Below are 57,671 nucleotides of genomic sequence, written 5' to 3' on the forward strand. Positions count from 1 at the left end.
CCGCACCGACCTGCAATCGCGCGTGATCGGGTTCGACATGACGCGCATCCTTGACGATCCGATCATGCGGACGCCCGCGATGATGTACCTGTTCCACCGGGTGGAGGAGCGTCTGGACGGGTCGCCGTCGATCATCGTGGTGGACGAGGGATGGAAGGCGCTGGACGATCCGGTCTTCGTCGCGCGTATCCGCGACTGGGAGAAGACGATCCGCAAGCGCAACGGCATCGTGGGTTTCGCCACGCAAAGCGCCGAGGATGCCTTGTCGAGCAGCATCGCATCCGCGATCGTCGAGCAGGCGGCGACGCAGATCTTCATGGCCAATCCGCGTGCGCAGGCGGAACATTATATCGACGGCTTCGGGCTGACCCGCCACGAATATGATCTGGTGCGCGGCCTGCCCGAAAGCGCGCGCGCGTTCCTGATCCGGCACGGCCAGCACAGCGTGGTGGCGCGGCTCAGCCTGGACGGCGAACGCGAGTTGCTGACGATCCTGTCGGGTCGTGAGCGGACCGTGCGGCTGCTGGACGACATTCGCGCGGAGACCGGTGACGACCCGGCCGACTGGATACCGCGCCTGATGGCCACGCTCGGTTGATGCCGGCCTGTTCCGCTCCCGCGGCGATCGCCGGGCTGGCGATCCGCATCTACGACGCCGTCGATTGCCGGGCGCAGGCGCTGGGCCGCGATGGCTTCGATGCGCTGGCCGGCTCGTCGATGTTCGCGCAGCTGCTATCGGGCATGATGATGATCGCCGTCGCCGTGATCGGCTATCGGCTGATATTCGGCGGGGTTCCGACGACGCGAAACGCGGTGCTGTGGGTGGCACGGATCGGCGCGGTGCTGGCGCTGACCACCGGCTGGGCGGCCTATGGCACGCTGTTCCACCGGGTGTCGTTCGACGCGCCTGCCGAACTGGCGAGCGTGGTGCTGCCCGCGGCCGGGCTGGGCGATCCGTACATTCTGGTCGGGCGCGTGCAGGCCACCTATGACGCGTTCGTCGCCGCGGGGCAGATGGCGTCGCAGAACGATCCAGCCGACGCGCCGCCGCCCCCGGCGGGAGTCGATGCGGTCGCGGCACCGGCGGTGCCGGCGGTCGGCGATGACCGGTCGCTGGGTCCGCTGGCGTTCTCCGCCGCCGGCGTCGTGCTGTTGGTGACCGGGCTGGGCAGTTTGCTCGCCGCCAAGCTGGCCGGCGGGCTGCTGCTCGCCTTGGGGCCGTTGTTCGTGCTTGCCTTGTTGCTGGATGCGACGATCGGCCTGTTCGAAGGATGGCTGCGCGCGCTGGCCGTGGTGTTGCTGGGCGCGCTGGGCACGACGGCGGTGCTGTCGGTCGAACTCGACGTGCTGGCCGGCGAGATGGCGATTGCGACCGACGCCGGGCAGGCGGCGGCGCGCGATCCGGCCGGCATCATCGCGATCGTCGCGATGTTCGGCGTCGTGCTGGTGGTGATCTGGTTTGCCGCGGGGCGCGCGGCCGGGCGCATCCGGCTGCCCAGAACGATCCCCGCCGTCCCCGTGGGGGCGGCGGCGCCGGCACCCGCACCGTCGGAACGGCTCCCGGCGTCGGCGAACGTAGCGGGCGGCACCAGCGCACCGGCGGTGCTCGCCTCTTCGGTGCTGCGTGTCCGCACGGTTACCGAGGCCATCTCGCGTCGCGAGCGCGGGATATCGGGCGGGATCACGCAAGTTCCCGACGCGACCGCTGCGACGGCGCAGGCGGGCGCGGACGGCCACGCGCCACCACCGACCGCGATGGCGCCGCACACCCCGGCCGGCCGGCGGCTGAACTGGCGGCAGAACACGGCATGACAGGGCGATACCTGAGATGAGCGACAGCGACGACGATTATTACCGGCGTGCGAGCGGATGGGCCGTTGCGCAACAGGCCGCGTCCGACCGCTCGCGGCGCGTTGCCTGGGCCGTCGCGGGGGTGGCGGTGGGCGTCATCGCGCTGCAGGCCACCGCGCTGGCGCTGATGACGCCGCTGAAGACGGTGGAGCCGGTGACCCTGCTCGTCGATCGCACGACCGGGTTCGTCCAGGCACTGAAGCCGCTGGAGGCGAACCGCGTCACCCGCGATGCCGCGCTGACCCAGTCGTTCCTGGTCCAGTACGTCATCGCGCGCGAGGGCTTCGCGCGGACGAGCCTGCGGCAGGATTACCGCAAGGTGGCGCTGTGGTCCGCCGGGCGGGCCCGTGCCGACTATCTGGCGGGGATGCCGGTCACCAACCCGCAAAGCCCGCTGAACCTTCATCCCGGCGATACCACCGTCGATGTCGCGGTGAAGAGCGTGTCGCCGGTCCGCGATGGCGTCGCTCAGGTCCGTTTCGACACGCGCGTCGCCGGTGGCGGCAAACCCGCGGCACCGCCACGATCATGGATCGCGAACATCCGCTATCGCTACACCGACGCGCCGATGTCCCTGCAGGATCGCTACGTCAATCCGCTGGGTTTTCAGGTGTCGCAGTATCGCCGCGATCCCGAAGCATTGCCCGCCTTTGCGGAACCGCCTGTGGTCGACGCAGCGACCGGGGCCTACGACGTTCGCCTGCCCGTCCCGTCGTCGGCCGGTCGATCGATGCGCTCGCCGGCCTCGGCGATGCCCGCGACGGCCACGATCGTCGTCCCGATGGCGAACCTGCCGATGGGGTCGCCGCTGGGGCCCGGCCGATGAGGATGTGCTATCTGCTGTGCGGCGCGCTGATGCTCGGTGTGACGAGCGGCGGCCTGGCGCAGGCCGACCCGCCGGCGGAACGATCCGGCGATCCGCGCATCCGGACGTTGCTCTACGATCCCGAGCAGGTGTTCGAGGTGCAGGTCGCCTCCGGCTTCGCGCTCACGCTCGCGCTGGCTCCGGACGAGCGGGTGGAGAACGTCATCGTCGGCAACAGCGCGGCCTGGCAGGTTACGCCCAGCCGTCGCGGCGACCATCTGTCCGTCAAGCCGGTCCAGGACGGCGTCGAAACCAACATGACGGTGATCACCGACGCGCGGCGCTACAGCTTCCTGCTGCGGCCCGCATCCGATCCGGCAGCGGCGGCCTTCGACATCCGCTTCCGTTACGCCGGCGTCCCGCGCGACGTGGAGACGATCGTCGCGGCGACCCCGCCGGCCTTTTACAAGGTCAGCGGTGATCGCCTCCTGCGTCCCGGCGCGATGGGGGACGATGGGGAGCGGACCACCATCCGCTGGCCGGACGGCGTCGCCCTGCCGGCGATCTATACGGTCGACGAGCGCGGGCGGGAGTCGATCGTGAACGGTCGCATGGTGGATGGCGACTATGTCGTTCCCGGCGTCGCGGCGCGGTTTCGGTTCCGGCGTGATGGCCGGCAGGCGACCGCCACGCGCCAGCTGCCCAAGGCACGGCCATGACCGCAGCACGGCGGCGGCCGGCATCGACCGGCGAGGATGAATTGCGGCGCATCGCACCGTTGCGTCCCGATGTGCCGGTGACCCGGCCGCGCGGCGGCGCGTGGTTGTTCGCGGGCATGTGCAGCGCGCTGGCGATCGGCCTGTTCGTGGCGCTGGACATCCAGCGGCAGGCGAGGTCCGCGCCCGATCTTGCCGGACGCGGCGGTGCGGCCGCGGGCTTTGCGGAGCCGCCGCCGCTGCGCGTTCCGCCCAGCGCCACGCCGACTCCTGTGGCCGCCCTGCAGGTAGAGCTGCCGCCACCGCCGGTCGAACCTCGACCATCGGACCCGATGCCGCCGCCCGCCGTCACGAACGCGTTGCCGCCACCGCCGCCGCTCCCGACCGGGCGTTCGTCGGCGCAGGCGCCGGTTGCGGCGCGCCGCGATGATCAGGCGATGGTGTACGATCGCTCGGGCGACGCCGCCGGCCCCGCCACGGCCGCAGCCGGCACGACGGGCGGCTCGCCGGCCGCCGCCTCGGCAGCGGCGGGGGACGACCCGCCGTTGCGCGCCTCCGTCATCCGCGGTCGATCGTCCACGATCGTGCAGGGATCGTTGATCGCAGCGACGCTGGAGACGCCGATCGATTCCACACGGGCGGGCTTCGTCCGCGCGATCGTGGCGCGCGACGCCCGCGGGTTCGACGATACGCGCATCCTGGTCCCGCGCGGCAGCCGCCTGATCGGCGAATATGCATCGGACGTGCAGTCCGGCCAGCGCCGCGTGCTGGTGACCTGGACCCGGTTGATCCGGCCGGATGGCGTCGCGATCCGGCTCGGCGCGCCCTCGACCGACCGGCTGGGGCAGGCCGGCATTCCGGGCCGGGCGAACACCCACTTCCTCGCGCGGTTCACCAGTGCGGTGTTGCAGACCGCGCTGGCGGTCGGGACGAACCTGGCGTCACGGCCGGGAAGGGGGTCGGTGATCGTCGGCGTCCCCGGTCAGGCGACCGGGTCGATCGGGCAGTTGCTGTCGCCGGGCGCCGATCTGCGCCCGACGATCAAGGTGGACCAGGGAGCTGCCGTCATGGTCTTCGTCGCGCGCGATCTCGATTTCGCGGGCGCGGCGCCGCGACAATGACGATCGCGCCATCGCCGTATCTGACGCAATATCTGCAGCCGATTGCAGCATTGCTGGCACGCGACGACGTGACCGACATCTACATCAATGCCCCCGGCGAGGTCTGGGCGGAGACGATCGGCGGCACGATCGAGCGATACGAGGAACCCGCCATCGACGAGGCGTCGCTGTGGCGGTTGGCGCGTCAGGTCGCCAGCCTGTCGCATCAGGGCATCAATCGCGAACATCCGCTGCTCTCGGCGATCCTGCCGGATGGATCGCGCGTACAGATCGTCGCACCGCCGGCGACGCGCGGCGCGATGGCTGTGGCGATCAGGCGGCACGTCGTGGCGGACCGGCGACTGACGGATTACGACTGGTCGACGCTGGCGCGCGCGCGCGATGTGCCCACCGCCCCGGTCGAAACCGATCCCGCCGCGCGGCTGGCCGCGGCCGTCCGCGCCCGCAAGACAATCCTCGTCTCCGGCGGAACGTCGACCGGCAAGACAACCTTCCTCAATGCGTTGCTAAGCGAGATCCCGGCGAACGAACGGCTGATCGTGATCGAGGATACGCCAGAACTGCAATTGCGCCACGCCAATGCGGTCGGCCTGGTGGCCGTGCGCAATGCGTTGGGCGAGGCGCGGATCGGCACCGAAGACCTGCTCCAGGCATCGCTGCGCATGCGGCCCGACCGGATCATCCTTGGCGAATTGCGCGGGCCCGAGGCGATGACGTTCCTGCGCGCCATCAATACCGGGCATCCCGGATCGATCAGTACGATCCACGCCGACACGCCCGACCGTGCGGTGGAACAGCTGGCGCTGCTGGTCCTGCAAACCGGAACCCGGCTGACCCGCGCGGATATATTGCTGTATGTCCACCAGATCATCGACGTCTTCGTCCAGCTCGAACGCCGCAACGGCCGCCGACAGATCACCGAGGTGCGCTGGACCGATCGGACCCGATAAGCGGAAGGCGATAGACGTGTCGTCACGGCATCTGCTGGGCCGGATTGCTCGTGCAGCCGACGCCGACGAACAGCTGGAGCGCTCCGGCAGTATGGGCCTTGCCATCACCGATGTGAAAAGCGCAGCCGGATAGCGCTTGCAGCGTCAAGGCTTAGGCTTGTCGCCGTGTGCGTCGAGTAGACGACGTGCCGTTGCGGGAGACGCTAGGCGAGTCAGGCGCGGGATCGACGGTTGTAACTCCATCAATCCTGCGCCTTTGCGGGGCAGGTTAGCAGCAGCCAGGCTTACCCACACGCATTCGTTTCATACCAACGAAGGGACCACACCATGAAACAGTGAAATGAACGGAGTGCTTGCAGCCACGCCCCTGGGCTGTCGGAGAAACCGACCATTCCCAGCGCACGTGGCCGCGGCATCAGGGTTAGTAGAAGGCCCGAATGGCGAATGCCACGGTTCGGCTGCGCTGGATGAACGAGCGGAACACGTCGGGATCGACGATGTAGTCGCGTCGATTGGCCCGGCTCAGGTTGGTGCCCGTGATGCTGAGCTCCAGATGCTCGACCGGACGGTACGAGATGCTGGCGTTGAGTTGCCCGTAGCTTTTCGTAAACGTCGGTTGCGCAGACCGGTCGTTGCCACCGCCAAGCGCCTGGAAGTAGCTTGAACGATAGGCGTACGCCACGCGCGTGGCGAACGGCCCCTTTTCGTAATACGCGACCGCGTTCGCATTGTGCTTCGATGCGCCGGGGAAGCCATACGACGTCGTGCTCGCCGCGCTGTCGATGTTGATCTTGGAATTGATGTACGTGTAGTTCGCCTGCACGCCGAAGCCGTCATACGGCGAGGGCAGGAAGCTGAACGGCTGGTTCATGCCGACTTCGGCGCCGTACACCCGTCCGTTTGAGGCGTTGACCGGCTGGGTCACATCCAGCCGGATTGCGCCCTGAGCGGGAATGGTGGTGTTCTGGGTGACGGTGCGCAGGATGAAATTGTCGACCTTCTTGTAGAACCCGCCGAGATAAAGGGCACCACCACCACCGGTATAATATTCAAGCGTCGCGTCGAATTGCCATGCCGTCAGCGGCTTGAGCTTGGTGTTGCCGAGCGTGGCAGTACCGCGCTGGCTGCGATCGACGCGAGGATCGTTGGGATCGTAGAAACTGACCGCGTTGCGAGGCGCCGTATCCTCATATTCCGGACGGGACATGACCCGCGAGACTCCGAGTCGCAGGTGCAGGGGATCAACCGGATTCAGGTCCACGTTCGCCGAGGGAAGCACTTCCCAGTAACGGTTCGTGTCCCGGCTAGGCGTCAGCCCCTGGCTGAGCGTCGCGTTCAGACCGTTGAGGATGGTGGTGCTTTGCGCCGATCGCGACGTGAGATCGGTATAAACCGCCCGCACGCCGGCATTGCCCTTGAACGGTACGCCTGCGACGGTTCCATCGGTGTCGCCCTGCAAGTAGAGCGCCGTCGTCTTTTCGAGCGCGGTCACGGCGAACGACGCATCCTCCTTGTCGATCGCGGCGTCACGCAACGCCGGCACCAGATTGGCTGCGGCGGGGTAGTTCAGATACGGCGCGGGCACGCCGAAGTCGAAACGCGTCAGGAAGTCGGCACCGGACCCGTTGAACACCACGCCAGGCATCTGCTGGGACACAGCAGTGGTGAAGCCGGATTTGGCGTCGGGCGCCGGGACGAACAGCGACGTGCTGCGCAGGCGTATGGTGGTCGCCTGGTAGCGTGCCCCGGCCTTCAGCACGAAGTTAGCCGTCGCGTCGAACGCGATGTCGCCACGAAACGCATGGGCATGTGAATTGTTGAAGTATTTGCGACCGAAGAAGCCGTTGAAGACACCGCCCGCTGGCGTCGTGACGTTCGATACGCCTGTGATCGTCGGAACTTGCTGGCTGCCGTCGAACTGGACGTTTTGGTTGGGTGCGCTGATCCCGCCGAAGAAGAGGCGGAGATCCTGCTTATAGCGCCCGTTCGAATAGCCGTAGTCGACGCTCGCGCGAACCCGGTCACCCTTGTATTTGATGTTGCCGCCGGCAACGATTGCATATTGATCGTTGAAGAACTTCAACGGCTGCGGATCGAGCGCCACTCCGGGACCCGTTCCGCCGGCATATGTCAGACGCGAGGTGTCGAAGCCGATCAGGCGCCCGTCCCGCGTCGTGTAACCGCCGGGGCGCGCCACGCCGGTATAGACACTGTTCTCGCCGTTGAGCTGAAGATCGCTCGTCGGCCGGAACTGTCGGTTGAGCAGCTTGGAATAGGTGCCGTCGACGTTCACTTCCCATGCGTCATCCGGCTTGTACTGCATCCCGCCGCTGAATGCGAGGCGCGTGATTTTGCCGTCGTTTTTCGACATCGCGATGCGGGAGGGCACCAGAACGTTCCGCTCGACCCGATCAGCGCGGCCATCCGAATTGTCATCGAACGACAGGTCGCGGGTGGCGAAGCGCGAGAAGAGCTCCGATGCCGACGTGTCGCCGCGCGACCACAGGCTCGACACATAGACGCCGAGCTTGTTGTCCATCAACTTCGTGCCGACGATACCGCTGACACGAGGAATAAAGTTTTCCGTCTGATCGTCGTAATCGGCGCGCGCGGTGACGCTGCCGAACGACGTGCCGCCGCTGGGCACGCGGTAATCGAGCGGCTTCAGTGTCTGTACGTCGATCTCGCCCGCGATGCCTGTTTCGACGAGGTCGGCGGTCGGCGTCTTGTACACGAGCATGCCGGAAATGACTTCGGTCGGCAGCACGTCCAGGTTGACCTGGCGCAAGGAGCCGATGCCCTCGTTGCCACCGGTCAATGGTACGCGACCGTTGATCGTAACCTGCGTGTAGCTAGGTCCAAGCCCCCGGATCGACGCACGATCACCGGCGGTTCCGCTGTCGTTGCGCTCGATCTGAACGCCGGGAACGCGTTGCAGCACGTCGGCGATGTTCACGTCGCTGAACCGGCCGAGATCCTGGCTCGTCACGGCCTCGACGACCGACGCGGCCTCGCGCTTGACCGCAACGGCCCGCTCGGCAGACGCGCGATAGCCGGTGACCACGATGTCCGAAATCTGCTCATCCTGCGCACCGGGGGCGTTTGCGGCAGCGGCGACGCTGGTAGTGGGGGACGGAGCCGTATCAGGCGAATTTTGCGGTGAACCGGGCGTTCCAGCCGGAAGCGGCGTGGGCGTGTCGCCTGCCTGAGCGCTCGCCATTGTCGCCTGTGTGAGCGACAGCAAACCTGCGGAACACAAACAGAACACTCGAACCCTGCTCATTTCAAGCTCTCCCCACGCATGCCTGGTCAACAGCCGGCATCTCGTGCTGATTGGCGCTGAAATGTATTTCATGCAAGCTATATAATTAGCACGTACCCCCATTCTGATATATCAAGCGAGCTATCAGGCTCTAGTCTGGCGCTTCTACCAGATATTGTGTGCGAGTTATGGACATGTGATCTCGCGTTAGATGTTGTGAACGGCGGTGGCCAGATGCCGCGATCGTCCACATGGACCTCGCGACGACCAGGGCGCGGCAAAAGCTGCTTGCAGCACCGCTTTTAGTTTGCAATATGATTCTGAAATATCAGACGGAGATGGGTGATGCCGGATGGGCACAGGATCGCCATGTACAAGCTCACGCGATTTCAATATCCGCGTGATCGGTCGGTGGGCGACTCGCAGGTCTTAACAACCGAAATCAACGTGGCGGCGATCGAACTGATCGATGCCGGCGGGCGGATCGGGCTTGGCTTTGCGCAGTCGCTGTTCAGCGTTCTGCCTGATTCCGCCGAAATCGAGCGCATCTTTCTGGAGCAGGCCTGGCCCGGCCTGGAAGGCAAGCTGCCGTCGGCGCTTGCCCTGGCGGTAAGGCGACCGCGCGGTGGTAATGTCCGGCGCATGACGCTGCCGTTCGAAGAGGCCATCCAGCAGGCGGTGTGGGATCTGCTCGCACAGCAGCAGGGTGTGCCGCTGTGGCAGATGCTGGGAGCGGAGCGGCAGTCGGTTCCCGCATACGCCAGCGGACTCGACTTCCACCTGTCGGATCACGCGTTCTCCGAATTGTTCGGCAATGCGGCAGAGCAGGGCTATCGCGGGTTCAAGATCAAGGTAGGTCACCCCGAACTGGAGCGCGATCTGCACCGCCTGAACCTGCTGCGTCAGGCAGTCGGGCCCGAGCGACCGGTAATGATCGATCCCAACGAGGCGTGGAACGCGCAGCAGGCGATCGATGCGCTGGCGATCTTCGAGCGCGCGGGACACCGCATCTTCTGGGTCGAGGACCCGGTGCCGCGCGACGATATCGACGGGCTGAAGATGATCCGTCGCCTGGGCGTGACGCGGGTGAATGCCGGCGAGTATCTCGATTTGTCCGGCAAGCGCCGGCTGCTGGAGCAGCGCGCGTGCGACATGCTGAACGTCCATGCCCAGGTCGGCGACGTGATGCGCGCCGGCTGGCTGGCGAGCGAGCACAATGTCGAAGTGACGTTGGGCAACAGCTTCCTGGAGATCGGCGTCAACATGGCGCTGGCGCTGCCGGGCGTCCGCTGGCTGGAGTATAGTTTCCAGAACTTCGATCATCTGGTCGAGGAGACGTTCCCGATCCGAGACGGCATGATCTTCGGCAGCGATCGGCCCGGGCATGGCCTGCGATTGAGCGCGGGCGCGGAGCAGGCCTGCCGCGCAATAGCTGCGGCGGGTGCGGCGACCGCCGTGACCGCGGCATGACGATGTCCTCGCCCCCGACGGGCACACCCGCCTCCGCGCCGCGGAACTGGCGGCTGATCGTCTCGCTTGGCGTCGTGTTCTTCGTGCTGCTGACGCTGTACGCGGCGGTGCTCGGCGTGCTGCTGCCCAACCAGATCCAGAGCATCGATCCGGCGAGCAAGACGAAGACGCTGGGCATCGTCTTTGCGATCACATCGGTGTTCAGCACGATCTCGACACCGTTTGCAGGTGCATTCTCCGATCGTACACGAAGCCGGTTCGGGCGCAGGACGCCGTGGATCGTCATCGGCGGCATCATCGGCGGCGGGACGATCGTTCTCGTCCCGCACGGTGCCAACCTGGCCGTGGTCACCACCTTGTGGGTGGTCGCGGTAATCAGCCTCAATTCGATGCAGCCGGCGATCACCACGATCGTCGCCGATCGCTTCTCGGTCGAGGAACGTGGCTTCGTTTCCGGCGTCGTCGGTGCGGCGATGACCGCGGGCGTGTCGGCCGGCACCATCTATGGCGGCTTGCTGGCCCACGATCTGACGTTGGCTTATGGCGCGTTGGGGGGCGGCATCGTCGTTACGTGCCTTGGCTTCGTCCTGCTCAATCCCGAACCGCGCGAGGCGTTGCCGCCGCTGCCGCCGTTCCGGGCAGGTGCCTTCCTGCGTTCGTTCTGGATCAATCCGCGCGAGCATCCGGACTTTGCCTGGGCGTTTCTCGGCCGCTTCACCATCTACATGGGCTATCAGGCGATCGTCACGTATCTGCTGTACATCCTGCAGGATCATATCGGGCTGAGCCAGGCCGACGCCAATTCAAAGATCGCGCAATTGTCGTCGGTGACGTTCGTGGCGCTGGTCTTTTCGGGGCTGGCCTCGGGATGGCTGTCCGACCGCCTGCAGCGCCGCAAACCGCTGGTGTTCGTCGCCGGCATCGTCATGGCGCTCGCGGTGGCCGCCCCGCTGGTGCAGCCGACCGCGACGGGCATGCTCGTCTACGCCGTGCTGATCGGCCTGGGCTATGGCGCGTTCATGTCGGTCGACCTCGCGCTGATGACGCAGGTGCTACCGGCCAGCGAGGGTTCCGACGATACGGGCAAGGATCTCGGCATCCTGACGACGGCGGTCAACGTGCCGCAGATCCTCAGTCCCGTCCTGGCGGCGATGCTGCTCAGCGCCAGCGGCAACGATTACCCGCTGCTCTTCATGGTGGCCGGCATGTTCGTGCTCGCCGGTGCGGGTTTGGTGCTGCCGATCAGGTCGGTGCGGTAGCGATGGCTGATATCTCAGTTATTGCGTGCCGGACTGGACAGTTGCTCCTGGCAGTCGATTGGCCCTATCCGAATACTCATGCCCAGAACCAAGATCAGTGCGAGCGCCCAGAAACGGGATCCGGCGATAGGCGAGGAGGCGGAGCCACGGCTCGCCGAAAAGGCCTATCGTGCGATCCTGCAGGGATTGTTCGACCGGACCATTCCGACCGGTGCCGAGGTGTCGCAGAACGACCTGATGAAGCTGCTCGGCGTCACCGTCCAGCCGCTGCGCGATGCGTTGCGCACGCTGGAGACCGAGGGGCTGGTGACGATCCATGCACGATCCTGCATCCGCTTCATCAAAGCGGATCTGGAATTGTCGCGGTCGACCTATCACTTCCGCTCGCTGATCGAACGGGCGGGTGCGCGGGCGCTGGCCGAAACGGGCGACGCCGCCGAAATAGCCGCGATGATCGCGGATCATCGCGATCTCGTGGCCGCGCTGGAGCAGGGCGATCTGGGTCTGGTCGAGCAGGAACGGCTGGGCGAGCTGGAGGAGCGTCTGCATGGCGCCCTGATCGCGTCCCTGCGCAATCCGTTGATCGAAACGACGGCCCGTCGCCTGAAGAATTACGTCACGCTGGTGCGGCTCGATCGTCTGGTGACGAAGCCGCTGGCGCTGCGCACGCTGCGCGAACATCTGGATATTCTGGAGGCCTGTGCCGACCGGGAAGCGGATGCGGCCGAAGCGGCGCTCGCCACCCACTTCCAGCAGGCATTGCAGCGGATCCTCGGCATGGCGTGATGCCATGCAGGTGATCGACGCCCACCACCATCTATGGGCGCTCGACACCCCCGGCCACATGTGGCCGGGACCTGCCGAGCCGACGATCCATCGCGATTTCGGCATCGACGACCTGATCGCGGATGCCGGCGACTTGCCGCTGGCGTCGACCGTACTGGTCCAGTCGCAGCCGACCGATGCCGATACCGACTGGTTGCTGGGGATCGCCGCGGCAAGTCCGACGATCGGCGCGGTCGTCGGCTGGGTCGATCTCGCCGCATCGACCGCGCCCGCCAGGATCGCGGCGCTCGCGGAAAACCCGAAACTGCGCGGGCTCCGGCCGATGCTGCAAGGGATTGCGGACACCGACTGGCTGCTCGGTCCGACGCTGGAGTCCGGATTACGCGCGATGCTGGAGCATGGCCTGCGCCTCGACGCCCTGGTCCAGCCACGCCACCTGCCGATGCTGGCGCGGTTCGTCGATCGCTGGCCCGGGCTGCCGGTGGTGATCGATCATGGCGCAAAGCCCTTCATTGCCAGCGGCGTATTCGACCCGTGGCGTGACGACATCGCCGCCCTCGCGGGGCGCGGGTTCTGGTGCAAGCTTTCTGGCTTGCGGACAGAACAACTGCCCGGCGCCCCGGTCCAGGATCTCGCCCCCTATGTCGAACATCTCGTCGTGACATTCGGCGCCCGGCTGATGTGGGGAAGCGACTGGCCGGTCCTGCACCTGGCGGGTGACAGCCCCCGCCAATGGTTTGGCGATGCGGATCGGCTCGCCCGACGTCAAGGCGCAGCGCGGGAGCGACTCTTCGCCGGGGCGGCCCGAGAATTCTACGGATTGGAGTGCTGAACGATGCCAATGTGGAAAACGCACCTTTGCGCGGGTCCGATCCTGGCGCTCGCGCTGGCGTCCGCCTTGCCGGGCCAGTCGCTGCTGCCCCCGCCTCCAGCGATACCGCCTGCGCCAGCTGCGGCACCGCCACACTTCGGCGGGCCGATCGCGCTGCCAACGGCGCCGGTGTCGCCGCCGCTGCTCGTCCATGTATCCCCCAATGGCTCGGACGACGGGGACGGCTCCGCCGACCATCCGTTTGCGACGCCGGCGCGCGCGCAAGCGGCGGTCCGGACGCTCAACCGTGATCACGACGTCACCGTCCGCCTGGCCGATGGCGTCTATCGCCTGAGCGCGCCGTTGCGCTTCGGCGCGGCCGATGGTGGCCGCGGTGGCCATGTCGTTCGCTGGCAGGCGGCAGAGGGCGCACATCCGGTGCTGTCCGGCGGCATTCCGGTATCCGGGTGGCGGCGAGCCGATGCAGCCCGCGACATCTGGGTCGCCACCATCCCGCGCGGTCTTGCGCCACGTCAGATCTGGGTGAACGACCGGCTGGCGAAGCGTGCGGCGGTGGAAGCGCCGCGTGCCGCCTTCGCATTCCACGAATGGGGCATCGAGATCGTCAATCCGGCCTGGCGCTTCCTTGCGACGCTGGAGGACCAGCACCGGATCGAAGTCGAGAACAGCGGCTGGTTCACGCACCGGCATGCCGTGGTCGACCGGATCGAGGGCAGCCGGATCGTGATGCAACAGCCCGGCTGGCAGAACAACATCATCGGCTATGACACGTTCGCCAAGCCAATTTCCGGCAATGACGCACGCTTCTTCCTCGTGAACTCGCTCGCATTTCTGCGCGAGGGCGGCAGCTATTATCTGGACCCGGTCAAGGGCAGCCTATTCTACAAGCCGCGCGCTGGTGAGGACATGGCGAAGGTATCGGTGATCGCGCCGCGGCTGCCGCTGCTGATGGCGATCGGCGGAACCCACGACCTGCCGGTGCAGGATATGGAATTCAGCGGCATCGCCTTTCATCATACCAGCTGGACCGTGCCTTCCAGTGAGAACGGCTATGCCAGCCAGCAGAGCGGATCCTATATCACGGGGCGCGTCGCCGACCTTCCGGAGCAGATGATTCGCGACTGCAGCTGGGGATGCCGGGCGTTCGAGGCAATGCGCAATCGCTGGCATCAGCAACCTGCCGCCGTGCAGGTCGCTGCCGCGAAGCGCATCCGGTTCGCCGACGACGACTTCTCGCATCTGGGACAGATCGCGCTGGGGATCGGCAATAACGACGATGCGAACGAGTCCGGCATCGGTCTGGGGGCCAGTACGATCACCGTGGAGCGAAGCCGCTTTACCGATCTTGCCGGCGGCGGGATGATGGTGGGTGGCGTCCGACCGGATGCTCATCACCCGTCACGACCGGAAATGGGCGTGAGGGATATCCTGATCCGCAACAATCTGGTCCGGTCGGTATCGCAGGATTATCGCGAGCAGGCGGCGATCCTGGTCACTTATGCGACCGGGGCCGTCATCACGCACAACGAGATTGCGGATGCGCCATATGACGGCATCGACGTAGGCTGGGGCTGGGGCGTCAACGATCCCGGTGGCAGTGCCGCTTACCGGACGCTGGGCCGCGGCTATTACGACAGCCCGGCCAATCCGGTTTACGATACGCCCACCATATTGCGTGACACCGTCGTGTTCGCGAACAAGGTTCACGATGTGAAGCGCTGGTTCCCGGATGGTGGCGCGATCTATCACCTTTCCGCAGATCCGGGCGCGTTGATCGCCGAAAACTACGTGTACGACGTGCCGGGTGGAATCGCGCTCTACCTTGACGAAGGGTCGCGTTACATCACGTTGCGCAACAACGTCGTCAGTAACGTCGGCACGTGGCTGAACCTCAACTCACAGGATTTCCTCGCCCCGCGTCGAACCGCGTTCGATAACGTTGCGCGTGATAATTGGTACGATTCCGGGCGGCGCAGCGGATCGTGGACCGAGTATCTGAACAATCAGGCGATCGGTAACGTGAAGATCGACAAGGGCCGGTGGCCCACCGCTGCGCGCGAAGTCATCGAGCGCGCCGGTATCGAGCCTGCAACTAAATGACGCATATCCGTGTCATCAGGATCATGGATCTGGCTGCCGAGGCGGCAACGCTGGAAGTCTACGACGACGCACATGCGATCGGTCGGACGCCGCGTGCCGTCATTGAGGCGTTGCATCGGCACGGCATCGCCGAAATGGAGATCTTTCGCGCCGGGCACCGGCTGGTGATGATCCTGTACCTGGCCGAAGACTTCGATCCGGCGGGTCTGGCGGAGAGCGAGCGAACGGACCCGGAGCTGGCGGCGTGGCAGATCCGCATGGCGGCATTGCAACGCGGGCCGTTCGGCGACGGAGAAGCGTGGCCGGAGGCGCATGCGGTGTTCCGGCTGAGCGACCATCTATCAAACAAGGAAATGACATGACCCGATTGGCCGGCAAACGCGCACTGGTGACCGGCGCGGCGCAGGGAATTGGCAGGGAGACGGTCGAACTGTTCGTGCGCGAGGGTGCGGAGGTGATCGCGCTGGACGTGCAGGCGGAGGCATTGGCGACGCTTGCGGGATGCACGACGATGACGGTCGACCTGCTCGATGCCGCGGTGGTGGACGCGTTGGGCGAAACGGTCGGAACGGTGGACATCCTCGTCAATTGCGCGGGCTATGTCGATGCGGGCGACCTGCTCTCCACATCCGAGCGCGGGTATCGCCTGTCGTTCGACCTGAACGTCGATGCCGCGATGCGGATGACGCGGGCGGTGCTGCCGGCGATGATCGCGGCGGGACGGGGATCGATCGTCAACGTCGCCTCGGTGGCGGGCGCGATGATCGGGGTGCCCAATCGCTTCGCCTATTGCGTGTCGAAGGGCGCGCTGGCGGGCCTGACCCGCGCCGTCGCGGTGGATTACGTTGCGCAGGGCATCCGCTGCAACGCGATCTGCCCGGGCACGGTGCAGTCGCCGTCGCTGGACGCGCGGCTTGCCGCAACGGGCGATGCGGACGCGGCGCGGAACGCCTTCGTGGCGCGCCAGCCAATGGGACGGATCGGTACCGCTGCCGAGATCGCGGCGCTGGCGCTGTATCTGGCGTCGGACGAAAGCGCCTATACGACCGGCTGCCTGATGGCGGTCGACGGCGGCTGGACAATGGCGTGAGCGGGCGATGAGCGCGATCGCATCGGTAGAGGATTTCCGGACGGCGGCGCGCCGGCGTCTGCCGCGTTTCCTGTTCGATTATGCCGACGGGGGGGCCTTTGCGGAGGAGACGCTCCACCGCAACGTCGCCGATCTGCGCGGGCTGGCGCTGCGCCAGCGGGTGCTGCAGGACGTCGCGACGCTGGACCTCGGCACGACCTTGTTCGGACGGCGTCTGCCGCTGCCGGTGGTGCTCGGCCCGGTCGGGATCGCGGGCATGTACCGACGGCGCGGGGAGGTTCAGGCGGCGCGCGGCGCCCATCGCCACGGGCTGCCGTTCACGCTGTCGACGGTCGGCATCTGCGCGATGGACGAACTGCGTCGCGGCGCGCCCACGGGGCCGCTGTGGTTCCAGCTCTACGTGATCCGCGACCGCGGCTTCATGCGCGAACTGATCGCGCGCGCGAAGCAGGCCGGTGCCGAGGCACTGGTCTTCACGGTTGACATGCCGATCCCGGGCATCCGTTACCGCGACGCGCATTCGGGCATGTCGGGGCCGGGCGCTGCGGTGCGGCGGATCGCGCAGGCGATCGGCAAGCCCGGCTGGGCGGTGGATGTCGGCTTGCGGGGGCGTCCGCACCAGCTCGGCAATCTGGAACCGGTGCTGGGTCGCGACAGCGGCCTGAACGATTACATGGGCTGGCTGGGCGCCAATTTCGATCCGGGTATCCGCTGGAGCGATCTGGACTGGCTGCGCGCCGAATGGGACGGCCCGCTCATCATCAAGGGCATCCTCGATCCGGACGATGCGCGCGCCGCGGCGGATTACGGCGCGGAGGGAATCGTCGTCTCCAATCACGGCGGTCGCCAGCTGGACGGCGTGCTGTCGACGGCGGCCGCGCTGCCGCCGATCGTCGCGGCCGTGGGCGATCGCCTGACCGTGCTGGCGGACGGCGGCGTCCGCAACGGGCTGGACGTCGTGCGCCTGCTGGCGTTGGGGGCAAAGGGCGTGCTGCTCGGCCGGGCGTGGCTCTATGCGCTGGCAGCCGGCGGAGAGGCGGGCGTCGCCCGCATGCTCGACATGCTCGCCAATGAGATGAAGGTCGCGATGACGCTCACCGGCGTCAACGCCATTGCCGCGATCGACGGTGCGATCCTTGCGAACGCGCCGGCCAATTTTTCTAACGTGAAGGGATCGTCATGAAACTCTGTCGTTTTGGAGAAGTCGGGCAGGAGCGCCCCGGCATGATCGATGCCGCTGGCCGCGTCCGCGATCTGTCGGCGCACGTCACCGATTTCGGTCCTGTGGAGATCGCGCCGGACGCGCTGCGCACGCTCTCCGCGATCGCGATCGACGACCTGCCGCTGGCTCCCGAGGGCGTCCGCTATGGCCCGCCCGTGACCGGCACGCGCAAGTTCATCGCCATCGGCCTGAACTATGCCGACCACGCCGCCGAATCGAACCTGCCCATCCCGGAAGAGCCGGTGGTGTTCAACAAATGGGTCAATTGCATCCAGGGGCCGAACGATCCGGTCACGATCCCGCGCGGATCGGTGAAGACCGACTGGGAGGTCGAACTGGGCGTGGTGATCGGCACCGGCGGGCACGATATAGCCCGCGAACGGGCGCTGGACCATGTCGCGGGCTATTGCGTCGTCCATGACGTCTCGGAACGCGAGTGGCAGATCGAGCGCGGCCCTACCTGGGACAAGGGCAAGGGCTTCCCGACGTTTGGACCCGTAGGCCCGTGGCTGGTCACCGCCGACGAGGTCGGCGATCCGCAGGCGCTGACGATGTGGCTCGACGTCAACGGCAAGCGCGTGCAGGACGGCAGCACCGCGACGATGATCTTCACGGTGGCCGACATCGTCGCCTATTGCTCGCGGTTCATGGCGCTGGAGCCTGGCGACATCATCACCACCGGCACGCCGCCGGGCGTGGGCCTCGGGCAGAAGCCGACCCCCTGGTACCTGAAGGCCGGGGACGTGGTCAGCCTCGGCATTGCCGGCCTGGGCGAACAGCGGCAGGACTTCGTCGCCGCAGTCAGCGCAGGGTGAGCGGGCGATGACGGACGTACGACCCGCCCTGCCGACCCGTCCGCTCGGGGGAAGCGGACTACGGGTGACCGAACTGGCGTTCGGCGCCGCGTCGCTGGGCAATCTGAACCGGCGCGTCGACGATGCGACCGCGCACGCCGCAGTGCATGCCGCAGTGGCAGCCGGCATCAATCTCGTCGATACCGCGCCGTTCTACGGTCGCGGGCTGAGCGAGCGCCGGGTCGGGGACGCGCTGCGCGAAGGCGACCGCAGCGTGATCCTGTCGACCAAGGCGGGTCGGTTGCTGATTCCGGACGCGTCCGTCACCGAGCAGGAGGAGTGCGACGGCTTCCTGTCGCCGATGCCGTTCCGCATCGCGTATGATTACAGCCGCGACGGCATCCTGCGATCGTTCGAGGCGAGCCTCCACCGGCTTGGGCTGGATCGCATCGACATCCTGCTGGTCCACGATATCGGCCGCTACGTGCAGGGCGACGCGCATGACGGTTACTGGGACCAGCTGACGCGCGGCGGCGGGTTCGACGCGCTGGTCTCCTTGCGGGATCAAGGCGCGATCCGCGCATTCGGCCTGGGCGTGAACGAGGTGCAGGTGTGCATCGACGCGATCAAGGTCGCGCCGCTCGACGTGCTGCTGCTCGCCAATCGTTACACGCTGCTGGAACAGACCCCGCTCGACAGCCTGTTCCCGCTATGCGTCGCCAATGGCGTCTCGGTTATCGCCGGCGCGCCCTACAACAGCGGTATCCTCGCGACCGGCACGCGCGGCGCCGGCGTTCCGTTCTACGACTACGGGCCCGCGCCCGCCGCCGTGATCGAACGTGTCAGGCGCATCGAGGCGATCGCCGACGCCTGGCAGGTGCCCCTCGCTGCGGCCGCGCTCCAGTTCCCGCTCGCGCATCCCTCCGTCGCCGCGGTACTGCCCGGCATTGCCGATGCACGCCGGATGGCGCAGACCGTCGACCTGTATCATGCCGCTATCGCGGTAGAATTCTGGGAAGCGCTCGCGGACGAGGGACTGGTGCGTGCCGACGCGCCGGTGCCGACCGGGCGCTAGAGTATCCGTGATGGTCAAGCGCGCGATGGGGTCCATAGGCGGTCTGCCTTGAGCAGGGCGTTTGCAGTGACGACGAGCTTTCGCATGACGGCGGTGATAGCGATCCTGGCGGGTTTTCCGGCTGCGATGAGCTGCTGCTATGATATGAGGAGGGGGCGACTGCCAGTTCCCGGCAGATCGGCCCGATCCCAAGCTCCTCTCGATGGGCGTTGATGAACGCCATCGTCATCGCCCGTGGCGGTCGAGCTCCGCCATCGCGAAATATGCCGACGCCTTCCTGAGGATCTCGTTGGCCCGACGAAGCTCCCTCACTTCCCGTTCGAGCAACTTGAGCCGGGCGCGGTCATCGTCGGCCATCGCTGCTGGTCCTGCACGCCGGCCAGCCTCGTCACCGCACCAACGCCGCAGCGTCTCGGCCGTGCAGCCGATCTTGCTCGCGATCGACACCAGCGCATCCCATTCCGAACGGTGATCCGCACGGTGTTCGCTCACCATACGGACCGCACGCTCGCGGACCTCAGGCGAACCTGTTCGTCGTCTCGCTCACTTCCGATGCTCCTACTTATAAAGTGGAAGCCTCCGGAAAACCCGGGACGCTTCACTCAGGCGGCGGAGCCTGTCCACAGCGACCACGGAGTTCGCCATGGTCGCGACGCCTACGAACTCCCGCTGATCGGCAGGTAGCCCGACCCGACTTCCCGGATGCCGCGGCTAAACACCTGCCCCAAGACGATCATTCTTCCGCATGTCACGGGATAATCTTTCACCTGTAACAACTTACAAACGTCACGGGGCGTAACTTCAGCCACGCATACCCTATTCGGTCGCCGACATCCTTTGCACATTGACGCTATGTAATATCATCTCATATTGATTGCGGCGGGGAGTATCCGTCATGATCGTCAAGAAAACTCATTGTGCTGCGGCCGCGCTTCTTGTCGGCACCGCCATCATCCCGGGCACCTGCGCCATTGCGGGCGGATCGTCGACTGTCACCCGCGAGGAAACGCGGGACGTTGTCCCCAGTGACGTCATCGTCACGGGGCGTGCGCCCGACGCCGACGGACAATTGGCATTGCCGATAACGGTACTGGGTGGCGACGAACTTGCCCACCGACGTCAAGGCGGCCTGGGCGAGACACTGGCCGGGTTGCCCGGCATCCATCTCGACAATTTCGGCGGTGGCGCTTCGCGACCGGTGATCCGGGGCCAGACGTTGCCACGCATCGACATCCTCAGCGACGGCGCGAACGTGTTCGATGCCGCATCGGTATCGCCGGATCATGCGATCGGCACCGATCCGCTGCTTCTCGACGCAATAGAGATCCAGCGTGGCCCGGCAGCGGTGCGTTACGGCGGCAACGCCTCGAACGGAGCCATCAACCTTATCGACGGGAAGATACCCCGGACGGTTCCCGCCAGTGGCCTGGCAGGCGCAACCGAGATCCGCTTCGGCACCGGTGACGAGGAAAAGGCACTGGTCGGTCGGCTTACTGCCGGAACCGGAGCGTTCGCCATCCATGTCGAGGGTTCGCGGCGCGCCAGCGAGGATTACGACGTTCCCGCCCGTTACGGAAGTGACAGGCTGCGCGACTCCTTTGCCGAAAGCGCGAGCTACAGCGCGGGAGCCTCCTGGATCACCGCCAAAGGCTATCTCGGCGCTGCGTTCACTCGTCAGACGAGCAATTACGGCCTGCCCGGCCATAGTCACAGCAATGGCGCATGCCACACCCATGCCATCAAATTGCATTGCTCGATCCACGGCTTCATCACCGATCCGTTCGAGGCGATGGACGACGCGCTGCCCGCCACCATCGATCTCCGCAGCGATCGCATCGATGTTCGCGCCGACTACGACCGGCTCGTGCCATTCCTGGATCATGTGCGACTGCGATTGTCGCACACCGATTATGCGCACCGGGAGCTGGATGGGCCGATCATCTTTTCCCGTTATGCGAACAACGTCGAAGATGGTCGCGTCGAAGCCACACATGCACCTGTGCTCGGCTTCTCCGGTACGTTCGGAGTGCAATATAGCAACGGATTGTTCAGCGGCCTCAACAACAGCAATACGCACAAAAGCGAGCAAGTAAGTCGATTCAGAACCGAAAATATCGGTGTCTTTCTGGCAGAGCGGCGCTCCCTCGGCAGGCTGAGCCTAGAACTCGCCGGCCGGCATGACTGGCGAACAATGGAAGTGGTGAAGGAGCCATTCTCGACCGAATATATGGAGCCGGAGGACGCGCTGGATCCGGATCTGGTAGAGAAGGACAGGCAGCGCTATAATCAGGTCTTCGCCAGAAATTACCCACTTTCCAGGGTCAAGCCCTTCACCGCATCGCTCGGCGCAATCGTGAACCTCCAAGGGGGGTATGCGACAAGGCTTTCACTTGCCCGGTCACAACGCGCGCCCGGCGTTCGCGAGCTTTATGCGGACAACAACAACCTCGCGACGAACAGCTACGAAGTGGGGCTGGCACGGACGAGCAACTACGGACAATTTCTTCCATTGCCAACGCCGAACATCGTCGAGACCACGAAATCCGTCGACCTCGGCCTCGCAAAGACTGGTGGGATTGTCGAATTCGACGTCGGGCTCTTCTACAAAGCTGTCGACAATTACATCTTCGCCCGGCTGGTCGACACCGAACCGAGGCACCTCTTCCTGGTCTACACCCCAGCCGACGTCCGCCTGATGGGGCTTGACGGGCAGCTCAGCTACCGGGTCGATGCGCGATCACGGATAAGCCTGTTCGGCGATTACGTGCACGCCGACCTGACAGGTGAGAAGGACAATCTTCCCCGCATCCCGCCGGGTCGCATCGGCGTGCGCTACGCCCTGGCAGGCGGACGGACGTCGGCGGACGTCGAATACAGCCACACGTTCACGCAGGATCGCGTCGCTTCCTATGAGACGCGGACGTCAGGTTACGACAATCTGAGCGCCACCTTTGCGCAGCGGTTCGACGTTGCGGCGACGAAGGCCATCGAACTGTATGTACGCGGCACCAACCTGACCAATCAGCTTGCGTTCGCCCACACCTCCTTCGTCAAGAACCAGTCGCCGCTGCGTGGACGGAGCATCGCCTTCGGGGTGCGTCACCGATTCTAGGTGCGATGGTGCCATCGATACCGGGTGCGACCGGCTGCGCCAGCGTTCCGTCGATCTTGGTCGTGTCGCTCAACGGTTGCAGGTAGCGTCGCGCGCCGACCTCCGCCGCCGCGCCGGGCGGTCGGGCAATATCGGAACGAGGTCGATGGCGATCGCGCGCTGGTCGTGAGGTGTGGAGCACCGATGGAAATGCGAGAGCTGGAGCGTCGCGCGTTTGAACTTCAACAATGGGGATCGGGGTGGTTTTGCCGGTGGTGCGGTTGCGGCCTCGCCTCCCGCTGTCGCTGTCGCTGCGGAGTCCAGCTATCGGCTCAACGTCGCGAGCATAGCGTGCGCGGTCGCGGCGCTTCCGTAATCGACCTTTCCAATGCGGCTTCCATCCATGTCGACGAACGGATCGCACCGCCAAATCATAGGGTCGAACACGTGGTTTGCTGTCGATCGGGTAAAGGAATGATGGGGTGATCATCGTTGCTGTTCGCAACAGAGGGGGTGCTTCGCCCCCTCAATCCGGCGACGCACCCTGCGCGGAAAACGCATCGCTGCAGAAAGCTCATTGGGAAATTAAAGTAACGGCGTGTAAAATCAACTACTTGCGGTGCATGTAATTGAGAACGAAAAATCATCTGTTGCGATATCAACTACATATAGACTTGGCTTGAGCTCGAAAGACGGCGCGATGTATTTTTATTAATCACGTCATTTAGGATTTGGGTAACGCGATCCGCGCCAAGAACCTCGCACCAGGCATCTGTAATTTACCGATGTCTGGCCAGTGAGACGGGTGCGACCATCATTATGACGGATCATTTGGCCATGGTGATGGCCTCACTTGCCGCCGCGTCTGCTTCGCAAGCGCCTGCCCACGTCACGGCAACGTCTACAGTGATCTGCGCCAAGCCATACGACGACATGTGCGTCGCGCTGGCCGGGGCGCTGGAACGTATCGGCCGACAGGTTGAAATCCTGTCACCAGTCGGCGGGCGCCGTTCAGGCCAGCCAGGCACGACGTTCTCCTTCGTGGAGGAGGGCCGCTCTACCGAACACATCGCCGGCCACCTTGCCTGGGTCGGGGCGGACGGCGTCATAGGCAGGGGCGAAACCCTGCGCTGCAACGTCATCGATGCCCCGCTCAACGACACCATGCTCGTCGGCTACGCCGATGCGCTCGTGCAGCACGGGAAGCTTCCGGACTGATCCCATCCGGACCTCAACGACCAATCAGACCGTCAACCAAGGATAACCGACGACATGTGCATCATTTGCCAGGCACGCGGCGAAGACGCCGTCCGTGAACATGCCGAAGGCGGCAGCCGCGCGGGTTCATCCGCGAACGAGGTGACGACGGGTGGCCTGCCATCCTGGTCGCTGGACCAGCAGGCCCGGTATCTTACGAACGGTTACTGGGAGGATAGGGGTGCTCGCGGTTTCAGGTTCGATGTTCAGGCGGGTGGTAGCCTGACGGTCGACATCAGCGGCCTGCGCGCCGACAATCAGCGCGTGGCTCGCGACGCCTTGGCGTCATGGACTGCAGTCACCGGTATCAGCTTTGTCGAAACCACCGGTGGTCCGTCGCATATGGGGTTCACCGAAATCTACAGTGGCGCTTACGCCAGCGCGAAATCAGTCGGCTGGAACGGCATCAACGGCCACACTCATGTCAACGTCCCCGCCGATTGGTCGAACGGCAGCTGGTACAAGATGCAGACCTTTGTGCACGAAATCGGTCATGCGATGGGTCTCGGTCACGCCGGAAAATACAACGGCGGGGCCAACTTCAGCGTGGATGCCCGCTATCAGGAAGATAGCTGGAAGCATTCGATCATGTCGTACTTCAGCCAGTCGCAGAATCCCCACGCACAAGCGAGCTATGCCTTTCCGATCACGCCGATGATGGCCGATATCGTGGCGATACAGAACATCTACGGCAAACCGACCAACGTACGAACCGGCAACGACACGTACGGTGATCTTCGAACCGTCTTCGATGTCGGGACCGACATGTTTCGTGGCACGGCGTCGACGATCTTCGATGCCGGCGGCGTCGACACCTTCAACTTCAGCCTGCGCGGCGCGAACCAGTACGTCGACCTCAACGACGGCGCTTTCTCCAACATCGACTGGGCCGTCGGCAATCTGGCGATCGCCCGCGGGACCATCATCGAAAATGCGATTACCGGCAGCGGTAACGACCGTATCAAGGGCAACGACGTCGCCAACCGTCTTGAAGGCAGCGCCGGCAACGACACAATGTTCGGAATGGGCGGCGACGACACGCTGGTCGGCGGAGCGGGCGCCGATACGCTCGATGGCGGCATCGGCGACGATACGCTGCTCGGTGGAGCCGAGGCCGACACGCTGGACGGCGGGGACGGTAAGGACACGCTGGACGGGGGCGCCGGCGACGATACGCTGCTCGGCGGGGCAGATGCCGACACGCTGGACGGGGGCACCGGCAACGACAAGCTGGACGGCGGGGCTGGCGACGATACGCTGCTCGGTGGAGCCGAGGCCGACGCGCTCGACGGCGGGGACGGTAAGGACACGCTGGACGGGGGCGCCGGCAATGACACGTTGGCTGGCGGGGTCGGCGACGATACCCTGCGCGGCGGGGCCGATGCCGACATGCTGGACGGGGGCACCGGCAACGATCGCGCGGTGTTCGCGGGCAAGAGCACCGGTTACGAGATCGTCTATGATGCCATTTCGGCGTCAGGTGGCGCGCTGCAGGTGCGCGACAAGGCGACCGGCGCGGTCGACACATTGACCTCGATCGAGCAGCTGGGCTTCGACGACACGACGCTGGACCTGGCCGCGGTGCTGGCCAATCTGAAGGCGCGACTGGGTGCGATCCCGGCTGGCAGCACGGACAGCCACACGGTCTCTCTGTCGCCGACGTCGGCGGACGTCTATGTGCCGCCGAAGGTGGTCGTCGCACCCAAATACGAAATCGACGGCGCCTTCACCGCCACCGCCACCGCGCGGTTCGACGATCTCGCCGCCGGCGCGTTCCAGCGTATCTTCGACTTCGGCAACGGAGCGGAAGCCGATAATATCTGGATGGGTCAGGTCGGCACCTCCCGTGACATGGCTTTCGCCATTCGCAACGGATCGGTCGAGCACCGGATCGTCGCCAGCGACGTGATCGTCGAGGGCGAGCAGGCGATCTGGACAGCCAACGTCGATGCCGATGGCATGATGGCGATCTTCAAGAACGGCGTGCTGGTGGGAGGGGGGCAGGGCGTCGTTCCTGCCGATATCGCCAGGCTGGAAGAGCATGTCGGGAGTTCGTCCTGGATACAGGACAAGCCGCTGGTTGGTGAAGTTTCCGACATCTACGTGCACAATGGCGCAGCGCTTGATGATATCCACGGCGCGTTCGTCGCCACCGCGACGGTGCGGTTCGACGATCTGGACGGCGGAGCTTATCAACGTGTCTTCGATACCGGCAACGGCGAAGACTCCGACAACGTATGGCTGGGTCAGATCGATTCCAGCGCGGATATGGGCTTCGAGATCGTCGCCGGCGACGCCAGCCATCGCATCGTCGCCAAGGACGCGATCGTGCAGGGGGAGCACGCCATATGGACCGCCAGCGTCTCCTCCGAGGGGATGATGCGCATCTTCAAGGACGGAAAGATGGTTGCCGAAGGGCAGGGTGTCGTCCCCCGCGACGTCGCCCGTGGGAAGGAGTATATCGGCCATTCGAACTGGTCGCTTGACACTCCGTTGATCGGCACGATCAGCGATGTCTCGATCACGACGCCCGAACTCGACGTCCCGGAGATCGACGGAGCATTCCGCGTGTTCGCCGATGCTCGCTTCGACGACCTGAAGGCAGGCTCGTTCCAGCGCATCTTCGATACCGGGCAGGGGCCGGACGCGGAAAACATCTGGTTGGGCCAGGTCGGCGACGGGGACGATCTGGCGTTCGAGATTATCGATCACGGGGTCAAGCACCGCATCGTCGCGGAAGACGCGATCGTTGAGGGCGAGACTGCCGATTGGGAGGCTGGCGTCGATGCGGATGGCTGGATGCAGATCTTCAAGGACGGCACGTTGCTGGCGGAAGGCCAGGGAGTCGTCCCCAACGATGTCGATCGCCCGTTCGATCACGTCGGGGCATCGAACTATGCCGCAGACATGCCGCTATATGGTGTCGTCAACGAGCTGTTCTTCTTTGCTTGATTGACGATGCCCGCGGGCGGGCCCGTCAAGTCAGATGTGCCCGCTGGTAAATGGGTGAGGGTGGAATAGGGCGGGGCGATGCCCCGCCCGCGCAACGCTGCCGCGCCGTTCCGCTACTCCTACTCGTTACCTGAAGTACTTACGGTGATGTTATTTGTGTACGTGTGTTTATCTTCGAGCCTGCCGGACGTTTAGGACCTGCTGTTCGGGCGCGGTATCTACATCTGTCATGAGATACTCAGGCTATAGTGGCACAGACCCGACCGCGTCGCGAGACCGGGCGAACGCCGTTTCCGGGCTTTGATGCTGGTGCGGGTCAATGGCAAGCGCCGCAACAGCGTCGTGAAGGCATTGATTAGACAGGCGGGACGGCTACCCGAAGGCATGATGCCGTCGCTGACGTGGAGTCGAAATGACGAACAGGCCACGCACAAGCGCTTCGTCATCGACCGAGGCCGATGCCGTTTATGCGATCGGCGCAGTCCCTGGCAGCGCGCCAACAGTGAAGATGCGAACGGCTTACTCCGCTAATATCTTCCGAAGGGACGCTGTCAGCCTATAGGCTTACGAGGCGTTCAGGCAGCGGCCGGCGTGTCGCAGATGTGAATCGAAAACCGCCTGCCTCCACATCTGACGTTCGCGACGGCTACCCCGTCAGCCGAGCGAGCCTGAGCCGGTGTCGCGAAACCTGGGACCTTCGCGACAATCTCGAGCGGTGTGGACCCCGCGACCCGCGCACGGCTCGACAGGGTAACAACCGGACGGCTTGCCATTCCTGCTTTCCCGGCCCCTTTTTGGCAACTCGAAAGATTAGAATCGGGCATAGGTCGTGAGAACGTCTACCGTTTGATCGGAGCAGCCTTTATCCGGTCAGGGTAGGCGGATGTCCTGAAATCTCGCGTGCAGAGTATGTGGCCACCGAAGGATGCGCGCGGTGTGAAGCTGTTGATCACGCCATACTCATGGACTTCGTACTGCCTCGAAGCGGTAATTTCCCTCCCCAGATGACGAGTGCCTCGATCAGGGGTTGCAAACCTGCCCCTACTTCGGTGAGCGAGTATTCGACTTTGGGAGGAACCTGAGCGTAGACCTTTCTGTGAACGATACCATCGGCTTCCATTTCTCTTAGCTGCGCAGTCAGCATTTGCTGAGTGACGCCGGGAATCGCGCGGTGGAGTTCGCCGAATCGCATGACATCGCGCATCAGATGATAAACGATGTGCAGCTTCCACTTGCCGCCAAGCGCCCCCACCGCGCGCAAGACAGGGCATGCATCTCCGAGCGGAACGCACTTGCTTTCCCCGCTCGAACTTTCGGGCTCGCCTAAACTCACATTTTCCATCGTATCTATGCCTTTTATGCGTACTTAAGATAATCGACGCGTAATCTATATCCTGCCTCAGGTTGAAGAGGAGAGGGTCGGATGAACAATATTCTGGTTATCGGGGCTACTGGTCCGCAAGGTCGGGCCGTTGCCCAGAAGCTGATCGATAAGGGTGTCAAGGTTCGGGTCATGGTACGCGAACCCGCCAGGGCAGATGATCTGGCCGCCCTGGGTGCGCAGGTCGTGCAAGGCGACCTGGACGATCCGATCAGCGTCGCTGCCGCGATGGAAGGTCAGGACGGCGTCTTTCTTACGGTCGCCTTCTTCAACGGGTCCCACGCCCAAGGCAGAAACGTCATCGAGGCGGCGGCAAAGGAAGGCGTCCGCCGTATCGTGTGGAACGTTGCGGGCCGCATCCAGGAGCAGGATATCGGCAATCCCGCCATGGACAAGTGGCGCCCGATCCTCGCAGACATGAAGGCCAGTGATGTTCCCTTCACTATTCTCCAGCCGACCGTATACATGGAGAATTTCCTCAATCCGGCCATCGTACAGGAGGTGAGAGACCATGACGTCCTTGCCTATCCGATGCCGAACGACGCTCATACGCAGTGGATCAGCCATCAGGATGCGGCAGACTATACCGCAGCGGCCTTTCAACATCCCGGCGGTGACAGCATGGTGATCGACGTCAGCGGTCCGGAAGATCTCACGGGTGGCCAGATCGCCGAAAGATTCAGCCACGCGCTCGGCCGGTCGATCACGTTCCGCCCCATGCCTCCCGAGGAGTTTGCCGAGACGTTTCCGGACGGTATGGATCCCGAGCCGATCGTGAGGCACTACACGAATGTCTTTGCGAACCCGGGTATGATGACATCGAACGTCGATCACCAGGCGGCGCTGGAAATCCTTCCTATCGAACCTCTGTCGTTCGAGGGTTGGGTGCGGATGTACCGGGATGCCTTCACCCGGTCATAATCGGACGATGGTGGGGTCATGCGCGATGCCACCATCCATCCCCTGTCGGGCAGGTCGGCGGATACACACCGCATGCGGCCGGTAACCTGACGCGCCTGTGAGAGATGGGCGAAGGCTGACCGGCAAGTACCTTGCCGGGCCTCAAGCTGGTCGATGAGCGAACCGGGAGAACGATCATCGCCGAGGCATAGCCGGCGATCGGAGATATCGAGGTTCAGCTCTTCGACCTGTTTCTCGCCCACTCCTCCGCCGATCAGCCCCAGCGCCTTGCCGACTTCGCGCGCTGCCCCGCGCGCGGTCGCGGGTAACCACCGCCGTCAGCGCGGAGTGAGCGCGGCCGTCAACTTTATAGATCGACTGAGTGTCTTCGCGGCGCTCATGCTCGAAGTCGACGTCGATGTCGGGTGGTCCGTACCGCTCCTCCGACACGAAGCAATCGAACAGCAGCTCGTGTTTGATCGGGTCGATCGAGGTTACACCGAGCACGGAAAGAGACACAGGAGTTGGCGGATGAGCCGCGGCCCTGACAAAGGGGCAAGCGCCGACGCGCCTCGCGCACGATCGCGTAGACAGTCAGGAAATAGCGCACATAGCCGAGCTCGTCGATCAGCCGCGTCTTATGCGCAATCTGGTTGGCATATCCGTCTACTTCCGCTCGTCGCCGCTATGGCCTAACCCCCCGCGCAATGCCCCTGTCGGGTCGATTTGGGCATGTCCAGCCCTGGCCGGGAAAGCCGTGCTCGGTCACAGCGCCCCGGAGCATCATGACGTTGGTGCTCAAAAATCACCGCCCGATGGCAACGTTCCTCGGCATGGCCAGCGTGCCTTTGTCGTCGCGCTGCCCCAAGGCTGGCCCAGGCCACGCCCCCCGCCTCGAGCTCGGCGACGATCCTGCCGCTGATCTCCTCATAAAGCCTTGTCCAATTCGAGCCGGGGCGAGCGCGATCGTAGCGGCAACTCGCCACACGTTCGGGCGCGACGCGACGACCGACGAATTACATGATGGTTCAAGGTTCTCTGCTCGCGCGCTCATCATCGAAGGCGCGCGGGCAACGCCATCTGAGGCGCGCGTACCCACGAAATCGCCGCCGCCTCCCCGAAGGGAGTTCGTGTCCCGTTGATTCCGATGCGAAAAATGGTGCTGCCGGTGAGGATTGAACTCACGACCTCAGCCTTACCAAGGATGCGCTCTACCACTGAGCTACGGCAGCACTTCTCGCGTCAATCGCGGGAGCGGGCCTAAGAGCGGACGGGGCTGCGATTGTCAAGGCCGTTCGGCGTCGGTAGCGCATATTCCCGATGACCGATCGGGACGAACGTGCCGCGCGACTGGCCGCGCAACTGCGGGCCAACCTGCGCCGCCGCAAGGAACGCGCGCGTGCCGAAGAGGCCGATGCGCCCCCCGGACCCGACGCGCCACGCGACGACACGCCCTGACGTCAGCGCGGCAGCGGGGCGCAGCGCTCCGTCAACCAGGTGCGGTCGTCCTCGGGCAGCGCAGGCGCCAATTCCCGCGCGACCCGGGCGTGATACGCATCGACCCACGCCGCTTCCGCAACGGTCAGCAGGGCCGTGTCGATCAGGTCGCGATCAAGCGGTGCGAGCGTAAGCGTTTCGAACGCCAACATTTCTGCTTCGCCACCCGGAAGATCGCGCGCGACGACCAGCAGCAGGTTCTCGATCCGGATCCCGTATGCGCCGGCCTTGTAATAGCCGGGCTCGTTGGACAGGATCATCCCTGGACGCAGCGGTTCGGACGGGCCTGCGCCGGGATAGCTCGGCTTGGCGATCCGCGCGGGGCCTTCGTGGACGGACAGGAAACTGCCGACGCCGTGCCCGGTGCCGTGTGCATAATCGAGACCCGCCTGCCAGAGCGGCGCGCGCGCCAGCGCGTCGAGCTGGCCACCGGTGGTGCCGTGCGGAAAGACGGCGGTTGCCAGTGCGATATGCCCCTTTAGCACCCGCGTGTAGCGGTCGCGCATCTCCTGCGTGGGCGTGCCGATCGGGACGACGCGCGTCAGGTCGGTGGTGCCGTCGTCATACTGCCCGCCGGAGTCGATCAGGTACAATTGGTGCCGCGCAATCGCGCGATTCGACGCCTCGGTGACGTGATAATGCGGTAATGCGCCGTTCGGTCCCGTTGCGGAGATCGTGTCGAACGACAGATCGCGCAACGCGGCGCTTTCCTCCCGAAACGCCAGCAACCGCGCCGCTGCCGACAATTCGGTCTGCCCGCCGCGCGGCCCCGCGTCGGCGATCCAGCGCAGGAAACGCGTCACCGCGGCACCGTCGCGCAGCGACGCGGCGCGATGCCCGGCGATCTCGACCGGGTTCTTGCAGGCCTTGGCCGTGATCGTCGGGTCGCGGCGTGCCAGCGTCGTGCCGCCGCCCGCCTCCACGCCGTCGAAGATCGCCGCCACCGCGAGCGACGGGTCGATCGCCACCTTTTTGGCGGCGAAGCCCAGCAGCGCGCCCGCGAACGCCTGGCGATCGTGCAGCCGCACCGCATTGCCGAGATGCTCGCGCACCGCAGGGCTCACCTTGTCCGGCGCCACGAACACGTCGGCGGTGCCGTCGGCGTGGACGATCGCGTAGGAGAGCGCGACGGGCGTATGCGCGACGTCGCGGCCGCGGATGTTGAACAGCCATGCGATCGAATCGAGCGCCGGCACCACGACCGCGTCCGCGCCCTCGCTTGCCAGCCAGTCGGCGACGTCGGCGCGCTTGGCCGCGGAAGCGACGCCGGCCAGCGCGTCGGGCTGGACGGTCATCGCGGCGGGCGAGGGGGCGGGGCGATCGTGCCACACCGCGTCGATCGGATTGGCGGCGACCGCGACCAGCGTCACGCCCAGCGGCGACAGCGCCGCGCGCAGTTCCTCGATGCCGGCGCGCGTGTGCAGCCATGGGTCGTAGCCGATCCTGGCACCGGCCGGCGCATGCGCGGCGAGCCAGCCGGCGACGCTCTCCTCGGGGACGCCGACGTAATCCCAGTCGTCACCCGACACCTGTTCGCGGACCTGGATCGTGTAGCGCCCGTCCGTGAAGATCGCGGCGCGTGTCGCCAGCACCACGGCGCTGCCCGCCGATCCGCCGAACCCGGTCAGCCATGCCAGGCGCTGTGCATAGTCGCCGACATATTCGCTCATATGCTCGTCGGTCAGCGGCACGACGAAGCCGTCGAGTCCGGTGGCGGAAAGGTGCGTGCGGAGCGCGGAGAGGCGGTCGGAAGGCGTCGTCATGTCGGACAGGTGCCACAGCGCGTCGACGCCCGCCAGCGCCGCGCGCCCGGACTCTTGAAGCCGCGCACCGGCCCTGTCATCATGGCGTCACGTCACGGCGCGAAAGCCCGCGGCACGACGAGTACAAGGTAAGGGAGACGTTCTGACGTGTTCCATCCCGACCTGATGCGGCATCCGGACTCCTGTCCGACGCTGGTGCTGAATGCCGATTATACGCCGCTATCCTATTATCCGCTCAGCATCTGGCCGTGGCAGACCGCGGTCAAGGCGGTGTTCCTGGAGCGGGTCGATATCGTCGCGCATTACGAGCGCGAGGTGCACAGTCCCAACCTGACGATGCGGCTGCCGTCCGTCATCGCGCTCAGGCAGTTCGTGCGGCCGTCGCAATTCCCGGCCTTCACGCGCTTCAACCTGTTTTTGCGCGATACCTTCGCATGCCAATATTGCGGCAGCCATGTGCGCGACCTGACCTTCGACCATGTCGTGCCCCGCGCGCAGGGCGGGCGAACGACATGGGAGAATGTCGTCACCGCCTGCGCGCCGTGCAATCTGAAGAAGGGCGGGCGGACGCCGAAGCAGGCGGCGATGCCGCTGCCAATCGACCCGATTCGTCCCACCAGTTGGCAATTGCAGGAACATGGCCGTCGCTTTCCGCCCAATTATCTGCATGAGACGTGGCACGACTGGCTCTACTGGGATGTTGAGCTGGACGCTTGAGTCCTCATCGGGAGACGTAACGGACATGCGGGTGACGAAGTTGGGCGCCGCGGCGTCGATCGCGGGCGCGCTGGTGCTCGCGGCCTGCTCCGGGAGCGACAAGGAACCCGATGCCGAACAGCAGGCGGCGCTGGCCAATTACGTGCCGCCGTTCGTGATGTCGCGGCTCGACTTCGGCGGGGTGGTGGAGCGCCGTTTCCGGCGGCTCGACGTCAACAACGACGACAAGCTGACCCGCAACGAAGTGTCCAAGCGCCTGTCGCCACGCTTCGATCAGATCGATCGCAACAAGGACGGCGCGATCTCGAACGAGGAGTGGAGCGCGTGGATGGTGCAGCGTTTCGACGCGCAGGACATCAACCACGACGGCACCGTCACGAGCGACGAGCGGGAACGCGCGCGCGAGTTGAACGATGCCGACCTGCCGACCCCTGCCGAGGAACCGTCAAACGCCGCCGCGGTGGGTAGGTAACCTGCCGCCGTAGCGTCAAACAACGGTTGACCATGCGCTTGCCGCGGCGCAGCAATGGCGCATGAGCACGCTGCCGCCGATCACGAACAATCCCGATGTCCGCTATCTCGGCCGCGTGCTGGGCGACGTCATCCGCGCATACGGCGGGGAGACGCTGTACGAACGGACCGAGGCGATCCGCTCCGCCTCGGTCGAGCGGCATCGCGGCAACCACCAGGCGTCACCCGACGCCGAACTCGGTGCGCTCGATCTCGACGAGACGCTCGATTTCGTGCGCGGCTTCATGCTGTTCTCGATGCTCGCCAACCTCGCCGAGGATCGCCAGGGGATCGCCGCGGAAGAGGGTGCGGACGTCCCGGCGGCGCTGGCGCGGCTGGAGAAGGCGGGTATCGGCGCGGACCGCGTGCGCGCCCTGCTCGAACAGGCGCTGGTCGCCCCCGTGCTGACCGCGCACCCGACCGAGGTGCGCCGCAAGAGCATGATCGATCACCGCAATCGCATCGCGCAGTTGATGGCGCTGCGCGATCGCGGCCTCGAGACGACGCCCGACGGCGATCTTGTCGACGAGGCGATCGTGCGGCAGGTCGCGCTATTGTGGCAGACGCGCGTGCTGCGGCGCGAGCGATTGTACGTCGTCGACGAGGTGGAAACCGCGCTCAGCTATCTGCGCGACGTGTTCCTGCCGGTGATCCCCGCGCTGTATCAACGCTGGGACCGTGCGCTCGGCGGCCGGGTGCCGGCGTTCCTGCGGCCCGGCAGCTGGATCGGCGGCGATCGCGACGGCAATCCGTTCGTCACCGCCGATTCGCTGCGTGCCGCGCTGGCGAAGGCGGCGCAGGCAGTGCTGGGCTTCTATCTCGAACAATTGCACGCCATGGGCGCGGAGCTGTCGATCTCGGCGCATCATGCCACGGTCGACGCCGGCGTGCAGGCGTTGGCGGACGCGAGCGGCGACGGCGCCGAGACGCGTAGCGACGAGCCATACCGGCGCGCGCTGGCCGGCATCTACGCGCGCACCGCGGCGACCTATGCCAAGCTGACGGGCCAGACCGCGCCGCGCCCCGGCCACCTGAAGGGCGAGCCCTATGCGGACCCCGCCGCGCTGCGCGCCGATCTGATCGCGATCGCGCGGCCGTTGTCGTCGGGTGGCGACGGGTTGCTCGGCAGCGGCGGCGCGATCGGGCGGCTGATCCGCGCCGTCGACGTCTTCGGTTTCCACCTCGCCACGCTCGACTTGCGGCAGAACAGCGCGGTGCATGAGCGCGTCGTCGCCGAGATGCTCAAGGTGGCGGGCGTGTGCGGCGATTATACCGCGCTGGACGAGGATGCGCGCGTGATGCTGCTGCGTCAGGAGCTGGCGACACCGCGGCCGCTGACGACGCGCTTCGCCGATTATACCGAGGAAACCGCCGGCGAGCTGGCGATCGTGCAAGCCGCCGCCGCAGCGCACGCGACCTACGGCACCGCGGCGATCCGGCAGTATATCGTGTCGATGACGAAGTCGGTGTCCGACCTGCTGGAGGTGCACCTGCTGCTCAAGGAAGTCGGCCTGTATCGCCCCGGCACGCCCGCCACCGCCGCGGTGATGGCCGTTCCGCTGTTCGAGACGATCGAGGATCTGGAGGCCGCGCCGGCGATCATGAGCGAATGGTTCGCGATCCCGGAGGTGCGCGTGATCGCGAAGACGCGCGGCCATCAGGAAGTGATGATCGGATATTCCGACAGCAACAAGGACGGCGGCTACCTGACCTCGACCTGGCAGCTGTCGAAGGCGTCGACGGCGCTGAAGCCGGTGTTCGATGCCGCGGGGGTCGGCATGCAACTGTTCCATGGCCGCGGCGGCGCGGTGGGGCGTGGCGGCGGCAGCAGCTTCGCCGCGATCCGTGCGCAGCCGCCGGGCACCGTGCAGGGGCGTATCCGCATCACCGAACAAGGAGAGGTGATCGCGGGCAAATATGGTACGCGCGAGAGCGCCGCGACCAACCTTGAGGCGATGGCTTCGGCGACGTTGCTGGCCAGCCTGGAGCCGGAGGCGCTGTCGAACGGTGACAACGAGACGTTCGCCGCGGCGATGGACAAGCTCTCGGGCGACGCATTCCGCGCCTATCGCGGGCTGGTGTACGAGACCGAAGGTTTCCGCACCTTCTTCCGCCAGATGACGCCGATCGCGGAGATCGCCGGGCTGAAGATCGGCAGCCGTCCCGCCAGCCGCAAGCAATCCGACGCAATCGAGGACTTGCGTGCGATCCCGTGGGTATTCAGCTGGGCGCAGGCGCGGGTGATGCTGCCGGGCTGGTACGGCGTCGGGCAGGCGATCGCGCAGTTCGAGGACCGCGCGCTGCTGCGCGATATGGCGCAGGGCTGGCCGCTGTTCGCCGCCACGCTGGCGAACATGGAGATGGTGCTCGCCAAATCCGACATGGGGCTGGCGAAACGCTATGCCGGGCTGGTGGAGGATAAAGGGCTGCGCGATCATGTGTTCGGCCGGATCAGCGACGGCTGGCAGCAGACCCATGACGGGTTGCTGGACGTGACCGGGCAGGCGCACCTGCTCGAAAAGCACCCCGCGCTCGACGCATCGATCCGGCTGCGGCTGCCGTATATCGAGCCGCTGAACCTGCTCCAGATCGAATTGATGAAGCGCCACCGCGCCGGCGAGGCCGACGAGCGGGTGCGGCAGGGCATCCTGCTGTCGATCAATGCCATCGCGACCGCGCTGCGCAATTCGGGGTGAGATGACGCGACCGAGGATGTCGGCGGTCGACGCGGCAGGGATGCATCGATGGTGATGGCGATCATTCCGGCCGGCTGGCGTCGCGGTCGCCGCGACACGGCATCGATTAGGACATGATCGTGATCCGTGTTACAACATGTTATCGTCGGTACGGAGCCCCAAGCGCCGACGACTGAGAGACCGTGCGCTCCCGCTTGTGACCAGGGAGCCGTACCATGGACCTCAACTATCTTTTCCATCGACACCAGGTGTCGTTGATGATGGCTGCAGCCGCCGCGGGCGTCGAGGCGCGCAAGGCGCACGCGCAGCTCGCGCGTCGCTATGCCACGCGAATCGCGAGCACGCAGAGCGGCGTCGGCGTCAACCATCCGTTCGTCGCTGCATGAGCGACGAGCAACCGCGCGCGACGCGCACTTTCCGGGTCGCGCGTCCGCGTTACGATCCGGCCCGTGCCGAGCGGCAGGGTCGCGTGACGCGGCTGGCGATCGAGCGGATGGGCGCGCCGGCGGCATTGGCGTTCCTCAATGCCGACCACGCCGAACTCGGCGCGCGACCGCTCGACCTCGCGGGCGAGAGCGTCGAATCGTCGGCGCGCGTGGAGGCGGTGATCGCCGCGCTTGGTCCCAAATCCGAGGCGGCGTAATGCCGCGCTGGCGCCGCTGGCTGCGCGACTGGATGCGCCGCCGCCGTGCGCGCCGCGCGTGGCGATGAGCATCGACGCGCGCGACGAGGCTGCCGCGACGCTGGCGCGTGCCACCGCCTTCCTGCGCGCGCAGGCACATCAGCCGTGGCTCGACCAGCCATGGTGCGACCGTCAGCGCCTTGTCCGCTCACGCGTGATCGGCAACTGGATCGGCGAGCTCGACCGGCTGCTGCACGTCCTGCTCGATACCGCCGCAGACCGCGCCGGGCATCCCGTGAGCCTGCATCAGCGCAACACCGCCAACAAGCTGGTGACGTTCTGCGCCGAGGCGTCGTGGGGCACGGCGCGGCTGGACGGCATGGCGCGGGCGCGGGCAACGTTCCGCTATACGCAGGGCGCCGCGCGGCGTGCCGACGTGCGTGGCGGCAGCCACATGACGGTCGGCTGGTCGGGCCCGGGCGGGGCGCTGCGGCGTTTCCGCATCGGGGAGCGGATCCAGCTGGGCAGCAAAGCGTTGGTGGAAGTCTGCGATCTTTACGACGAACTGGCCGCGCAGGTCGTGCGTGTCCCGCTCGTGCAACGCAAGGGGCTGGGTTATCAAGGAATATGAACGCTTCGAGGCGATCGCCGCTCAACATCACCGCGACGGCCAGGACGCCACGCTCGATAATGTGCGTGACCGCTGCCAGCGGTCCGAGGATGCCTGGCTGAAGATGGCGGCGCAATCGCGTCGGACCGAGCAGCGCCGCGAGGAACGCGAGCGCAAGACGGTGATGGCGCTGGAAGCCTGACCGGCGTTCGGTCGATGCCGGCCGAATAGATATGACGCCATCCGGTGTGCCGCGGGCAGACCGGATGGCGTAACTTTTCCGATCAGCCTTCGATGCTCTTCGATGCCTGTTCGAAGAGGTCCTTGCTGATCCCCGGCGTCGTGACGATCCGTTCCAGCTCCGCGCGCATCGCCGCGGACCGTGTCGCATCGAAGCGCCGCCAGCGGCCGAGTGGCGGCAGCAGCCGTGCCGAGGTCTGCGGATTGAGCCGGTCGAGCGCCACCAACTGATCGGTCAGCCAGCGATAGCCTTTTCCATCCGCGGCATGGAACGCCCGCTGGTTCACCGCGAACGCGCCGACCAACGCGCGCGCGCGATTGGGGTTGGCGAGCGTGAAGTCGGGATGCTGCGCCAGTTCCGCGACCAGTGCCGGCGTGTCGTCGCGCGACGACAGCGCCTGCGTCTGGAACCATTTGTCGAGCACCAGCGGGTTGTCGGCAAAGCGATTGTAGAAGATGTCGAGCGCGGCCTCGCGCTCCGCCGACTCGCCATTGGCGAGCACTGCCAGCGCGCCCTGGCGGTCGGTCATGTTGTCCGCGTTTTCGAACTGCGACCACGCCAGCGCCGCGGCGTCCGCCGCGCCCGACGCCGCGAGATAGCCCAGTGCGACGCTGCGCAGGCGGCGGATGCCCTTGTCCTCCGGCGTATAGGCATACGGGCGGTGCAGCGCCGGATCGCCCGCCGCGCGCCACCGCGCCTCCAGCCCGCGGCCCAGCGCGCGGCGCAACGCCTCGCGCGCGCGGAAGATCGCTTCGGGATCGACCTCGGCCAACTGGTCGCCGATGAAGTTCTCCGACGGCAGCAGCACCGCCTCGGCAACGAAGGCGCGGTCCAGCGCGGGATCGTCAAGCGTGTCCGCCACCGCCGCGACCACCGCACGCGGATCGGCCTCACCCTCCACGGTGGCGGCGATCAGTGTGTCGAGCATCAACTGCTGCATCGCCTCATACCGTGCGAAGGCGTCGTCGTCGTGCCGGGCGAGGAAGGCGAGATCGGCGGCGCTGCGATCGCTCTCGACAATCACCGGCGCGGAAAAGCCGCGGTTGAGCGACACGATCGGGCGCTCGGTCACCGTCTCGAAGGTGACGCTGGCGCTGGCGTCGGACAGGACGACCAATTGCTCGTCACCCAGCGGCTGGCCGGTCTCGCCGCCGAACAGCCGTACGCGCAACGGCAACACCTGTGGCTGCTTGACCGGCTGGCCCGGCGTTTCCGGCACCTTCTGTGCGAGGTTCAGCGTCGCGCGGCCACTGCCGGCGTCGTGGACCAGCGTGGCGGAAACGCGCGGCGTGCCCGCCTGGCTGTACCACAGCCGGAATTGCGACAGATCGATGCCGCCACCCTCTTCCATGCACGCGACGAAATCCTCGCAGGTCGCGGCGGTACCGTCGAAGCGCTCGAAATAGAGGTCGGTCGCGGCGCGGAAGCGTTGCGGCCCGAGCATCGTCGCCATCATGCGGATCAGCTCCGCGCCCTTGTTGTAGATGGTGGCGGTGTAGAAGTTGCTGATCTCGATATAGCTTTCCGGGCGGACCGGATGCGCGAGCGGGCCGGCATCCTCCGGGAACTGCGCCGCGCGCAGGCCGCGCACATCCTCGATCCGCCGCACCGCCGCCGAGCCCTGGTCGGCGGAAAAGCCCTGGTCGCGGTAAACGGTGAAGCCTTCCTTCAGGCTTAGCTGGAACCAGTCGCGGCAGGTGATGCGGTTACCCGACCAATTGTGGAAATATTCGTGCGCCACCACCGCGGCGATCGCGTCGTAATCGTAGTCGGTCGCGGTATCGGGGTCGGCGAGGATGTAGCGGCTGTTGAAGATGTTCAGCCCCTTGTTCTCCATCGCGCCGAAGTTGAAATCGTCGACCGCGACGATGTTGAACACGTCGAGGTCGTATTCGCGGCCGTAGACGCGCTCGTCCCACGCCATCGACAATTTGAGCGCGGCCAGCGCATGGTCGGTCTTCGGCAGGTCGCCCTCGCGCACCCAGATGCCGAGCTGCACCTCGCGCCCCGATCGCGTCGTGAACGTATCGCGGTTTACCGCCAGATCGCCGGCGACCAGCGCAAAGAGGTACGATGGCTTCGGCCACGGATCGTGCCACTCCGCCCAGTGCGTGCCGTCGTCGTTGTCGCCCGATGCGATCGGATCGCCGTTTGCGAGCAGGATCGGGAAGCGCGCCTTGTCGGCGGTCATTCGCACGCGATAGGTCGCCAGCACGTCGGGACGGTCCGGGAAGTAGGTGATCCGCCGGAAGCCCTCGGCCTCGCATTGCGTGCACAGGTTGCCGCCCGAGGCGTAGAGCCCCATCAACTGCGTGTTGCGGTCGGGCGCGATCTCCACCTCTGTCTCGATCGCATGCACGTCGCCGCCCAGCGGGACGACGAGCTGTTCGCCCTCCACGCGCCAGTCGTCCGTCGCGACGCCATCGATGCGCACCGCCAACGGTTCCTGCCCGGCGCCGTCGAGCCGCAGCGCGGCGTCGTGGACGCCGTTGCGCCGCACGCTCAGCCGCGCCTTCACGCGCGTCGCGATCGGATCGAGCGCGAAGTCCAGCGAGACTTCGGGCACCAGCCACGCGGGTGGTGCATAATCGCTGCGCCGCGTGACATCGGGGGCGGTGGGGGTGGTGCGTGCATCGGCCATGCCGGCGAGTATACAAGCGACGCTGCCTCGTTCCATCCGAAACCGCTTGGCCTGGATCGTCTCGACGGCAACCATCGTGTCCGGCTAAGGTGTCGTGATCGATACTCCTTGTCCGGACGGTTCCATGCTTCGTTCGTTTGCGTTCCCCGTGGCTGCCGCGCTGGCCGCCGCTGCCTCTGCCCAGACCACTCCCACCCAGAAGACCGTCCCGGCCCAGAGCACACCGGCCCAGAGCACACCGGTCCAGAGCACACCGGCCCAGAGCACACCGGCCCAGACCATATCCGTCCAGCGCAATGCCGCACTCACCGCGCCGCTGCCGGCCGATCAGGCAGCGATGAAGGCGCATGTGATGTTCCTGGCGTCCGACGCAATGAAGGGGCGCGATGTCGGTAGCCCAGAGTTCGACATCGCCGCGCAATATGTCGCCGCGCAATTCTATGCCGCCGGTCTGGCGCCGATGGGTGACGATGGCGGTTACCTGCAATCGGTGCCGCTGCTCGGCTACAAGATCGACGGGCAGGGGCGGATGGCGTGGACCCCGACCGGCGGCGCGGCCCAGCCGCTCGTTTCCGGCAAGGATTATCTGCCCGCTGCCAATCCGGCGTCCAAGACCACGAACGTCGCCGCAGCCGTGGTGTTCGTCGGCTACGGGTTGGAGGCGCCGCAATATGGGCTCGACGATTATGCCGGCATCGACGTGCGCGGCAAGATCGTCGCCTATGTCGGTGGTGCCCCGGCCGGGTTGCCGAGCGAGATTTCCGCGACGTTCGGCAGCGCCGCGGCGCGGCAGACCGCAGCGGCCAGGCATGGCGCGATCGGCGTGATCGCGATCGCCGACCTGCGCAAGGCCGGGCGCGGCGCGCCATCGTTCGCTTCGGTCGCGAAGAGCTATAGCGCCGAACGCATCACCTGGGCGTTGCCCGACGGCACCGGCAGCAGCACGGGGGTGCCGCTGCTCGGCACGCTGTCACCCGCCGGCGCGTCGAAGCTGTTCGGGCGGGCGTGGCCGGCGATCGCCAAGGCGGCGGCGCGCAAGACGATGAAGGTACGACCGGCCGCGACCGCGGGAACGCTGTCCGTCGGGAGCGGCACGATCTTCCGCCCGATCGCCAGCAGCAACGTCGTCGGCATGATCCGCGGCAGCGATCCGGTGGCAGGGCGCGAAACCGTCGTGCTCTCCGCGCACCTCGATCACGTCGGCGTCGGCAAGGCCGTGAACGGCGACACGATCTATAACGGTGCGCTCGACGACGCGGTCGGCATCGCCAGCCTGATCGAGGCGGCGAAGCGCTTCAAGACCGCAACGCCGCCCAAGCGGAGCATCATCTTCCTGGCGGTCACCGCCGAGGAGAAGGGGCTGGTCGGCAGCGACTATTTCGCGAACCATTCCACCGTGCCGCTGCGCGACATCGTGGCCGACGTGAACCTCGACATGCCGATCCTGACCTACAGGTTCGAGGACATGGTCGCGTTCGGCGGCGACCGCTCCACGCTGGGCCCGATCATCGCGCGTGCGGTGGCGGGGATCGGCGTCGGCCTGTCGCCCGACCCGATGCCGGAGCAGGCGATCTTCGTGCGTTCCGACCATTATCGCTTCGTGCAGAAGGGTGTGCCGTCGGTGTTCCTGTGGCCCGGCTACAAGGGGCCGGGCAAGGCGGCGGTCGAGCGCTTCATGGACAATTGCTACCACAAGCCGTGCGACGACCTGACGCAGCCGATCCTGTGGGACCAGGGCGTGCGCTTCGTCGACGCCAATTACCGGATCGCGCGCGAGATCGCCGACGCATCGCAGCGGCCGATGTGGAACAAGGGCGATTACTTCGGCACGTTGTTCGGTGGGCCGATGGCGCCGTGAGCGCTCTTGCCAAGCGCCGCGACCACGCCGATGAGGAAGGTGGAAAGCGGGGGCGACAGGTGACGAACGGGCGAGACGACGTTTTCCGTCGCACCACGATCGAGCTGGGGCCGTTGCGCATCACGCGCGAATATCGCTGCGCGTCGCAACACCCGCATTATCCCTTCGCCGATGCACCGCGCGCGCCTCGCGGCGGCGGATGGCGCGCGGCCGGCGCCCTGGGCGTGGTGCTGGCGCTGAGCGCGGGTGGATTGTCGGTGGCGGCGACCCATGCACCGGCGCCGCGCCCCGCGCGTTATTCGGTTAGCTTGCCGGTGCCGGTGCATGTGATCGCGCCGGCCAGGCCGCTGCGGGTGGCGCGCACCGTTGCGCCGGTGGCTGCTTCGCCGGTCGCCGTGGTGACGGCGGCGAGTGACGCTGTGCCGAGCGACACTGTGCCGAGCGACACTGGCAGCCGCGCCACCGCGATCGCGGCGGCGCTGCGGAGCGGCGAAGTGCAGGAATGGTTCGAGGCGGCGGGGCAGGTGCACGGCTTCGTCGTGGCCGGTGAGGCCGAGCCCGACGGCGTGCGGACGTGTCGCGCGCTGTCGGTCCTGACGCGCGCGCCCGGCGGAGCGGACCGCGTCGATCAACGGCGTGAGTGCCTGCCGGTCGGGTAGACGGTTTTGGGGTCGGCGTCGCTGTCGGGCGATGAGGACGGGAGCGGGGATCCACCCGGCGTCGACGACTGGTGCCTCGGCCTTGATCCGGGTTCAGCTACTCACTCGGATGGGAGAAGCGGGATTCCGGCGCGCGTGACGGCGTGTGGAAGCCGGAAGGGCGAACCTGAGCGCCGAACTACTGCGCACCAGCCCATTTCCGATCGAGGGCCGGATCAGGACGCCGTGGATTGCTTCGCGGCGCCCGCAATGACGGCGTGTTCCTGAAGGGCGATCGTATCGGACTGCCCAGTATTGGTCTCTGCTTCGGCGCGGACAGAGTTCCGCGCTACGTTTCGCCGGCCCCCTCGAATCGCGGGGGCGGGTAGCGCCCGGCACGTGGATCGTGCCGGGCGTCGCGATCACCGGCCGATGCTGGTGTAGCGGAAGCCCTGCGCCACGACCTCGGCGGGGTTGTAGATGTTGCGCAGGTCGATCAGGATCGGCTCGTTGAGCAGCGACTTCACGCGCGGCAGGTCCAGCGCGCGGAATTCGTCCCACTCGGTCACGATCGCCAGTGCGTCCGCACCCTCGATCGCCTGATACGGGCCTTCGCAATATTCGATATTGTCGAGCACCAGCTTCGCCTGCTCGGTGCCCTCCGGATCGAACGCCTTCACCTTGGCGCCGGCGTCCTGCAGCGCTTGGATCACCGCGATGGCGGGCGAATCGCGCATGTCGTCGGTGTTCGGCTTGAAGGTGAGGCCCAGCACCGCGACGGTCTTGCCACGAACGTCGTCGCCCATGGCGTGGATGATCTTGCGGCCCATCGCGCGCTTGCGATTGTCGTTGACCGCAACCACCGCCTCGACGATCCGCTGCGGCGCGTCGTAGTCCTGGCTGGTCTTGAGCAGCGCCAGCGTGTCCTTGGGGAAGCACGAGCCGCCATAGCCCGGGCCGGCGTGCAGGAACTTCGAGCCGATGCGGTTGTCGAGCCCGATGCCGCGGCTTACGTCCTTCACGTCCGCGCCGACCTTTTCGCAGAGATCCGCGATCTCGTTGATGAAGGTGATCTTGGTCGCGAGGAACGCGTTGCCGGCATATTTGATCAGCTCGGCGGTGCGGCGCGCGGTGACCAGGATCGGTGCGGCGTTGAGGTACAGCGGACGATAGACCTGCCGCATGACCTCGGTCGCGCGATCGTCCTCCGAGCCGATCACGATGCGGTCGGGACGCTTGAAATCGTCGATCGCCGCGCCTTCGCGCAGGAATTCGGGGTTCGAGACGACGCCGAACTCGGCGCTCGGCGCGGCCTCGCGGATGATCCGCTCCACCTCGTCACCGGTGCCGACCGGCACGGTCGACTTGGTGACGATCACGCTATAGCCGGTCAGCGCTTCGCCGATCTCCTTGGCGGCGGCGAAGACGTACGACAAATCGGCATGGCCATCGCCGCGGCGGGTAGGCGTGCCGACGCCGATGAAGATCGCATCGGCGCCCGCGACCGCTTCCTTCAGGTCGGTGGTGAACTTCAGACGACCAGCGGCGACGTTGCGTGCGACCAGGTCCTCGAGACCGGGCTCGTAGATCGGCATCTTGCCGGCGAGCAACCGCTCGATCTTGCCGTTGTCCTTGTCGACGCAGACCACGTCATGGCCGAAGTCGGCGAAGCATGTGCCTGAAACCAGGCCCACATAGCCCGAGCCGATCATGGTAATGCGCAAGACGGTCGCTCCTTCGAATGGACCGCCAGACGGCGGCGCTCGATCCATCCGCTAACGGCAACGGTAGCGTTATGGCAAGCGTTCAGGTGGTTGCAATCGGTGCACGTCTGGTTGACGAAAGCGAAACCACGCCCGGCCGGGCCGCGGATACGACCATCCGGCGCCAGCGCCGGCGGCGCCATGCGCCGGCCGCGGTGATCGCGACGGGCCACAGGAGCGTCAGGACGATATCCGACAACGTGTCCGCCCACGTCCAGTGCGGCGTGGCGGCGAGCCAGTCCAGCGTCTCGTTGCCAAGCTCGGCCGCGAGCACGACCTGCAGCGCCAGGATCGCGCCGCGGCGGTGGGGCGCGAGCAGCAGCGCGACGAGGTAGATCGCGAGGCCGGCATGAACATGGAGCAGCGCCGCCGACCCGGCCTGCGCGACGATCACGTCGATCAGCGATTTATAGAGGCGCGCCAGTTCCATGGACATCGGCTAACCCCGATAGGTTGAGGAATCGTCACGGTGACGGCGTGCATCATTGTGCTGGAACTACGGCGCTTTCCCGTGGATTGGGGGCGCAATGATCGAATCGTCCGCGCAGGTCGGGGTGCTGACCTTCCACCGTTGCATCAACTATGGCTCCTACTGGCAGGCGCGCTGCCTGGTGGAGGGGCTGCGCGCCATGGGGCATGACGCGCATTTGCTCGACCATCACAGCGACACGGTGGTGCGGGCGGAGTGGCGGTGCGCGTTGCAACCGGCGCTGCCGACGCGGACGCGGCGCGAGGACCTGCCGGCGTACAAGGCCAAGGTGCGGAAGTTCGCGCCCGCGATCGACGCGCTGCCGCGCTCGGCGGCGTTCGCGCTCGACGATCCGGTCGCGCTCGCCCCGCAACGCGCCGTGGTGGTCGGCAGCGACGAGGTATGGAACTTCCGGCACCCCTGGTATGCGGGCAAGGCGGTGTTCTTCGGAGAAGGTCTGCGCGCGGAGCGGCTGGTTTCCTACGCTGCCAGCTTCGGCAACCATGACGCGGCGGACGGCGTCGGCGCGGAATGGGCGGAACGACTTCGGCGCTTCACCGCGGTGTCGGTGCGCGACGCCAATGCGCAGGACCTTGTCGGACAGGCACTCGGCGTGCGGCCACCGCTGGTGCTCGACCCCGTCCTGCAATTCGCGGATCGCGTGCCACGCGAGGCGGCGCGGGAGAAATATGCGCTGGTCTATGGCCACGGCTTTCCGGACTGGCTGGCCGCGGCGCTGCGCCGCTGGAGCAGGCGGCACGGCATCGCCCTCCACAGCATCGGTTATCGCAACGACTGGGCGGACGTGCAGGAGATCGACGCCGGACCGGAGGCGTTCGCGGCGCGCGTAGCGGGGGCGAGCGCGCTGGTCACCAATTTCTTCCACGGGTGCGTGTTCGCGCTGGTCAACGGGACGCCGTTCGTGACCGCGCCGTCGCCATATCGCTTCAACAAGGTCCGCGACCTCGCCGCGGCACTGGATGCGCGGCGGCACATCGTCGCCGCTGAGACGCCGGACGCCGACTATGACGCGCTGCTGACCGAGCCGCACGATGCGCGAATCGGCGCGCGGATCACGGCGTTGCGCGCCGCCTCCACGCAATTCCTGGGTGCCGCGCTTGGCTGAGACATTGTCTTCGCGGGAGATCGTGCGGTCGGGGCTGTGCATCGGCTGCGGCGGGTGCGCGGCGACGATGGCGATGGACCGCGACGGGCTGTGGAAGCCGGAGGTCGCGGCCGGACAGGATGACGTCGCGGCGATTTGCCCGTTCTCGCCGGCGGCGGCGAACGAAGACGTGCTCGCGGCTGAGCGCTTCCCGGCGCCGACGGCCCAGACGGCATTTCTCGGGCGGTTCGAATCCAACTGGGTCGGGCATGTCGCGGAGGACGGCTTCCGCACCAACGGCAGCTCGGGTGGGATGGTGAGCTGGGTCGCGTCCGAGCTGTTGCGGACCGGCGCGGTCGATGCGGTGGCGCATGTCGCGCCGGTGGCCGATCCGCAGAGCGACGGACGTTTCTTCGCCTACGGGCTGTCACGCGATGCCGACGCGATCGCGGGCGGCGCGAAGTCGCGTTACTACCCCGTCGAACTGTCCGGCGTGATCGCGGCGATCCGCGCGATGCCGGGGCGTTACGCGGTGGTCGGCGTGCCGTGCTTCATCAAGGCGCTGCACCTGTTGCGGCGGAGCGATCCGGTGATCGCCGAGCGGGTTACGCACCTGCTGGGATTATTCTGCGGACATCAGAAAAGCGCACGGCTGGTCGACAGTTTCGCGTGGCAGCTCGGTGCGCCGATCGCGCAGGTGAAAGCGGTCGATTACCGGATCAAGGACGCCGCGCGGCCGGCCAATTGGTACCGTGCGCATCTGACGCTCGACGACGGCAGCAGTCGCGCCGAGGATTGGTGGCACCTGGCCGATGGCGACTGGGGCGCGGGATTCTTCCAGAATCCGGCCTGCGACTGGTGCGACGACGTTGTGGCGGAGACCGCCGACGTGGCGTTCGGCGACGCATGGGTCGAACCCTATTCGTCGGACGGGCGCGGGACGAACGTGGTCATCGCGCGATCGCCGGAAATCCATGCGATGATCGCGGCGGCGGTGGTGGACGGGCGGCTGGCGTTGACGGAGGTGGATGCCGCGTTCGTCGAGGGAACGCAGGCGGCAGGGTTCCGGCATCGGCGCGAGGGGCTGGCGTATCGGCTGACATGGCGCAAGCGCGGCGTTCGCGCGGTAAAGCGCGTGGCGCCCGGCGCGGCGCTGCCGTTGCGGCGCAAGCTGGTGTACCGGATGCGGCACGCGATCGCGCGCGACAGTCACCGGCTGGCGCGGCTCGCGCGGTGGTCGGGGAAGCCGGCATGTTACACGATGTGGGCGCGGGGGATGCTGGCGGTGTACCGCGGGCTGGCGTGGTCGCACGGACGGCTCGGCGGGTGGATCGACCGCGTGCTGCCGGACGCGCGACCGAAGTAGCGAGCGTTGCGTGGCGGGGGCCGCGTGGGGTGTTCGGGCGCGGAGGTTGTCCGGCATCCGGCTGGCCGGGTGGGACGACATGACCCACAGGCTGTCTTGGCCAAAAGCCGGCGTACCGATCCTCATGCGTGCCGTTCGGGATGCGCGCTGCGTGCTGCTTATGACGGTGGTTCCGGGCGTGTCGCGGAGTGCTGCGTCTTCCCGGTCTGGTGAGACGGGAGGGCACCGCCCGTGCCGCGCTCATCATGATCGCCAATTCGGGTTTGGTGGTGAGCCGCAAACGCCGTCGACTTCCGGGTGGTAGATGCGCCGTTGCGGCGGGGTTTGCTGCTGCCCGACACGGGGAAAGGCCGGGCTTGTCGCGCGATGACCTGAAGCTGGTCCGTCATTGCGAGCGTGGCGGAGTATCCGAGGGCGGGTCAGGACGCCCTGGACTGCTTCGCTACGCTCGCAATGACGGTATTCTGGTCAGCCCCACGTCATCCTGTCAGGCGCGACGGACGGTACGTTCGCGTTCACCGTTCCGCCGCTTACGTGGCGGCGCGGACCGCCGGCTTGCGACGACGGCGCAGGGTGGCGCCGACGAGGCCGAAGCCGGTCAGCATCATCGCCCAGGTCGCAGACTCCGGCACCGCGCTGGTCAGCTGCGCATATTCGGCGGCGCTCAGCTTGAAGCTGTAGACCATGTTCGGAATCAGCGTGGTGCCGGCCGGGCAGGCGGTGCCCAGCGTCACCTGCGTGCTGGTCCCCTTGCCGCCGAGGCTGCTGGTGCAGACGTCGAATTGCTGGCCGCTGCCGCTCTGCGTCACCGAATAGTCGTTGTCGGTGACGATGATCAGCGTGTAGCTGCCGTCCGCCAGCCGCGGACCGAACGAGAAGCCTTCGATCTTTTCCGGCACCGGCAAGCCCATCTTCTTGAGCGCGGCGGCGATATCGAGGAACGCGGTCTTGGTCTTCGTGACCGGTACGATACCGGCGGGCAGCGCGTTGCTGCCGGCGAGGCTTACATTCTTCACGTCGGTGGCGCCGGTAAGGTCGATCTCGTAGATGCGCTTGGAGCCGACCTGCTTGTTGCCGGTGGGATCGTCGACACCGAAGCCGCGATTGTCCCGTTCCAGCACCAGCAGCTTGTTGCCGCCGACCGCCTGCAACGACGACACACCGATCGAGCGGCCCTGCTTGTCGGCGTCGAACAGGTTCTTGGTCATGCCCGCGTTGATGTCGGCCACGGCATCCAGTTGATAGACGAATTGCGCGGTCTGCTTGCCGGTAGCGACGTCGAACTGCACGATGCGCGTGTTGCGCCCATAGACGCCGTTCGCCGCGCCATCGGGACCACGGCCCTCGTCGACGAGCGGATCCTGGAGGATCGCATAAGCGGTCTTGCCGTCGGCGCTGACGGTCAGCCCCTCGAACCCGCGATTGTCCTGTCGCCCGGTCGTGATCGTCCCCGCGCCGCCGATGTAATTGGCGTTGCCGTCGGCGTCGCGCGGCACGAGGTTCGCGGGCACTTCGAACGCGCGGACGAACTGGCCGTTGGCGCCGAATTCGTAGACGGACGGGCCGTATTCGTCGGAAACGAGGAAGTTGCCGTTAGGGAGCCGCGCCAGCCCCTCGGGATCGAGCGAGCGGCCGAGATCCGACACGCTGCCGTTCAGCAACTGCGGGTTGAGGCCGTTGAAGGTGTCGGCACCCTGGCGGTAGAGCACGGTGTTGGTGAGCGTGAAGCCGTTGATCTTGCCGCCGGCGTCGATGTCCAGCGTAAAGCCCTGCAGGCGCGGCGCATAGGACAGCACGCCGCCGCCCGGCCCGCGATCGGTGGTGCTCCAGAAGGTGCCGGTGTTCGCGTCGTAGCTGAGATCCGATCCGAACCCGCCGAAACGGTTGTCGCCGACGTTGGGCAGCCCGGACAGATCGGTGCCGTTGGCGATGGAGTAGGACGAGATCAGCGTGACCGCGGCGGCGGGCAGCGGTGCGAACGCGATCGTAGCGCACGCGGCAAGCAAGAACAGACGCATAAAATTAACCCCCTGTTAACCTATGCATCTGGCGCAGTCTTATTGCGGGGTAGTGACGATCGTGCGTCGGTTCCGCGACAGAAGCGTGTTCGGGAAAGAACGGTCGGGGTCGCCGCCTGCGCCTGTGGGTCGGTCACGCGGATCGACCGTCTCGATCGGGCGATCACGTGCGGATGAGCCGATCCCGGATGAGGCCAGCGCCAATCGACATTCAGCCAGCGCCCCGCAAGCGCCGTCATTACGCGCGTAACGAAGCAATCGAGGGAGCCGCGCGGAACGCTGGATTGCTTCGCTCTGCTCGCAATGACGGGCAAAGGTAGTAAGCCTGCCCGATCGTGCGAGCGCGGTGCGCCCTGACAGATGGATAATCTTCATGGGCCGATCAGCCCGGCATTCGTAAGGCGCTGAACGTCGATTCCGCCTAGCGCGCAGTGCGCAAATGCTCGGCCAGCCGCAGCGTCAGTGCGAGCAGCGTCAGCGTCGGGTTGGCGAAGCTCGACGTCGGGAAGGCGGCCGCACCGGCGATGTAGAGGCCGCGGGTGCCGAATACTTCGGAATTGGCGTCGCACACGCCTTCCGTCGGTGTGTCGGCCATGCGCGCGGTGCCGATATGGTGGCCCCCGACCGGCACCGGGTGGTCGCTCCACGCCTGCGCTTCCTCGTCGGCGAGCGTGATCGTCGCCACGCCGCTGCGGTTCACCGCCGCCGCGATGACGCGCACGCCCGCGATCATTCGCGCGCGATCCTCCGCGGTGCAGCGCCAGTCGATGATCGCGCGGCGCAGCCCCGCACCGTCGCGCTCGGTGCCGAGCAGGACGCGGCTGTCGCGGTGCGGCTCCTGCTCGCCGTTCAGGTCGAGCGGGTAGACGCCGCCGGGCTCGGCGAGCAGCACGCTCGGCAGCTTGCGGCGCGCGAGGATGCGGCGGCGCGTCCAGTCGATCCCGAACCCGGCGAGCCGCGGCGCACCGAGCAGCACGTTGCGGAAGTGCGCGGCATGAAAGGCGGCGCTCGACCCGCGGCGTTGCGCGCGTTCGTCATGCTCCAGCGCGGTCATCTTGCGCGCATATTCGGGCACGATCATGTTCTTGGCGAGGTACATCGCCGAAAGCACCGGGTGCCGGTGCGCGGGATCGACGATGCTGGGGTGCGCGGGGCGCAGCACCATGCCGGCGAGCCGCTCGCGCCGCTGCGCCGCGGGCGCGAGCCAGAGGTAGCGGCGGCAATACGTGCCGTCGGCGGCGCGGAAATAGTCGAAATGCGCGTGGCCGGCCGGCGGGTGGAAGGCGATCGTGCCGAGCGTGCCTTCGAGATGGCATTGGTAGTAGCGGCCGACCAGGTCGTGCGCGTTGCCGAGGCCGACCGGGTGCGTCTCGTCGCTGGCGAGCAGCAGGCGTGCCGTCTCGATCCCGCCCGCGGCGACGACGACGCGCGGAGCGGCGACGGTGACGCGCGCGTCGCGCAGGCGCAGGCGAACGCCGGTGGCGGCGCTGCCATCGGTCAGGATCTGCTCGACGGGGGCGTTGGTGAGGACGCGGAGCCGCGGCGCCTGCGCCAGCCGCTTGCGATACCAGCCGCCGAAGTCGGTCGGGTGGCTGAAGCGCTCGATCCGTTCGGTGACGACGTCCTCGGCGGCGCCGGGGAGTGCCGGGGCGAGCGCGGGGTTTGCGGCGTCGGCGGTGAAATCGGCCGCACCCGCCTCCGCAAGTGCCATCGCCTGCGGGTAGAAGCGGGCGACCTCGTCATGCGCGATCGGCCAGCGCGCGGCGGGCATCCAGTCGCGCGTCTCGAAATCGATCGGGTCGAACGGGATGCAGCGGCCCCCCCAAACCGCGCTGGTGCCCCCTAACTGGCGGCGGCGATACATCTCGCCCGGCGAGTGCGAGGATGGGGAGACCGACTGCGCGCGCAGGAATTCCTGCCCGGCCTTGTCGAAACGATCGCCGCCGGCCTCGACCAGCACGACTTCCTGTCCGGCGTCCGCGAGGGTGAGCGCGAGCGTGATCCCCGCCGGGCCGGCGCCGACGATCACGACATCGGCATCGATACGGTCGGGTAGCCCGGCGCGGCGAGCGTCGACGATCATCGCGCCGACCCGCGTGCGATGGCGGCGAGCGCGCGCAGATTCTCGGGCTTGCCGGTGCCGACGACGGTGCAGGCGACCGTGGGATGCGCGATCGCGCGCGCCACGGCCTGCGCCGGGCTGAGCGTGGGTTGCTGCACCACGACTTCACGCGCCAGCACGAGGTGGCCGCGCGCCGCGATCGTCTCGGCGCGGCGGCCGAGCGTGGTGAGCACGTTCCACGGGAGTTCGAGCACATCGTACCCGGGCTGGTCGAGCGCGGCGTCGAGCGTGGCGAGATCATCGCACGACACGCCGATGCGCAGCGCCTTGCCTGCCGCGCGCGCCGCGACCAGTGCGAGCGCCAGTTCGGGCTCGGCAGCGACGTGCGCGGGCGGGCTGTGGAGCAGGAAGGCGTCGACGCGATCGGTGCGCAGCCTTTTCAGCGACGTCTCGAGACTGGCGACGATCGCGCGCGGACGCCAGTCGCTGCGCATCGCGTCGCTGCGCTGCGTGGTGACGGTGTTGCCGGCGCCGCCGCGCCGCGCGAGCAATGCGCGCACCAACGGCTTGGCGGTGCGGAGCAGCCGGTACTTTGCGGAAAAGGTCTGCCCGCCCTTGGTGACGACGAACGCGGCGTCGCGACGACCGGCGATGGCGCGGCCGATGATCCGCTCACTGTCGCCCTGTCCGTAGATGCTGGCGGTGTCGAGGACGTTGACGCCGAGGTCCAGCGCGATCCGTACCAGCCGCTCGCTGTCGGCAGCGGGGGCGGGGTTGGCGAACGAGCCGAACTTGCTGCCGCCCAGCCCGAGGCGCGAGACCGCGCTCATCGGCCGGCCAGCCGGTAACCGCGCACCCAGTCGATCCGCATCCGCGCAGGCCATTTCTGGTCCGCGGCGGGCGCGCCGGGCCACTTGCCGCCGATCGCGAGGTTCAGCAGCACGTAGAGCGGCTGGTGATAATCGCGGTTCGGCACGCGCCGTACCGCGCGGTCGTCGAAATACCAGATCAGCTCGCGGGGCGTGACCATCATCCCGTAGGTGTGGAATCGCGAAAGGTCGGTGCCGCTCTGCCACGGCATCCCGTCGCCCTTCTTCTGCTGGTTCGGCAGGTTCGGGAACCATGTGAAGTAGAGTTTGCCGGGCTCGCCGATCGACTCGAAGACGTCGATCTCGATCGGGCCGGGTTGCTGCTGCTTGCCGTCCTTCACCGATGGTTGCGGCAGCAGCCAGAACGCCGGCCAGATCCCCTTGCCGCTGGGAAAAGCGACGCGCGCCTCGACATAGCCGTAGGTGAAGTTGAACGAGCGTTCGGTCGTGATGAGCCCCGACAGATACGGCAGATGATTGGTGGCCGGATCGGCACGGTACGGGTTCGGGCGCGCCGCGATCGTCAGCATGCCGGGCTTCCACTCGAACGGTGACATCCCCTCCGCCGGGTCGCCGTAATATTGCAGTTCGCCGTTCGGCGCGAGCGTGCGCGGCTCCCAGCCCTTGTCGGCGCGGGTCGGCTGGACGCCGAACCAGTAATTGGTCTTCCAGCGACCGCGCGGGTTCTTCGTGGCGCTCCAGAAATCGGGCGCGCGATCGAATTCCTCGGCGAAGGCAGGGCGCAGTCGCGTGCGGTCGAGCGGCGCAGCGCCGCCGCTAGCGGACCAGCCCGCGAACAGCGCCGCGCCGAGCAGCATCAGCCGCACGATCATCGCCACACCGATCCGCCGCAGGCGCGGATATAGGCCGCGGTATCGCGCGAGATCGCCTTGCGTGGCGGACGGTCGGGACGGGTACGCCACGCCATGAACTGCTTCACGGCGCCCGCGACGCTGGCCTGCCCGCGCTGGCGCAGCAGAAGGTAGGGAGTGAAGAGCGCGGCGTTCACCAGCACCTCCGGAAACGGCATCCTGAGATAGCTGATGATGTATTTGTTCGCCAGCCGTTGCGTCTGCACGCGCTTCTTCGCGTCACGGCCGGCGGGATGCTCCAGCTCCTCGCACGAGACCGCGGGATCGTAGCGGATCCGCCATCCGGCATCGATGATCCGGTACGACAGCTCGATCTCCTCCAGCCCGTAGAAGAAGTCGGGCAGGAAGCCGCCGACCTCGCGCAGGCAGGCCGTGCGGAACGCCACGCAGCCGCCGACGAAGCGGAACGTGAGGAAGGTGCTGGTGAGGTCGACGTCCTTGCGGGTGTGCGGGATCAGGTCGACGCGGCGGCGGGTTTCGCCGCGCACGTGCTTGCGCACCGTGATCGCGCCGAGCCGCTCGTCCGCTTCGAAGCGCGCCGCGAACAGGTCCAGCATCGTCGGCGTTTCGACCATCACGTCGTCGTCGAGCAGGATGACGAATTCGCCGCGCGCCGCATCGAAGCCGTCGTTGCGGGCGTGAACGCCCTTGTTGCCGCCCGAGAACAGATACTGGCTGTGCGCGAAACGGTCGAGCAGCGCGGCACGGTCGCCGCGCTCGGCATTGTTGTCGACCAGGACCACTTCGTAATCGTCGCGCCCGCCGACACAGGCGGCGAGGCTGGCGAGACATTCGGCGAGGATCGCGTCGCGCGCGTAGGTGAGCACGACGATCGAGAAGCGGACGGTCATGCGGGCGTCTCCGACAGGGTATGGCGACGCAGCGCGTGACGCTCCGCGATGCCGAGCAGCACGATATTGGCGAGTTGGCTCACCGCGATGGCGATCGCCATGCCAGGCACGCCGTGCGGGATCGCGAGCACCAGCGCCGCGAGCGTGACGAGCGCGGTGGCGGCGCGGGTCACGAACATCGTGCGGCTGGCGCGCAGCACAATCAGCAACGTTTCCGATGGCTGGTTCAGGCAGAACAGGAAGAAGGCGACGCACAGCAATTGCACGTCGCGCTCGACCCCGGAATATTGACCGTGGAAGACCAGTGCGATCAGCGGATGCGCGAACAGCGCGACCGCGGCGAGATAGCCGCCGGTCAGCACGATCAGCGTGCGGCGCGTGTTGCCGATCGCGCGGCGCAGCCCGGGCGTGCCGTGGTTGGCGAGCGCGGCGGCGGCGCGTGGCTTGTCGGTCGAATCGATCGCCGAGACGATGCTGACCGCCGGATTGGTGAGCGTGCGCGCCGCGGTGAACACCGCTGCCGCGGCCGGTCCGAGCAGCGCGCCGATCAGGATCACGACCGTTGCGGTGCTGTAGACGGTGTAGGGGAAGATGTTGGCCGACAGCCAGCCCGCGAAGCGGCCGTGCGGTACGAAACGCTGCCATGCGCGCGCCGCGGCCGGGGCGGTGGGACGGAGCACCAACAGCGCCGGCAGCGTCGCGGCGGCGGCGGCCAGCCCCCACGCGGCCGCGCCGGCGCGCGCATCCGGATGGATGTGCGCCGCGATCAACGCACCGGCGATCAGCGCGACGAAGAACAACGCCGAAACGAGCGCGGCGAGCCACGCCCGCTCCTGCTTGTAGAACCACCGCCGCACGAAATCTGCGGCGAGCAGCGGCGGGGTGATCGCGGCGCCGAGCATCAGCGGCGCGGCGAGCCAGCGTTGCGCCGGAAGCGCAAGCCCGATCACCGCGGCCACCGCGACCAGCGCGATCGCGAGCGCAAGCGCGGCGGCCACGTTCAGCCACCACCAGTCCGAATGGTAGCGGCGATCGTCGACCGTTTCGCCGGGCTCACGATGCTCGGTGATGTAGGGCAGGGTGATCGCCGAGCGGTGGAAGCCGGCGACGACGTAATAGGCCCCGATCGCGACGCCGACCGCGCCGAACTGATCAGGCGGCAGGCTGCGCCCCAGGATCGCGCTGGCGACGATGCTGCCCAGTCCCTGGAAGCCCTGGTCGGCCAGTGCGAAGAGCCGCGCCAGCCGCCGGTCGCGCAAGCGCGCGGGCAGGGTGAGGAGCAAGGACGATGCCATCAGGCGCGGTCGGCGCAAGGAGCGGGGTGCAGCTGCACCCGCCTCACGACTTTGCGTAATAATCCTTCATGTAGTCGGCATAGCCGCTGGGATCGCCGAAGCCGGACTGCGACTGCACCTTGAGGTTGACCATCGTCAGCGCCACGCCGGTGACGCCCGCGCCGACCGAGGTGATCTGATGCAGCGCGGCGCGCGCGGCGCGCGCCGGGGTGGAACGCCAGCGCACCAGCATCGCCAGCGCATCGAAGTGATGCGCGAGCACGCGCGTGTCGGCGACCGCGAGCACCGGCGCGGTATCGACCACGATATGGTCGTAGCGACGACGCAGCTCGGCGAGCAGCGCGGTGAAGTCCGGCGTCTCGAACATGTGCGGCGAGGTGCTGACGGTCGGCGCGAGCGGCAGGACGTCCAGCCCGGTCGCTTCCTCGCGCAGGATCACGTCGTCGAGCGTCGCGGTGCCGGCCAGCACCTCGCCCAGTCCGGCGCGCGCCTGCGGCGCGAGCGCGACCGAGATCGAGCGGCGACGCAGGTCGGTGTCGAGCAGCAGGGTGCGCGAGCCGCCGGTCGCCAGCACGCGCGCGACCGACATCGACGTGGTGGTCTTGCCTTCCTTGGGCAGCGCCGAGGTGATGCCGAGGATCTTGCCACCCTGCACCGATGCCGCGGTGAAGCTGAGGCTGGTCGCGAGATTGCGGAACGATTCGGTGTAGGCGGACAGCGGATGCAGCAGCGTCGCCTCGGCCGGATCGCTGGTGCGCGGCTTCTCGATCGAGGATGCCGGGGTCGGCACGCTGTTGAAATAGTCGACGCCGAGCATCGTCTCGATGTCGTCGACGGTGTCGAGCCCCTGCACCCAACGCTCGCGGACATAGGCGATCGCGAGACCGACGGCGAGGCCGAGGACCGCACCCATGAACAGCAACACGGGCACGTTCGGCGAGCTGGGCTTGAGCGGCAGCGCGGCGGGCGCCGCGATGCGGCTGTCCGAACGCATGATCGACTGCTGCGCATTCTGCTGCGTGCTGGTGGTCAGCAGCTGCTGATAGGCATCACGCGCGTTCTGCGCGGTACGTTGCAGTTCGGCGAGGTCGACCGAGGAGCGGACGTTGTTGGCGAGCCGCGACTGCGCGGCGGCGAGGCTGGCCTCGAGCGAAGCAGTCGTCGATCCGGCGGCCTGCGACGCATTGCCGGCCGAGCGCGAAAGGTCGCGCATCTCGCCGGTCAGCTGCGCGTCGATCGCGTCCAGTTCCTTCCGGGCGTCGGCGAGCGCCGGGTAGCGTTCGCCATAGCGCGACTGCAGCGAGGCGACGCGCGCCGCGACCTGCGCGCGCTGCTGACGCAGCGAGGACATGGTGGCGGTGCTGTAGGGGCTGTTGTTGCCGCCGCCGACGATCGTCGAGCCGCTGACCGCGCTGCGCGCGCGCGCCGCGGCTTCCTCGGCACGTGCCGACGCGAGCGCGCCGCGGATCGAGGAGATTTCCTGCTCCGCAGTGACCGAATCGGGCTGGCCCAGCAAGTTGTTGCGGACGCGGTAGGCCGCGACCTCGGCGTCGGCGCGCTCCACCTTGCGGCGCAGTTCGTCGAGTTGGGCGTTCAGGCGACCATCGACATCGCGGAACTGTGCGATCTTGGTCTCCATGTCCTCCACCATGAACGCCTGTGCGAAGGCGTTGGCGATCTGCATCGCCTTGAGCGGGTTCTTGTCGGTGTAGCCGACTTCGAACAGCGAGGTGGTGCCGACGCGGGCGGCGGACATGTTCGTGAGCAGGGCGCCGGCGATCGCCTGCTTGCCGGTGGCGGCGTTGGTGGCGAATTCCTGTGCGGCGCTGCGCAGTTCGGGGTCGCGGTCCAGCTTCAGCTGTTCGACGACACGCACGGCGACCGGCAGCGACTTCATCGTCTGCACCTCGGCATCGATCTTGGCGTCGCGCGCCAGATCGGACAGCGGCGCCTGCGACGCGCCTGCGATCGCGCTCTGCGGCGTGTATTCGAGCTGCGCACCCGCGGTGTAGCGGCGCGGCAGGATCGTGCTGATCGCCCAGGCGAGCACCACGGCCAGCACCACGCAGGCCAGGATGATCGGCAGGTGCCGCTTCAGGCGGGAGAAGAGCCCGGCCAGGTCCTGGCGCTCCTCGAGCCGCACGTTTGTCGCATCCGCCATCGCTTACCCTCTTTAACCGCCGACGTTCCGGCTCAGCGCCGCAACGTCAGGCTCAGCCCTGCGCGTAATTCGTTGAATCGTTGCCCGACCTGGGCACCGCTGCTGTCGCGGTTGGAATAGTCGATCGACGGCG

44 protein-coding genes, 1 tRNA gene, 4 pseudogenes and 1 other annotated feature (2 of these 50 cut by a window edge) are annotated in these 57,671 nt (G+C 66.7%); of the genes and pseudogenes, 31 read left to right on the forward strand and 18 right to left on the reverse strand.

All coding sequences use genetic code 11. The features are described from left to right. The 6 genes in view from SPHPHY_RS0101815 to virB11 are tightly spaced (at most 16 nt apart) and all read left to right on the forward strand, a layout consistent with a single transcriptional unit that may run on beyond the window. Window positions 1-598, forward strand: partial view of a VirB4 family type IV secretion/conjugal transfer ATPase gene (locus SPHPHY_RS0101815; protein WP_022685007.1) — the 3' end only. It extends 1,775 nt beyond the left edge of the window; 598 of the gene's 2,373 nt are visible here — the last part of the coding sequence; its start codon lies off the left edge, out of view; the stop codon is at window positions 596-598. Continuing rightward, window positions 598-1,812, forward strand: a complete 1,215-nt coding sequence (locus SPHPHY_RS0101820; RefSeq protein WP_022685008.1) for a type IV secretion system protein — start codon at window positions 598-600, stop codon at window positions 1,810-1,812. The genes SPHPHY_RS0101815 and SPHPHY_RS0101820 overlap by 1 nt, the downstream gene beginning before the upstream one ends. Window positions 1,813-1,828: 16 nt before the next feature. Beyond that, on the forward strand, window positions 1,829-2,677 hold the full coding sequence (locus tag SPHPHY_RS18860) for a virB8 family protein (protein ID WP_022685009.1): 849 nt from the start codon (window positions 1,829-1,831) through the stop codon (window positions 2,675-2,677). Further along, complete coding sequence (locus SPHPHY_RS0101830) at window positions 2,674-3,375, forward strand: TrbG/VirB9 family P-type conjugative transfer protein (protein ID WP_081645199.1); 702 nt, start codon at window positions 2,674-2,676, stop codon at window positions 3,373-3,375. The genes SPHPHY_RS18860 and SPHPHY_RS0101830 overlap by 4 nt, the downstream gene beginning before the upstream one ends. Further along, complete coding sequence (locus SPHPHY_RS21660) at window positions 3,372-4,493, forward strand: TrbI/VirB10 family protein (RefSeq protein ID WP_022685011.1); 1,122 nt, start codon at window positions 3,372-3,374, stop codon at window positions 4,491-4,493. Before SPHPHY_RS0101830 ends, SPHPHY_RS21660 begins: the two co-directional genes overlap by 4 nt. Continuing rightward, window positions 4,490-5,443, forward strand: a complete 954-nt coding sequence (gene virB11, locus SPHPHY_RS0101840) for a P-type DNA transfer ATPase VirB11 (protein WP_022685012.1) — start codon at window positions 4,490-4,492, stop codon at window positions 5,441-5,443. Before SPHPHY_RS21660 ends, virB11 begins: the two co-directional genes overlap by 4 nt. Before the next feature lie 421 nt (window positions 5,444-5,864). On the opposite strand, the gene SPHPHY_RS0101845 is transcribed toward virB11, so the two are convergent. Next, the gene (locus SPHPHY_RS0101845; protein ID WP_196802099.1) at window positions 5,865-8,756 is read right to left on the reverse strand and encodes a TonB-dependent receptor; all 2,892 of its coding nucleotides are present in this window, start codon (window positions 8,754-8,756) and stop codon (window positions 5,865-5,867) included. A 318-nt stretch (window positions 8,757-9,074) separates the two neighbouring features. On the opposite strand from SPHPHY_RS0101845, the gene SPHPHY_RS18870 reads away from it, so the two are divergent. The 10 genes from SPHPHY_RS18870 to SPHPHY_RS0101895 all read left to right on the forward strand — a co-directional run bounded on the left by SPHPHY_RS18870 (window position 9,075) and on the right by SPHPHY_RS0101895 (window position 19,333). Further along, a complete protein-coding gene (locus tag SPHPHY_RS18870; RefSeq protein WP_022685014.1) occupies window positions 9,075-10,175 on the forward strand; it encodes a mandelate racemase/muconate lactonizing enzyme family protein in 1,101 nt (366 codons plus the stop codon). Then, window positions 10,172-11,434: an MFS transporter gene (locus SPHPHY_RS0101855; protein WP_022685015.1), complete on the forward strand. Its 1,263-nt coding sequence runs from the start codon at window positions 10,172-10,174 to the stop codon at window positions 11,432-11,434. The genes SPHPHY_RS18870 and SPHPHY_RS0101855 overlap by 4 nt, the downstream gene beginning before the upstream one ends. A gap of 78 nt (window positions 11,435-11,512) precedes the next feature. After that, on the forward strand, window positions 11,513-12,220 hold the full coding sequence (locus tag SPHPHY_RS0101860; protein ID WP_022685016.1) for a GntR family transcriptional regulator: 708 nt from the start codon (window positions 11,513-11,515) through the stop codon (window positions 12,218-12,220). Window positions 12,221-12,224: 4 nt separating this feature from the next. Continuing rightward, window positions 12,225-13,052, forward strand: a complete 828-nt coding sequence (locus SPHPHY_RS0101865; RefSeq protein ID WP_022685017.1) for an amidohydrolase family protein — start codon at window positions 12,225-12,227, stop codon at window positions 13,050-13,052. Between the two features lie 3 nt (window positions 13,053-13,055). Next, window positions 13,056-15,152, forward strand: coding sequence for a right-handed parallel beta-helix repeat-containing protein (locus tag SPHPHY_RS0101870; RefSeq protein ID WP_196802100.1), 2,097 nt, complete (start codon window positions 13,056-13,058; stop codon window positions 15,150-15,152). Beyond that, window positions 15,149-15,514 (forward strand): L-rhamnose mutarotase, encoded by a 366-nt coding sequence (locus SPHPHY_RS0101875; RefSeq protein WP_022685019.1) that lies wholly within the window; start codon window positions 15,149-15,151, stop codon window positions 15,512-15,514. Before SPHPHY_RS0101870 ends, SPHPHY_RS0101875 begins: the two co-directional genes overlap by 4 nt. Then, on the forward strand, window positions 15,511-16,242 hold the full coding sequence (locus SPHPHY_RS0101880; protein ID WP_022685020.1) for an SDR family oxidoreductase: 732 nt from the start codon (window positions 15,511-15,513) through the stop codon (window positions 16,240-16,242). The genes SPHPHY_RS0101875 and SPHPHY_RS0101880 overlap by 4 nt, the downstream gene beginning before the upstream one ends. Before the next feature lie 7 nt (window positions 16,243-16,249). Beyond that, window positions 16,250-17,425, forward strand: coding sequence for an FMN-dependent L-lactate dehydrogenase LldD (gene lldD / locus SPHPHY_RS18875; protein ID WP_022685021.1), 1,176 nt, complete (start codon window positions 16,250-16,252; stop codon window positions 17,423-17,425). Next, entirely contained in the window at window positions 17,422-18,279 is an 858-nt protein-coding gene (locus SPHPHY_RS0101890) for a fumarylacetoacetate hydrolase family protein (protein ID WP_022685022.1), read from the forward strand. The genes lldD and SPHPHY_RS0101890 overlap by 4 nt, the downstream gene beginning before the upstream one ends. 7 nt (window positions 18,280-18,286) lie before the next feature. Beyond that, window positions 18,287-19,333 (forward strand): aldo/keto reductase, encoded by a 1,047-nt coding sequence (locus SPHPHY_RS0101895; protein ID WP_022685023.1) that lies wholly within the window; start codon window positions 18,287-18,289, stop codon window positions 19,331-19,333. 139 nt (window positions 19,334-19,472) lie between these two features. Here SPHPHY_RS0101895 and SPHPHY_RS18880 read toward each other — a convergent pair. Next, window positions 19,473-19,828 (reverse strand): annotated as a pseudogene (locus SPHPHY_RS18880) (IS3 family transposase); the annotation flags it as partial. Beyond that, window positions 19,485-19,601, reverse strand: a sequence feature (AL1L pseudoknot). Its footprint overlaps the pseudogene before it by 117 nt. 400 nt (window positions 19,829-20,228) lie before the next feature. Here SPHPHY_RS18880 and SPHPHY_RS0101910 point away from each other — a divergent pair. From SPHPHY_RS0101910 to SPHPHY_RS20800, 3 genes are all read left to right on the forward strand, one after another. Further along, on the forward strand, window positions 20,229-22,445 hold the full coding sequence (locus SPHPHY_RS0101910) for a TonB-dependent receptor domain-containing protein (RefSeq protein WP_022685024.1): 2,217 nt from the start codon (window positions 20,229-20,231) through the stop codon (window positions 22,443-22,445). An 810-nt stretch (window positions 22,446-23,255) separates the two neighbouring features. Continuing rightward, window positions 23,256-23,642 carry a hypothetical protein gene (locus tag SPHPHY_RS0101920; RefSeq protein ID WP_156024967.1) on the forward strand — a complete coding sequence of 129 codons (387 nt, stop codon included), beginning with the start codon at window positions 23,256-23,258 and terminating at the stop codon, window positions 23,640-23,642. 54 nt (window positions 23,643-23,696) lie between these two features. Beyond that, complete coding sequence (locus tag SPHPHY_RS20800) at window positions 23,697-26,633, forward strand: M10 family metallopeptidase (protein WP_051148251.1); 2,937 nt, start codon at window positions 23,697-23,699, stop codon at window positions 26,631-26,633. 949 nt (window positions 26,634-27,582) lie between these two features. Here SPHPHY_RS20800 and SPHPHY_RS0101930 read toward each other — a convergent pair. Further along, window positions 27,583-27,975: a winged helix-turn-helix transcriptional regulator gene (locus tag SPHPHY_RS0101930; protein WP_022685027.1), complete on the reverse strand. Its 393-nt coding sequence runs from the start codon at window positions 27,973-27,975 to the stop codon at window positions 27,583-27,585. 81 nt (window positions 27,976-28,056) lie between these two features. Between SPHPHY_RS0101930 and SPHPHY_RS18895 the strand changes: the two genes are divergently transcribed. Continuing rightward, window positions 28,057-28,935 (forward strand): SDR family oxidoreductase, encoded by an 879-nt coding sequence (locus SPHPHY_RS18895; RefSeq protein WP_022685028.1) that lies wholly within the window; start codon window positions 28,057-28,059, stop codon window positions 28,933-28,935. Window positions 28,936-29,117: 182 nt separating this feature from the next. Here SPHPHY_RS18895 and dnaE2 read toward each other — a convergent pair. Both dnaE2 and SPHPHY_RS0101940 read right to left on the reverse strand, forming a co-directional pair. Next, window positions 29,118-29,575 (reverse strand): annotated as a pseudogene (dnaE2, locus tag SPHPHY_RS22420) (error-prone DNA polymerase); the annotation flags it as partial. Window positions 29,576-30,071: 496 nt separating this feature from the next. Further along, window positions 30,072-30,146: transfer RNA gene (locus SPHPHY_RS0101940), tRNA-Thr, on the reverse strand. Between the two features lie 88 nt (window positions 30,147-30,234). Here SPHPHY_RS0101940 and SPHPHY_RS22180 point away from each other — a divergent pair. Next, complete coding sequence (locus SPHPHY_RS22180; protein ID WP_022685029.1) at window positions 30,235-30,372, forward strand: hypothetical protein; 138 nt, start codon at window positions 30,235-30,237, stop codon at window positions 30,370-30,372. Between the two features lie 2 nt (window positions 30,373-30,374). Here SPHPHY_RS22180 and SPHPHY_RS0101950 read toward each other — a convergent pair whose 3' ends face one another. Further along, window positions 30,375-32,174 carry an aminopeptidase P family protein gene (locus SPHPHY_RS0101950; protein ID WP_022685030.1) on the reverse strand — a complete coding sequence of 600 codons (1,800 nt, stop codon included), beginning with the start codon at window positions 32,172-32,174 and terminating at the stop codon, window positions 30,375-30,377. A 147-nt stretch (window positions 32,175-32,321) separates the two neighbouring features. Between SPHPHY_RS0101950 and SPHPHY_RS0101955 the strand changes: the two genes are divergently transcribed. The 6 genes from SPHPHY_RS0101955 (at window position 32,322) to SPHPHY_RS0101980 (ending at window position 37,350) form a co-directional block, all read left to right on the forward strand. Beyond that, the gene (locus SPHPHY_RS0101955; RefSeq protein WP_022685031.1) at window positions 32,322-32,891 is read left to right on the forward strand and encodes an HNH endonuclease; all 570 of its coding nucleotides are present in this window, start codon (window positions 32,322-32,324) and stop codon (window positions 32,889-32,891) included. 31 nt (window positions 32,892-32,922) lie between these two features. After that, complete coding sequence (locus SPHPHY_RS18900; RefSeq protein WP_196802101.1) at window positions 32,923-33,363, forward strand: hypothetical protein; 441 nt, start codon at window positions 32,923-32,925, stop codon at window positions 33,361-33,363. A gap of 61 nt (window positions 33,364-33,424) precedes the next feature. Continuing rightward, window positions 33,425-36,097, forward strand: a complete 2,673-nt coding sequence (gene ppc, locus SPHPHY_RS0101965; protein ID WP_022685033.1) for a phosphoenolpyruvate carboxylase — start codon at window positions 33,425-33,427, stop codon at window positions 36,095-36,097. A gap of 215 nt (window positions 36,098-36,312) precedes the next feature. Next, complete coding sequence (locus SPHPHY_RS22185; RefSeq protein WP_022685034.1) at window positions 36,313-36,483, forward strand: hypothetical protein; 171 nt, start codon at window positions 36,313-36,315, stop codon at window positions 36,481-36,483. Further along, entirely contained in the window at window positions 36,480-36,740 is a 261-nt protein-coding gene (locus SPHPHY_RS0101975; protein ID WP_022685035.1) for a hypothetical protein, read from the forward strand. Before SPHPHY_RS22185 ends, SPHPHY_RS0101975 begins: the two co-directional genes overlap by 4 nt. A gap of 64 nt (window positions 36,741-36,804) precedes the next feature. Then, the gene (locus SPHPHY_RS0101980) at window positions 36,805-37,350 is read left to right on the forward strand and encodes a hypothetical protein (RefSeq protein ID WP_156024968.1); all 546 of its coding nucleotides are present in this window, start codon (window positions 36,805-36,807) and stop codon (window positions 37,348-37,350) included. A 263-nt stretch (window positions 37,351-37,613) separates the two neighbouring features. Here SPHPHY_RS0101980 and pepN read toward each other — a convergent pair whose 3' ends face one another. Further along, the gene (gene pepN / locus SPHPHY_RS0101990) at window positions 37,614-40,211 is read right to left on the reverse strand and encodes an aminopeptidase N (RefSeq protein WP_028056376.1); all 2,598 of its coding nucleotides are present in this window, start codon (window positions 40,209-40,211) and stop codon (window positions 37,614-37,616) included. 124 nt (window positions 40,212-40,335) lie between these two features. Between pepN and SPHPHY_RS18905 the strand changes: the two genes are divergently transcribed. Next, complete coding sequence (locus SPHPHY_RS18905; RefSeq protein ID WP_081645203.1) at window positions 40,336-42,069, forward strand: M28 family peptidase; 1,734 nt, start codon at window positions 40,336-40,338, stop codon at window positions 42,067-42,069. Between the two features lie 59 nt (window positions 42,070-42,128). Next, window positions 42,129-42,728: a hypothetical protein gene (locus SPHPHY_RS0102000; RefSeq protein WP_156024969.1), complete on the forward strand. Its 600-nt coding sequence runs from the start codon at window positions 42,129-42,131 to the stop codon at window positions 42,726-42,728. 401 nt (window positions 42,729-43,129) lie between these two features. Here the strand turns inward: SPHPHY_RS0102000 and SPHPHY_RS0102005 are convergent, their stop codons facing one another. Both SPHPHY_RS0102005 and SPHPHY_RS18910 read right to left on the reverse strand, forming a co-directional pair. Next, window positions 43,130-44,431: a UDP-glucose dehydrogenase family protein gene (locus SPHPHY_RS0102005; RefSeq protein ID WP_028056377.1), complete on the reverse strand. Its 1,302-nt coding sequence runs from the start codon at window positions 44,429-44,431 to the stop codon at window positions 43,130-43,132. An 82-nt stretch (window positions 44,432-44,513) separates the two neighbouring features. Next, window positions 44,514-44,900, reverse strand: a complete 387-nt coding sequence (locus SPHPHY_RS18910; RefSeq protein ID WP_022685042.1) for a hypothetical protein — start codon at window positions 44,898-44,900, stop codon at window positions 44,514-44,516. Between the two features lie 97 nt (window positions 44,901-44,997). Here SPHPHY_RS18910 and SPHPHY_RS0102015 point away from each other — a divergent pair, with 97 nt between their 5' ends. Further along, window positions 44,998-46,065, forward strand: a complete 1,068-nt coding sequence (locus SPHPHY_RS0102015; protein ID WP_022685043.1) for a polysaccharide pyruvyl transferase family protein — start codon at window positions 44,998-45,000, stop codon at window positions 46,063-46,065. Beyond that, window positions 46,049-47,410, forward strand: coding sequence for a Coenzyme F420 hydrogenase/dehydrogenase, beta subunit C-terminal domain (locus SPHPHY_RS0102020; protein WP_022685044.1), 1,362 nt, complete (start codon window positions 46,049-46,051; stop codon window positions 47,408-47,410). Before SPHPHY_RS0102015 ends, SPHPHY_RS0102020 begins: the two co-directional genes overlap by 17 nt. 530 nt (window positions 47,411-47,940) lie before the next feature. Here the strand turns inward: SPHPHY_RS0102020 and SPHPHY_RS22735 are convergent. The 9 genes and pseudogenes from SPHPHY_RS22735 to SPHPHY_RS0102060 all read right to left on the reverse strand — a co-directional run. Beyond that, window positions 47,941-48,051: pseudogene (locus SPHPHY_RS22735) on the reverse strand (PEPxxWA-CTERM sorting domain-containing protein); the annotation flags it as partial. Window positions 48,052-48,234: 183 nt separating this feature from the next. Continuing rightward, window positions 48,235-49,428: pseudogene (locus SPHPHY_RS22425) on the reverse strand (esterase-like activity of phytase family protein); the annotation flags it as partial. Between the two features lie 421 nt (window positions 49,429-49,849). Then, window positions 49,850-51,511: an FAD-dependent oxidoreductase gene (locus tag SPHPHY_RS0102030; protein ID WP_022685046.1), complete on the reverse strand. Its 1,662-nt coding sequence runs from the start codon at window positions 51,509-51,511 to the stop codon at window positions 49,850-49,852. Then, window positions 51,508-52,320: an aldo/keto reductase gene (locus SPHPHY_RS0102035; RefSeq protein WP_022685047.1), complete on the reverse strand. Its 813-nt coding sequence runs from the start codon at window positions 52,318-52,320 to the stop codon at window positions 51,508-51,510. The genes SPHPHY_RS0102030 and SPHPHY_RS0102035 overlap by 4 nt, the downstream gene beginning before the upstream one ends. Next, on the reverse strand, window positions 52,317-53,192 hold the full coding sequence (locus tag SPHPHY_RS18915; protein ID WP_231370460.1) for a glycoside hydrolase family 16 protein: 876 nt from the start codon (window positions 53,190-53,192) through the stop codon (window positions 52,317-52,319). Before SPHPHY_RS18915 ends, SPHPHY_RS0102035 begins: the two co-directional genes overlap by 4 nt. Continuing rightward, window positions 53,189-54,082, reverse strand: a complete 894-nt coding sequence (locus SPHPHY_RS21670; RefSeq protein WP_022685049.1) for a glycosyltransferase — start codon at window positions 54,080-54,082, stop codon at window positions 53,189-53,191. The genes SPHPHY_RS18915 and SPHPHY_RS21670 overlap by 4 nt, the downstream gene beginning before the upstream one ends. Beyond that, complete coding sequence (locus SPHPHY_RS21675; RefSeq protein WP_022685050.1) at window positions 54,079-55,365, reverse strand: lipopolysaccharide biosynthesis protein; 1,287 nt, start codon at window positions 55,363-55,365, stop codon at window positions 54,079-54,081. Before SPHPHY_RS21675 ends, SPHPHY_RS21670 begins: the two co-directional genes overlap by 4 nt. 55 nt (window positions 55,366-55,420) lie before the next feature. Then, window positions 55,421-57,538, reverse strand: coding sequence for a GumC family protein (locus tag SPHPHY_RS0102055; protein WP_022685051.1), 2,118 nt, complete (start codon window positions 57,536-57,538; stop codon window positions 55,421-55,423). A gap of 32 nt (window positions 57,539-57,570) precedes the next feature. Continuing rightward, a protein-coding gene (locus SPHPHY_RS0102060; protein WP_022685052.1) for an outer membrane beta-barrel protein crosses the window boundary here: on the reverse strand, window positions 57,571-57,671 show its 3' portion. It continues 1,225 nt past the right edge of the window; only the last 101 of its 1,326 coding nucleotides appear in the window; the start codon falls outside the window, past its right edge; the stop codon is at window positions 57,571-57,573.

It is taken from the genome of Sphingomonas phyllosphaerae 5.2, assembly GCF_000419605.1.
In the GTDB taxonomy this organism is placed as follows: Bacteria; Pseudomonadota; Alphaproteobacteria; order Sphingomonadales; family Sphingomonadaceae; genus Sphingomonas; species Sphingomonas phyllosphaerae_B.

Bases quoted from the DNA above. Each gene is read 5' to 3' on its own strand.
- SPHPHY_RS0101865 (WP_022685017.1), top strand. From the start codon at position 12,225: ATGCAGGTGATCGACGCCCACCACCATCTATGGGCGCTCGACACCCCC.
- SPHPHY_RS0101880 (WP_022685020.1), top strand. From the start codon at position 15,511: ATGACCCGATTGGCCGGCAAACGCGCACTGGTGACCGGCGCGGCGCAG.
- SPHPHY_RS0101975 (WP_022685035.1), top strand. From the start codon at position 36,480: ATGAGCGACGAGCAACCGCGCGCGACGCGCACTTTCCGGGTCGCGCGT.
- virB11 (WP_022685012.1), top strand. From the start codon at position 4,490: ATGACGATCGCGCCATCGCCGTATCTGACGCAATATCTGCAGCCGATT.
- SPHPHY_RS0101860 (WP_022685016.1), top strand. From the start codon at position 11,513: ATGCCCAGAACCAAGATCAGTGCGAGCGCCCAGAAACGGGATCCGGCG.
- SPHPHY_RS18910 (WP_022685042.1), bottom strand. From the start codon at position 44,900: ATGGAACTGGCGCGCCTCTATAAATCGCTGATCGACGTGATCGTCGCG.
- SPHPHY_RS21660 (WP_022685011.1), top strand. From the start codon at position 3,372: ATGACCGCAGCACGGCGGCGGCCGGCATCGACCGGCGAGGATGAATTG.
- SPHPHY_RS0101950 (WP_022685030.1), bottom strand. From the start codon at position 32,174: ATGACGACGCCTTCCGACCGCCTCTCCGCGCTCCGCACGCACCTTTCC.
- lldD (WP_022685021.1), top strand. From the start codon at position 16,250: ATGAGCGCGATCGCATCGGTAGAGGATTTCCGGACGGCGGCGCGCCGG.
- SPHPHY_RS0102035 (WP_022685047.1), bottom strand. From the start codon at position 52,320: ATGAGCGCGGTCTCGCGCCTCGGGCTGGGCGGCAGCAAGTTCGGCTCG.
- SPHPHY_RS22180 (WP_022685029.1), top strand. From the start codon at position 30,235: ATGACCGATCGGGACGAACGTGCCGCGCGACTGGCCGCGCAACTGCGG.
- SPHPHY_RS0101930 (WP_022685027.1), bottom strand. From the start codon at position 27,975: ATGGAAAATGTGAGTTTAGGCGAGCCCGAAAGTTCGAGCGGGGAAAGC.
- SPHPHY_RS0101890 (WP_022685022.1), top strand. From the start codon at position 17,422: ATGAAACTCTGTCGTTTTGGAGAAGTCGGGCAGGAGCGCCCCGGCATG.
- SPHPHY_RS18860 (WP_022685009.1), top strand. From the start codon at position 1,829: ATGAGCGACAGCGACGACGATTATTACCGGCGTGCGAGCGGATGGGCC.
- SPHPHY_RS0102015 (WP_022685043.1), top strand. From the start codon at position 44,998: ATGATCGAATCGTCCGCGCAGGTCGGGGTGCTGACCTTCCACCGTTGC.
- SPHPHY_RS0102030 (WP_022685046.1), bottom strand. From the start codon at position 51,511: ATGATCGTCGACGCTCGCCGCGCCGGGCTACCCGACCGTATCGATGCC.
- SPHPHY_RS22185 (WP_022685034.1), top strand. From the start codon at position 36,313: ATGGACCTCAACTATCTTTTCCATCGACACCAGGTGTCGTTGATGATG.
- SPHPHY_RS0101855 (WP_022685015.1), top strand. From the start codon at position 10,172: ATGACGATGTCCTCGCCCCCGACGGGCACACCCGCCTCCGCGCCGCGG.
- SPHPHY_RS0101980 (WP_156024968.1), top strand. From the start codon at position 36,805: ATGAGCATCGACGCGCGCGACGAGGCTGCCGCGACGCTGGCGCGTGCC.
- SPHPHY_RS0101870 (WP_196802100.1), top strand. From the start codon at position 13,056: ATGCCAATGTGGAAAACGCACCTTTGCGCGGGTCCGATCCTGGCGCTC.
- SPHPHY_RS0101875 (WP_022685019.1), top strand. From the start codon at position 15,149: ATGACGCATATCCGTGTCATCAGGATCATGGATCTGGCTGCCGAGGCG.
- SPHPHY_RS18870 (WP_022685014.1), top strand. From the start codon at position 9,075: ATGTACAAGCTCACGCGATTTCAATATCCGCGTGATCGGTCGGTGGGC.
- SPHPHY_RS0101910 (WP_022685024.1), top strand. From the start codon at position 20,229: ATGATCGTCAAGAAAACTCATTGTGCTGCGGCCGCGCTTCTTGTCGGC.
- SPHPHY_RS20800 (WP_051148251.1), top strand. From the start codon at position 23,697: ATGTGCATCATTTGCCAGGCACGCGGCGAAGACGCCGTCCGTGAACAT.
- SPHPHY_RS0102055 (WP_022685051.1), bottom strand. From the start codon at position 57,538: ATGGCGGATGCGACAAACGTGCGGCTCGAGGAGCGCCAGGACCTGGCC.
- SPHPHY_RS21670 (WP_022685049.1), bottom strand. From the start codon at position 54,082: ATGACCGTCCGCTTCTCGATCGTCGTGCTCACCTACGCGCGCGACGCG.
- SPHPHY_RS0101830 (WP_081645199.1), top strand. From the start codon at position 2,674: ATGAGGATGTGCTATCTGCTGTGCGGCGCGCTGATGCTCGGTGTGACG.
- SPHPHY_RS18895 (WP_022685028.1), top strand. From the start codon at position 28,057: ATGAACAATATTCTGGTTATCGGGGCTACTGGTCCGCAAGGTCGGGCC.
- ppc (WP_022685033.1), top strand. From the start codon at position 33,425: ATGAGCACGCTGCCGCCGATCACGAACAATCCCGATGTCCGCTATCTC.
- SPHPHY_RS0101820 (WP_022685008.1), top strand. From the start codon at position 598: ATGCCGGCCTGTTCCGCTCCCGCGGCGATCGCCGGGCTGGCGATCCGC.
- pepN (WP_028056376.1), bottom strand. From the start codon at position 40,211: ATGGCCGATGCACGCACCACCCCCACCGCCCCCGATGTCACGCGGCGC.
- SPHPHY_RS18915 (WP_231370460.1), bottom strand. From the start codon at position 53,192: ATGATCGTGCGGCTGATGCTGCTCGGCGCGGCGCTGTTCGCGGGCTGG.
- SPHPHY_RS18905 (WP_081645203.1), top strand. From the start codon at position 40,336: ATGCTTCGTTCGTTTGCGTTCCCCGTGGCTGCCGCGCTGGCCGCCGCT.
- SPHPHY_RS0101895 (WP_022685023.1), top strand. From the start codon at position 18,287: ATGACGGACGTACGACCCGCCCTGCCGACCCGTCCGCTCGGGGGAAGC.